Origin of the sequence: Hahella ganghwensis DSM 17046, assembly GCF_000376785.1 — a bacterium.
Classification (GTDB): Bacteria; Pseudomonadota; Gammaproteobacteria; order Pseudomonadales; family Oleiphilaceae; genus Hahella; species Hahella ganghwensis.
Genome location: NZ_AQXX01000128.1, coordinates 57,672 through 113,170, shown reverse-complemented (window position 1 = coordinate 113,170; position 55,499 = coordinate 57,672). Strand labels below are relative to the sequence as shown.

General features: G+C 48.8%; 43 protein-coding genes and 1 pseudogene (1 of these 44 only partly in view). 34 read left to right on the top strand and 10 right to left on the bottom strand.

Annotated features, from left to right (window positions below; translation table 11 throughout):
• The 3 genes and pseudogenes from F566_RS36390 to F566_RS0119975 all read left to right on the top strand — a co-directional run.
• Positions 1–252 (top strand): annotated as a pseudogene (locus F566_RS36390) (IS4 family transposase); the annotation flags it as partial.
• Between the two features lie 212 nt (positions 253–464).
• Positions 465–4,376 carry an ATP-dependent RNA helicase HrpA gene (hrpA, locus tag F566_RS0119980; RefSeq protein WP_020408806.1) on the top strand — a complete coding sequence of 1,304 codons (3,912 nt, stop codon included), beginning with the start codon at positions 465–467 and terminating at the stop codon, positions 4,374–4,376.
• Between the two features lie 234 nt (positions 4,377–4,610).
• Positions 4,611–5,729: a beta-ketoacyl-ACP synthase III gene (locus F566_RS0119975; protein WP_020408805.1), complete on the top strand. Its 1,119-nt coding sequence runs from the start codon at positions 4,611–4,613 to the stop codon at positions 5,727–5,729.
• A 197-nt stretch (positions 5,730–5,926) separates the two neighbouring features.
• Here F566_RS0119975 and F566_RS0119970 read toward each other — a convergent pair whose 3' ends face one another.
• Positions 5,927–6,358: an acyl-CoA thioesterase gene (locus F566_RS0119970; RefSeq protein WP_020408804.1), complete on the bottom strand. Its 432-nt coding sequence runs from the start codon at positions 6,356–6,358 to the stop codon at positions 5,927–5,929.
• A 195-nt stretch (positions 6,359–6,553) separates the two neighbouring features.
• Here F566_RS0119970 and F566_RS0119965 point away from each other — a divergent pair, with 195 nt between their 5' ends.
• The 5 genes from F566_RS0119965 (at position 6,554) to dinG (ending at position 14,059) form a co-directional block, all read left to right on the top strand.
• Complete coding sequence (locus F566_RS0119965; RefSeq protein WP_020408803.1) at positions 6,554–7,270, top strand: MlaA family lipoprotein; 717 nt, start codon at positions 6,554–6,556, stop codon at positions 7,268–7,270.
• Between the two features lie 148 nt (positions 7,271–7,418).
• Complete coding sequence (locus F566_RS0119960) at positions 7,419–8,897, top strand: DUF3336 domain-containing protein (protein WP_020408802.1); 1,479 nt, start codon at positions 7,419–7,421, stop codon at positions 8,895–8,897.
• A gap of 123 nt (positions 8,898–9,020) precedes the next feature.
• On the top strand, positions 9,021–10,889 hold the full coding sequence (locus tag F566_RS0119955; protein WP_020408801.1) for an ExeA family protein: 1,869 nt from the start codon (positions 9,021–9,023) through the stop codon (positions 10,887–10,889).
• Positions 10,890–10,900: 11 nt separating this feature from the next.
• On the top strand, positions 10,901–11,839 hold the full coding sequence (locus F566_RS37385) for a general secretion pathway protein GspB (protein ID WP_020408800.1): 939 nt from the start codon (positions 10,901–10,903) through the stop codon (positions 11,837–11,839).
• A 42-nt stretch (positions 11,840–11,881) separates the two neighbouring features.
• Positions 11,882–14,059: an ATP-dependent DNA helicase DinG gene (gene dinG, locus F566_RS0119945; protein ID WP_020408799.1), complete on the top strand. Its 2,178-nt coding sequence runs from the start codon at positions 11,882–11,884 to the stop codon at positions 14,057–14,059.
• Positions 14,060–14,384: 325 nt separating this feature from the next.
• On the opposite strand, the gene F566_RS0119935 is transcribed toward dinG, so the two are convergent.
• Together F566_RS0119935 and F566_RS0119930 are read right to left on the bottom strand one after the other, a co-directional pair.
• Positions 14,385–17,123, bottom strand: coding sequence for a winged helix-turn-helix domain-containing protein (locus F566_RS0119935; protein WP_020408797.1), 2,739 nt, complete (start codon positions 17,121–17,123; stop codon positions 14,385–14,387).
• A gap of 74 nt (positions 17,124–17,197) precedes the next feature.
• Positions 17,198–17,971 carry a sulfite exporter TauE/SafE family protein gene (locus F566_RS0119930; RefSeq protein WP_020408796.1) on the bottom strand — a complete coding sequence of 258 codons (774 nt, stop codon included), beginning with the start codon at positions 17,969–17,971 and terminating at the stop codon, positions 17,198–17,200.
• A gap of 143 nt (positions 17,972–18,114) precedes the next feature.
• On the opposite strand from F566_RS0119930, the gene cysB reads away from it, so the two are divergent.
• Positions 18,115–19,089 carry an HTH-type transcriptional regulator CysB gene (cysB, locus tag F566_RS0119925; RefSeq protein WP_020408795.1) on the top strand — a complete coding sequence of 325 codons (975 nt, stop codon included), beginning with the start codon at positions 18,115–18,117 and terminating at the stop codon, positions 19,087–19,089.
• Positions 19,090–19,268: 179 nt separating this feature from the next.
• On the opposite strand, the gene F566_RS0119920 is transcribed toward cysB, so the two are convergent.
• Entirely contained in the window at positions 19,269–20,009 is a 741-nt protein-coding gene (locus F566_RS0119920) for a phosphoadenylyl-sulfate reductase (protein ID WP_020408794.1), read from the bottom strand.
• 353 nt (positions 20,010–20,362) lie between these two features.
• On the opposite strand from F566_RS0119920, the gene thrH reads away from it, so the two are divergent.
• Positions 20,363–20,977, top strand: a complete 615-nt coding sequence (gene thrH, locus F566_RS0119910; RefSeq protein WP_020408792.1) for a bifunctional phosphoserine phosphatase/homoserine phosphotransferase ThrH — start codon at positions 20,363–20,365, stop codon at positions 20,975–20,977.
• 11 nt (positions 20,978–20,988) lie between these two features.
• On the opposite strand, the gene pabB is transcribed toward thrH, so the two are convergent.
• On the bottom strand, positions 20,989–22,356 hold the full coding sequence (gene pabB, locus F566_RS33535; protein WP_020408791.1) for an aminodeoxychorismate synthase component I: 1,368 nt from the start codon (positions 22,354–22,356) through the stop codon (positions 20,989–20,991).
• A gap of 443 nt (positions 22,357–22,799) precedes the next feature.
• Between pabB and F566_RS0119900 the strand changes: the two genes are divergently transcribed.
• Positions 22,800–23,429: a DUF6160 family protein gene (locus tag F566_RS0119900; protein ID WP_020408790.1), complete on the top strand. Its 630-nt coding sequence runs from the start codon at positions 22,800–22,802 to the stop codon at positions 23,427–23,429.
• A 254-nt stretch (positions 23,430–23,683) separates the two neighbouring features.
• A complete protein-coding gene (locus F566_RS0119895) occupies positions 23,684–24,265 on the top strand; it encodes a DUF6160 family protein (RefSeq protein WP_020408789.1) in 582 nt (193 codons plus the stop codon).
• A 123-nt stretch (positions 24,266–24,388) separates the two neighbouring features.
• On the opposite strand, the gene F566_RS0119890 is transcribed toward F566_RS0119895, so the two are convergent.
• On the bottom strand, positions 24,389–25,027 hold the full coding sequence (locus tag F566_RS0119890; RefSeq protein ID WP_020408788.1) for a hypothetical protein: 639 nt from the start codon (positions 25,025–25,027) through the stop codon (positions 24,389–24,391).
• A gap of 390 nt (positions 25,028–25,417) precedes the next feature.
• Here F566_RS0119890 and F566_RS0119885 point away from each other — a divergent pair, with 390 nt between their 5' ends.
• From F566_RS0119885 to F566_RS0119870, 4 genes are all read left to right on the top strand, one after another.
• Positions 25,418–26,377, top strand: coding sequence for a DUF58 domain-containing protein (locus tag F566_RS0119885; protein WP_020408787.1), 960 nt, complete (start codon positions 25,418–25,420; stop codon positions 26,375–26,377).
• An 80-nt stretch (positions 26,378–26,457) separates the two neighbouring features.
• On the top strand, positions 26,458–28,488 hold the full coding sequence (locus tag F566_RS33530; protein WP_020408786.1) for a transglutaminase TgpA family protein: 2,031 nt from the start codon (positions 26,458–26,460) through the stop codon (positions 28,486–28,488).
• 112 nt (positions 28,489–28,600) lie between these two features.
• Positions 28,601–29,587: a DNA polymerase III subunit delta' gene (locus F566_RS0119875; RefSeq protein ID WP_026180160.1), complete on the top strand. Its 987-nt coding sequence runs from the start codon at positions 28,601–28,603 to the stop codon at positions 29,585–29,587.
• 231 nt (positions 29,588–29,818) lie between these two features.
• Positions 29,819–31,051, top strand: a complete 1,233-nt coding sequence (locus F566_RS0119870; protein WP_020408784.1) for a DUF4013 domain-containing protein — start codon at positions 29,819–29,821, stop codon at positions 31,049–31,051.
• 141 nt (positions 31,052–31,192) lie between these two features.
• Here the strand turns inward: F566_RS0119870 and F566_RS0119865 are convergent, their stop codons facing one another.
• A complete protein-coding gene (locus F566_RS0119865) occupies positions 31,193–32,653 on the bottom strand; it encodes a rhomboid family intramembrane serine protease (protein ID WP_020408783.1) in 1,461 nt (486 codons plus the stop codon).
• A gap of 73 nt (positions 32,654–32,726) precedes the next feature.
• Positions 32,727–33,353 carry a riboflavin synthase gene (locus F566_RS0119860; protein WP_020408782.1) on the bottom strand — a complete coding sequence of 209 codons (627 nt, stop codon included), beginning with the start codon at positions 33,351–33,353 and terminating at the stop codon, positions 32,727–32,729.
• A 287-nt stretch (positions 33,354–33,640) separates the two neighbouring features.
• Here F566_RS0119860 and F566_RS0119855 point away from each other — a divergent pair, with 287 nt between their 5' ends.
• The 8 genes from F566_RS0119855 (at position 33,641) to F566_RS0119820 (ending at position 41,536) form a co-directional block, all read left to right on the top strand.
• Positions 33,641–34,642: a hypothetical protein gene (locus F566_RS0119855; RefSeq protein WP_020408781.1), complete on the top strand. Its 1,002-nt coding sequence runs from the start codon at positions 33,641–33,643 to the stop codon at positions 34,640–34,642.
• Between the two features lie 88 nt (positions 34,643–34,730).
• Positions 34,731–35,234 carry an O-acetyl-ADP-ribose deacetylase gene (locus tag F566_RS0119850; protein ID WP_020408780.1) on the top strand — a complete coding sequence of 168 codons (504 nt, stop codon included), beginning with the start codon at positions 34,731–34,733 and terminating at the stop codon, positions 35,232–35,234.
• Positions 35,235–35,567: 333 nt separating this feature from the next.
• Positions 35,568–36,779 (top strand): ammonium transporter, encoded by a 1,212-nt coding sequence (locus F566_RS0119845; RefSeq protein WP_020408779.1) that lies wholly within the window; start codon positions 35,568–35,570, stop codon positions 36,777–36,779.
• 219 nt (positions 36,780–36,998) lie between these two features.
• Entirely contained in the window at positions 36,999–37,685 is a 687-nt protein-coding gene (locus F566_RS33525; protein WP_033416614.1) for a TetR/AcrR family transcriptional regulator, read from the top strand.
• A gap of 170 nt (positions 37,686–37,855) precedes the next feature.
• Positions 37,856–38,341, top strand: coding sequence for a L,D-transpeptidase (locus F566_RS0119835; protein ID WP_020408777.1), 486 nt, complete (start codon positions 37,856–37,858; stop codon positions 38,339–38,341).
• Positions 38,342–38,583: 242 nt separating this feature from the next.
• The gene (gene nagZ, locus F566_RS0119830) at positions 38,584–39,606 is read left to right on the top strand and encodes a beta-N-acetylhexosaminidase (protein WP_020408776.1); all 1,023 of its coding nucleotides are present in this window, start codon (positions 38,584–38,586) and stop codon (positions 39,604–39,606) included.
• A 58-nt stretch (positions 39,607–39,664) separates the two neighbouring features.
• Positions 39,665–40,786 (top strand): mechanosensitive ion channel family protein, encoded by a 1,122-nt coding sequence (locus tag F566_RS0119825; RefSeq protein ID WP_020408775.1) that lies wholly within the window; start codon positions 39,665–39,667, stop codon positions 40,784–40,786.
• A 15-nt stretch (positions 40,787–40,801) separates the two neighbouring features.
• Positions 40,802–41,536 carry an S-methyl-5'-thioinosine phosphorylase gene (locus tag F566_RS0119820; protein ID WP_020408774.1) on the top strand — a complete coding sequence of 245 codons (735 nt, stop codon included), beginning with the start codon at positions 40,802–40,804 and terminating at the stop codon, positions 41,534–41,536.
• Positions 41,537–41,644: 108 nt separating this feature from the next.
• On the opposite strand, the gene F566_RS0119815 is transcribed toward F566_RS0119820, so the two are convergent.
• Both F566_RS0119815 and mfd read right to left on the bottom strand, forming a co-directional pair.
• The gene (locus tag F566_RS0119815) at positions 41,645–42,496 is read right to left on the bottom strand and encodes a CsiV family protein (protein WP_020408773.1); all 852 of its coding nucleotides are present in this window, start codon (positions 42,494–42,496) and stop codon (positions 41,645–41,647) included.
• Positions 42,497–42,535: 39 nt separating this feature from the next.
• Positions 42,536–45,988, bottom strand: a complete 3,453-nt coding sequence (gene mfd, locus F566_RS0119810) for a transcription-repair coupling factor (RefSeq protein WP_020408772.1) — start codon at positions 45,986–45,988, stop codon at positions 42,536–42,538.
• A 371-nt stretch (positions 45,989–46,359) separates the two neighbouring features.
• Here mfd and F566_RS0119805 point away from each other — a divergent pair, with 371 nt between their 5' ends.
• The 10 genes from F566_RS0119805 to sthA all read left to right on the top strand — a co-directional run.
• Positions 46,360–47,826, top strand: coding sequence for a glyceraldehyde-3-phosphate dehydrogenase (locus F566_RS0119805; RefSeq protein ID WP_020408771.1), 1,467 nt, complete (start codon positions 46,360–46,362; stop codon positions 47,824–47,826).
• Positions 47,827–48,114: 288 nt separating this feature from the next.
• Positions 48,115–49,452, top strand: coding sequence for a Na(+)-translocating NADH-quinone reductase subunit A (locus tag F566_RS0119800; protein ID WP_020408770.1), 1,338 nt, complete (start codon positions 48,115–48,117; stop codon positions 49,450–49,452).
• 3 nt (positions 49,453–49,455) lie between these two features.
• A complete protein-coding gene (locus tag F566_RS0119795) occupies positions 49,456–50,655 on the top strand; it encodes an NADH:ubiquinone reductase (Na(+)-transporting) subunit B (protein WP_020408769.1) in 1,200 nt (399 codons plus the stop codon).
• Entirely contained in the window at positions 50,648–51,457 is an 810-nt protein-coding gene (locus tag F566_RS0119790; protein WP_020408768.1) for a Na(+)-translocating NADH-quinone reductase subunit C, read from the top strand. Before F566_RS0119795 ends, F566_RS0119790 begins: the two co-directional genes overlap by 8 nt.
• Positions 51,450–52,115 carry an NADH:ubiquinone reductase (Na(+)-transporting) subunit D gene (locus F566_RS0119785; RefSeq protein ID WP_020408767.1) on the top strand — a complete coding sequence of 222 codons (666 nt, stop codon included), beginning with the start codon at positions 51,450–51,452 and terminating at the stop codon, positions 52,113–52,115. Before F566_RS0119790 ends, F566_RS0119785 begins: the two co-directional genes overlap by 8 nt.
• A 2-nt stretch (positions 52,116–52,117) precedes the next feature.
• Positions 52,118–52,729, top strand: coding sequence for an NADH:ubiquinone reductase (Na(+)-transporting) subunit E (nqrE, locus tag F566_RS0119780; RefSeq protein WP_020408766.1), 612 nt, complete (start codon positions 52,118–52,120; stop codon positions 52,727–52,729).
• A 30-nt stretch (positions 52,730–52,759) separates the two neighbouring features.
• Positions 52,760–53,986 carry an NADH:ubiquinone reductase (Na(+)-transporting) subunit F gene (nqrF, locus tag F566_RS0119775; protein WP_020408765.1) on the top strand — a complete coding sequence of 409 codons (1,227 nt, stop codon included), beginning with the start codon at positions 52,760–52,762 and terminating at the stop codon, positions 53,984–53,986.
• 4 nt (positions 53,987–53,990) lie between these two features.
• Positions 53,991–55,058, top strand: a complete 1,068-nt coding sequence (locus tag F566_RS0119770; RefSeq protein WP_051085392.1) for an FAD:protein FMN transferase — start codon at positions 53,991–53,993, stop codon at positions 55,056–55,058.
• A gap of 4 nt (positions 55,059–55,062) precedes the next feature.
• Positions 55,063–55,305, top strand: coding sequence for a (Na+)-NQR maturation NqrM (nqrM, locus tag F566_RS0119765; RefSeq protein WP_020408763.1), 243 nt, complete (start codon positions 55,063–55,065; stop codon positions 55,303–55,305).
• A 186-nt stretch (positions 55,306–55,491) separates the two neighbouring features.
• Positions 55,492–55,499 carry the 5' end (the start) of a Si-specific NAD(P)(+) transhydrogenase gene (sthA, locus tag F566_RS0119760; protein WP_020408762.1) on the top strand. It continues 1,387 nt past the right edge of the window, so 8 of the gene's 1,395 nt are visible here — the first part of the coding sequence; its start codon is at positions 55,492–55,494; its stop codon lies off the right edge, out of view.

Sequence of the window (55,499 nt, the reverse complement as noted above, 5' to 3'; positions counted from 1 at the left end):
ATTGCGGCGGTAAGCTTTGATCGAGCCCCGTCTGACATTCGCTTCAAACCAGTGTGTGATTATATTGCTGTTCAGTTAATTGTGATGGCGGCTTCCAATCCGATATCTGGAACAGGTCGGCGCTTGTCAGAGTTAAGATCGGGAATTAGTAGTCTGTTTTTGGAGAGGCGTCCGAGGCCTACGACACCTCGGACGGTTAAGATATCAAAGACCCGATATCCAGTAGATCGCAATGCTGCTCCTCTTAAGTGAACAGCATTGCGGTGATGACCGGCCCTTTCTGTTGCTGCGAGATGCTATTATGAACAGATAGTGAGCGTAGCTCCCAAGTGATATACAACTGCAGCCTCTCCATTTACCTTAATCGGTGAGATAGGCTTACAACGATAACTTTTCTCGCTATTATTCATCCCCTGTAAATTCTAGTCATCCGCTTTAAATTCATGACCAATACGCGAAATCCCGTGAAAGTATTTAACCCTGATCTGGTGCTATGCAAAGACAGACACCGGCTTCAGCAACAATGGCAAAAGTTGTCAAAACATTCGACTGCCAATCGACCGAGTGGTGAAGATTCGGCTGACAAGAAACCAGTAGACATTGAACTGGAACGGTTCTGGAAGAAAGCCGAGAGTTCCGCAGCGCTCAAGAATGAGCGGCAGGAGCGTGTTCCCCAGGTGAAATATCCTGAGAACCTGCCTGTTGTAGACCGGTTGGATGAAATCAGAAACGCAATTGCTGAGCATCAGGTTGTCATCGTTGCCGGTGAAACTGGGTCAGGAAAAACGACACAGTTACCCAAGCTTTGCCTGGATATGGGGAGAGGCGTTGCCGGTATGATCGGTCATACCCAGCCCCGAAGGCTGGCTGCCAGAGCGGTAGCAAATCGGCTGGGGGAAGAACTGGGTTGTAAAGTTGGCGAACAGGTAGGATTTCAGGTCAGGTTTTCTGATCAGAGTACGCCGCATACGCTGGTAAAAGTGATGACGGATGGTATTTTACTTGCCGAAACACAGCATGACAGATTTCTGAGTCGTTATGACACCATCATTATCGATGAGGCCCACGAAAGGTCGCTGAACATCGACTTTCTGTTGGGATATCTAAAGAACATTCTGTCCAAGCGGCCTGATCTTAAGCTCATCATTACTTCCGCCACTATTGATGTGGAGCGCTTTTCAAACCATTTCGAAAACGCCCCAGTGATTGAGGTGTCCGGGCGGACTTATCCAGTTGATATTCTCTACCGTCCTTTGGTGGGGGAAGATGACAGCGATAGGGATTTGTCTCTGCAGGAAGGCATCCTGGCCGCCGTCAATGAAATTGAACAGCTCGAAAGATCGACAGGAAAAGGCCCCGGGGACATTCTGATTTTCATGGTTGGTGAACGCGAAATCCGTGAAACAGCCAATGTGTTACGTAAAGCGGAGTTGCGTAATACGGAGATATTACCTTTGTATGCCCGGCTCAGCCATCAGGAACAGAGCCGTATATTTCAGTCTCACGGGGGGCGGCGCATTGTGCTGTCCACGAATGTGGCGGAAACCTCACTGACAGTTCCGGGCATTCGCTATGTCATTGATCCGGGTGATGTTCGGATCAGCCGATATTCATATCGATCCAAGGTGCAGAGATTGCCGGTTGAGGCTGTCTCCCAAGCCAGCGCACAGCAACGTGCGGGTCGATGTGGTCGAGTGGAAGAGGGCGTTTGCATCCGGCTTTACAGCGAAGAGGACTTCGTCAGTCGGCCGGCGTTTACCGATCCAGAAATTCTGCGGACCAATCTGGCCTCGGTCATCTTGCAGATGCTGGCATTACGACTTGGTGATATTTCCGGTTTCCCCTTTATGCAGGCCCCGGACAAGCGATATATCAACGACGGCTATAAGCTGTTGGAGGAAATCGGCGCGGTCAGCAAGGACCGAAAGCTGACCAACGTCGGGCGAAAGTTGTCACGCTTTCCCATTGATACCCGTCTGGCCAGAATTCTGTTAGCCGCTGCAGAGCAGCAGTGTCTCAATGAAATTCTCGTGATTGTCTCGGCTCTTGCCATTCAGGATCCTCGGGAAAGGCCGCATGAAAGTCAGCAGGCGGCTGATCAGAAACATGCCCAGTGGTCTGATGAGCAATCGGAATTTCTGGATTACCTTAACCTATGGCGCGCCTATGAGGAGCAACGTCAGGAGCTGTCTAACAGTCAGCTCAGAGCTTGGTGTAAAAAGAACTACCTGTCATTCCTTCGTATGCGGGAATGGCGGGATACTCACAGGCAGCTGCTGATACTTTGCCATGAGCTTGAATACCGTGAAAATGCTGAGCCGGCTACCTATGAGCAGGTTCATAAAGCGCTATTGACTGGCCTGATCAGCCAGGTTGGACAGAAAGACGAAAAGAACGAGTATGTCGGCCCCAGGCAGCGTAAATTTTTGGTCTTCCCGGGCTCTAAACTTAAAAAGAAAAGTTTTCCCTGGATAATGTCGGCGGAACTGGTGGAAACCAGTCGACTGTTTGCTCGTACTGTTGCGAAAGTAGAGCCCTTATGGATTGAGCATATTGCTCCCCATTTGCTGAAAACCAGCTATCTCGAGCCCCATTGGTCAAAGAAACGTGGTGAAGTGCAGGCTTTTGCCCAATTGAGCCTTTACGGATTGGTGGTTGTTCCCAGAAGGCGGGTCAGTTATGGCAAAGTGGATCCTGCTTTAAGTCGCGAACTGCTGATCAGGGAAGGGTTGATAGAGGGGGAAATTCATTCGCGTCTGTCTTTTATCCAGAAAAATGCCGCCAATCGAGAGGCCGTGGAGCTGATTGAGGCAAAAACCCGGCGAAAAGATCTGCTGGTGGATGACGATACGTTATTCCAGTTTTATGACGAGCACCTGCCTGGCGACTGTGCCACGGTCAGGGGATTGGAACACTGGTATAAACATCTGGATGATTCAGATAAAAAAGCCCTCATTCTTACTGAAGACTATCTTTTGAGGAGCCGCCCAGAGACGAATCTGGAAACGGCCTATCCGGATAACCTTCAGTGGCGCGGGCAGCAGTTCAAGCTGGATTACGCCTTCAAGCCTGGGCAGAAGGATGATGGGGTAACGATTGAAGTGCCCCCGGCGGCGTTACAGCAGCTTCCTGTCAGCCGACTGGAGTGGTTGGTTCCCGGAATGTTGCGGGAAAAATGCGAAGCGCTGATCAGGAGTCTACCGAAATCCTTGCGGCGAAACTTTGTGCCTGTACCGGATTTTGCCAAGGCCGCTGCTGAGGCCATGGAGCCTACCGATGAGCCCTTGACTGTAGTTCTTGGGCGTCAGTTAAGGAAGATGACCGGTGTGACGATTGAGCCTGAGCAATGGAATACAGAATCTGTACCGGAGCACCTGAAAATCACAATTGCGGTGGTAGACAGCAAAGGCAAAGTGGTTGCCCGTGGAAGAGATTACCATCAACTGGTGGATCAAATCGGGCGGAAGTTAGAATCTGCGGTCAGTGATACCGGTAATCAATTGTTTGAAGAAAAAACCGGATTGGTATCCTGGGATATCGATACCATCCCTCCCAGGCAGCAGGTTCAGCAGGGAGGGGCAAACCTGTTTCTGTTTCCATATCTGCGGGATGAGGGCAAGACCGTGACCCTCACTGCCGGGTTTGATGAGCAGCATGCGATCGCAGAGCATAGCAGGGGCGTCGCCAGAATGGTGATGTTTACTCTGGCTGATACGGTGAAATATCTGCGTAAGAATCTCCCCAAGCAGAATGAGATTGGCTTGTATTACGCCCCCAAAGGTAAGCTGGAGCCGCTGATAGATGACCTGATTCTGAGCTCGGCCATGGAGGTGTTTCTGATTGGCAGAGAGCCGGTATACAGTCGCCAGGCATTCACTGAGCGGCTGAAGTCTTGCAAGTCGGATTGGGTTCTGGCGGCTGAGGAGAGAGCATTACTGTTGCATGATATTCTCAAGCAGCACCACTCGTTGACCAAGGTCTTAGCCAAATCAACCGTGTTGGCACTGGCGATGCCCATGGCGGACGTGAAGCTCCAGTTATCGAATCTGGTGTCAGACGGGTTTCTGAAACAGGTGCCTGGAGAGTGGCTGCGCCACTACCCTCGTTATCTGCAGGCGGTGGAAGAACGGCTGGAAAAAATGCCGCGTCAGGTCAGTCTGGAAAGAGACTTTCTCCGTATTATGGAGCCAATGTGGAAGCGATTTGAAGAACGCCGTGCAAAGCATCAGCGAGAGGGGGTTTCTGATCCTGAGCTGGAGTTATATCGGTGGATGCTGGAAGAGTTCCGAGTGTCATTCTTTGCTCAGAAACTGGGGACAGCAATGAGCGTTTCAGAGAAAAAACTCCAGAAACAGTGGGAAAAAGTCAGCCTTTGAGGGTTGTCCATAACAGGTGGGGATTTCTGCGGATGCTGTCAGTCTGAAAATTGATTAACAATGGTCACCGACGGACATGATTGTCAGAGGTTTGTGGTATTATTGGTCGATTGTGCGCGAGTAATATAATTAAGTTTTCGGTTCCACGGTAACACCCGTCCACTTCATTGATGCAATGATGCTTGAGCAGGGTGGAAATCAGGGAACCAAGATAAGAATGAAAGAGGCTACATTGTGAATTCAGTAGTGATAAGTGGCACCGGGTTGTATACGCCTGAGTACAGTATTTCCAATCAGGAACTGGTTGAATCTTTTAATGCTTATGTCAATAAATTCAACCAGGATCACGCAGAAGCGATCCGGAACGGAGAGATAGAGCCTCTTCAGGAATCTTCGGCAGAGTTCATCGAAAAAGCCTCCGGTATTAAGAGCCGCTATGTGCTGGATAAGGAAGGTATTCTGGATGTCGGCTATATGCATCCACACCTGCCTGAGCGCAGCAATGAAGAACAGAGTGTTCAGTGTGAAATGGCAGTCAGCGCCGCTCGACAGGCTTTGGCAGAAGCGGGCAGAAGTGCCTCGGATATCGATTTTGTCATTGTGGCCTGTTCCAATCTGCAGCGCGCTTATCCAGCGGTTTCCATCGAGGTGCAGGCAGCGCTTGGAATTGAGGGTTTTGCTTACGATATGAACGTTGCCTGCTCTTCTGCGACCTTTGGTATTCAGGCAGCATATAATGCCATTCAGTCCGGAACCGCCAAAGCGGTATTAATGGTCAATCCGGAAATTTGCAGCGGTCATTTGAACTTCCGTGACAGAGACAGTCATTTTATTTTCGGTGATGCCTGTACAGCCGTGCTGCTGGAACGTTCAGATCTGGCCACAGTCAAAGGGTACGAAATCGTTGGCACCAAACTCCAGACGCTATATTCCAACAACATCCGTAATAACTTTGGATTCCTGAATCGCTGTGACGAAAGAGGAGTCGGGGCTCCCGATAAACTGTTTATTCAGAATGGGCGCAAAGTGTTCAAAGAAGTATGCCCAATGGTCTCTGATATGATTCAGGCACACATTTCTGAGCATGGAATTGGTTCTCAGGACCTTCGTCGCTTGTGGCTGCATCAGGCCAATTTGAATATGAATGTGTTGATTTCCAAGAAAGTGCTCGGTCGGGATGCAACAAGGGAAGAAGCTCCAACGATTCTGGATACCTATGCGAACACCAGTTCAGCCGGTTCCATCATTGCTTTCCATAAGCACAAAGAAGGTTTGAATAGTGGCGATGTAGGCGTTATCTGTTCTTTTGGTGCGGGATATTCTGCCGGTAGTGTGATTGTACGTAAGCAGTAATTTTCCCAAGTTAGTTAATAATGGTTAGTCAATAAATATACCAACCAATCCGGAGATTGCTTCAATATCCGGATTGGTTGTCATGCGATCTGTTTTTTGGCGTCAACCCTCTCAGTTATTCGTCGCGGCTTCTTCCTACAGATGCCTGGCCATTCCAGAATAGGGCTATGTCCGCGATTTCAGAACTTTTCCATGGTTTAAGAACCTGTTCGTGATGACAGGCCCTTTTCCAGAATCGCGCGCAATTCCAGTGGGAGAGGCGCGCTTTTTCCAGTATCTCGGTTCACCCATACCAGCTTGGCTGTACCTTGGCAGTGAACTGTAGTCTGGTCCTGACTCAAGATCTGGTGGCCCAAGGTGAAACTGGTACTGCCTATTGCCTCGGTCAGTGTTGTCACGATGAGGATTGCAGGGTAGTTAATCTCTCGGAGAAATGTTGCACTACATTGAATCAACACCGGAGATTCGCCTTGGCCTCTGACACCAAAACCTTGCTGTTCCAACCAGTTTACCCGTGCTTCCTCAAAGAACCGAAAGTAGACAGTGTTATTTAAATGGCCATAAGCATCCTGATCACCCCAGCGTACAGGAACTTCCAGTCGGCCCAGCTCAACGTTAGAATTTGTCATTGATTATCATCTGACTTTGTGTAGGATTAGCTGAAAATTACTGCCAAAACAACCATTCCTATCAATGTTTGGCAGCCAACATAAAAACCACATAATAATAATCCAGAGATTTACCGCCAACCGAAACCTGAATTTGTTCGTAGGGAAAGGGGGAGGAGCACCTTTCCGGTTTATCTATCTATCAGGAAGAAAAGCATGAAATTTTGTAACACCCTGGGATTATTGGTCGTTGGTTTATTGTCATCCACCCCGTTGGCAGCTGCTTACGAGCACCCGGATGATCCCTGGGAGTCAGTTAACAGAAAGATCTATTCCTTTAATGACACACTTGATCAGTGGATTCTACGTCCAGTGGCGAAGGCATACCGGTTTGTCACTCCAGGGGCTGTGGACCGCTCGATCACAAACTTCTTCAATAATCTTTCTGATGTGCCTCATTTGGCGAACAATCTGCTGCAATTGAAAGGCAGGGAGTCTGCGATTACTTTTTCACGGCTGGTATATAACACCACCTTCGGGCTTGGTGGGTTAATTGATATTGCTACCGAATGGGATCTCCCGGTGCAGGAGGAGGACTTCGGCCAGACTTTGAACTACTATGGCGTTCCAGAGGGTAGTTACCTGGTATTACCGTTTTTAGGCCCTGCAACAGTCTCTGATGCGATTGGTAAGATCCCCGATTCGCTCTTTAACCCTATTGTGCATATTTTTGATGCACCCGAAAGTTACTACGCGACCGGGGTCAAAATCGTAGATATCCGCGCTGATCTGATTCCCACTGAGAATCTGCTTACCGGTGACAAATATGCCGGTCTGCGCAATGTTTATCTGCAACGTCGCGACTACCTTATCAATGATGGCAAAATCGAAGACGGCTTCCTCGACGACGATGAGGACTTGAGTGATTTCTGATTCTGTTGAGAGCCTGTGTCGCCCCGCGCTCTGATAGAAGCAAATATTAAAAGTTGTACAACTATGTGATCGTCCTCTCAGACTAAAAAGACATCCGTGCTGTCCTTCGCTATAGTTGTTAGTGGATAAGGGCACGAGATGAGGTGATATGGGGCTGTTTTTTAATCAGAAGTTGGCCAGATACCGCAAAGCCATGGCGGAGGCGAAAGACTACCACACCTGGCGTGACGCCGCTTTGGAATTGGATTATCTGGAGGGACATGTTGAGTGGAAAGAGTCCTATAGCTCCAGTCTGTACAATTACGAACTCATCTATGACCGCCTGATGGAGCTGAAAAACGCACAGCAGGCCCGCCAGCATGACAGGCTCATACGCAGCCTTCGTGAAGGGCTGCACCACGATCTTGGAAATATTGGTAATCCTGAGCTTTATCACCGTAGTCATGTTGGCACCAAACATCTGGTTGAGGAATATGTCAGCCAGGTCTGTGACGCGATCAATTACGTCTGCGACAATGATTTACCTGAGTTGCCGCTACGTCAAAAGCTGGAATTCTTTAAAGATACATCGCTCAGTTTCGGACATCCGAGTTTGCTGTTAAGCGGTGGTGCTTCTCTGGGTCTGTTTCATCTTGGAGTCATCAAAGCATTATGGGAGCGGGGATTGCTGCCCCAAGTCATCTCAGGGTCCAGTGTCGGGGCAATAATTGCCGCCACTCTTGGCACCCACACGGATGCTGAAATTCCTGACATGCTCGATCCCAATAAGCATAACCTGAAAGCCTGGCGTTGGATGGGGATGTTCAATGGCCTTCAGGGCAAAGGATTTATGGATATTCAGCAACTGGAAGGTTGCTTGCGTTCAAATATTGGCGAGTATACTTTCCAGGAAGCCTTCCAGCGTACCGGTAGGAGCGTGAATATTTCGGTATCACCGGTACATGAGCATCAGAAATCACGTTTGCTGAGTCGTTTCACTTCACCTTACCTGCTGATGTGGAGCGGAGCTTTGGCCTCGTCTGCAGTCCCAGCTATTTTTCCACCTGTACGTCTTATGAAAAAAGACGAACAGGGTAACTCTGTTCCTTATATGTCAAAGCTGCGTTGGGTGGATGGGTCTGTTGTCAGTGACCTGCCTATTGAAAGACTCATGCATCTGTATGACGTTAATTTTTCCATTGTCAGTCAGACCAACCCGCACATCGTTCCCTTTCTGAAATCAGAAAAAGCAGAAACAGCGTTCAGTAAATTGAATCTGCCCTGGCGGATTCTGAAGGCCGAAACCCGTTTTCATGGCAAAGCCGTGTTTGATTATTTGCGTAAGTACGCCGAACCTGAATTGTTGCGTCAGGCCTGCGGGCAGGCATACACCATTCTGGCCCAGCGTTACTATGGTGATGTCACCATAGCTCCCAATTACAAGTTCTGGCATTTCTCTAAAATGTTGTCGAACCCTGATACAGAATTTGTGAAGCGCCTGACTCTGGAGGGGGAGAGGGCCACTTGGCCGATGGTCTCGATGATTCGCAGTCATTCAAAAATCAGTATTGCTCTGGAGAAAGCGACGGAGCGTCTCAGAAGTCGCTTACAGGGCCGTAAGGCAGATCTAAGAGTGGTTGGCGGTTGAGTGTCGTCGCTGATTTCTTTGCTGAATAGTCGAATAATCTAAACCTTACCGCCACAACCATTTATCTCCGATAGATGGCGGGGTACACTATGGCGTCGCGTTGACCCAATCTGATTGAGATACATGTACGAATCGTTCTTTGGGCTGAAAGAAAGCCCATTTTCCATCGCTCCCGATCCCCGTTACCTTTATATGAGTGTGCGTCATAAAGAGGCGCTCGCCCATCTTTTGTACGGACTGGAGAGAGAAGGAGGATTCGTTCTGCTGACCGGAGAGGTCGGTACGGGTAAAACCACAATTTGTCGTTGTTTTATCCAGAGCGTACCCGAAAATACTGAACTGGCATTTATTCTTTATCCCAAGCTTACAGCCCGGGAGCTATTGGCCAGTATCTGTGATGAATTTGGTATTACTTATCCGGTTCTGTCGTCTACCAAGACACTGGTGGATCTGATTCACCACCATTTACTTGAAGCTCATGCCGCAGGCAAACACACCGCACTCATTATTGACGAGGCGCAAAATCTCTCTACAGATGTTTTGGAACAGTTGCGCCTGTTGACGAATCTGGAAACCAACCAGAAGAAGCTGCTGCAGATTATTCTGCTTGGTCAACCGGAACTGAAAACTCTCCTGCAAAGGCCGGAGCTACGCCAATTATCGCAACGAATTACTGCCCGTTACCATCTCGAGGCGCTGGATCTTGAGGAATTGGGCGCTTATATTTCTTATCGAATGAACCGGGCCGGGTGCCCAAGATCGGTGTTTACCAAAGGCGCGGTGCGGCAGATACACAAAGGGGGGCGGGGAATCCCCAGGCTGTCCAACCTGATATGTGACAGGGCTCTTTTGGGGGCCTATTCAGCACACGAAGGTGAAATTACGGCGGCTATGGTGCGCAATGCGGTCAAGGAAGTCGGAGCTGAGGTTAGCACACCAAAAGAAAAGTGGTGGCAGCATTGGGTTACCAAAGGAATCTTGTCTGGGGCGTTAGCTGCCTCACTGACCATTTTCATGGCTTATTGGGCTTCTTCAAAAAAGTCTTCTGAAATAGAAAACCTGCAGGCTAATGGTGGTAATAGTGCGGAGCATCAGGCTTCGATACAGTCTTCGTCAGAGTCTGGAGGTTTATCCAGCCCCAAAACGACGGCAGTGGATGCGCGGAGAGAAACCGACAACCCACTTTCTGGAACCGCAACATCATTTGCTGCATTGACGGCTACCCGAAATGCCTTGGAGTCTGATGGCATCGAACAGGATAAGGAAAGCTCGGGTTCGCCAATGCTCCCGGTGGCGTCGTCAGCTGTAGGCTCTTCCGGGGGAGAGCAGGTTAAAGCTGCACTGGCATCTATAGGTAGTTCAGGTAATGATGTGGCCCAGGCCTATACCGCCTTGTTTACTCAATGGGGATTGAAGGCCGATCCCACAATGAATTCCGAGGGTCGATACTGTCAGTGGGCTGAGCTTCAAGGGCTGAGGTGTCTGCACCGGGAAGGCAATTGGCGAAGCCTAATGCAATTGAACCGGCCGGTCATTCTTCGGTTGATGGATCGCGATGGAAATCGTTTTTCGCTGGCCTTGCTGGATATTGATCATCAAGAGAAGGCGACAATCAGGGTTCAGAATGAACAGGTTGTCCTTCCGCTCGGTGACCTGGATCAGTTTTGGGGAGGAAGCTATAGCCTGCTATGGCGAGTGCCCCCTTATGAATCTCTGGTTATTGAACCGGGAGCAGAACAGGATAAAGAAGCTTGGCTGGCGCAGCAATTGGACCTTCTGGACTCTGTGCTGGAAATGACAGGCGGGGAGAAAAAGGAGTTTGTAGGCTCGGCTGGGAACTCAGTCAAACGACCAATTGAAGACCGAATCCGAGAGTTTCAGCAAATGGTGGGAATATTGCCGGACGGTATTGCCGGAACAATTACTTTAATTATGCTGAATAGCTGGACTAATCCCGAGGTCCCGTTGTTACGTTCGTCCAGGAACTCCTGAAGGGACTGAACATGTCATACATATTGGAAGCTCTGCAAAAATCTGAATCTGAACGTCATCAGGAAAAACTACCCGGTCATTTGGCCCAATCCCGGCCGATGCTCTATAGCCGCAATAGTAAAAGGCAGCTCTGGCCGATTATTCTCACCATTCTTTTGATATGTAATATGCTGGGAATGGCTTATTTCTTTCTGTACAAAGATCGTTCGTCGAACTTGGGCTCAAATACAGAAAATGTGGGAGTGCCCTCTGAGCAGGCGCAGGCAGATCCGGTTGTAGACCCGCATGAAAAAACTGAAAGCCCGGTAAAAGGAAATGCCTCCTCATTAGACGATGAGGAAAGCTCTGATTCTGCCGTTGACTCCTCCATTACCACCACTGGCGAGACTGCGTCGGTTGAGGACCCTTTGGCATTGGCAAGAGCGGCAATCGCGAAGAAACGTGAGGAGTCGCGTCAGGCAACATTGGCAAAAGCGCCAGGTACAATGTCAGATGGGAGCAGCGCCAGTGCAGCTCACTGGGATGGAGCTGCCAATGTCGAGGAAGCTGTGTTGATTACGCCGGGCGGCAAGAAGCGTGGTGCTGCCGTGCCAGTGGCCAGTTCGGGAAACGTGCAGGAAAGCGATTCTAACTGGCGTACTGCAGAGGCTCCTATAGCAAAGGAAGAGTCACCTGTCGATGAATCTGACTTTGAGAACTCTGAATACCCCTCAATCAAAGAGCTGGCAAAATCATTTCAGCAACGTGTTCCGGCACTTGTTTTTAATAGTCATATTTACAGTAGCGACCCGCAAGGGCGTCGTATCATGATCAACAATAATTACCTGCGGGAAGGGCAAAGCTTTTCAGGTATACAGGTATTGGAAATCACGGAAAATGGTGTTGTCCTGAAAAAAGATGGTCAACCTTTCAGGGTTTCGGTCGTCAGGAACTGGTCTCCCGAGTCCTGAGATGCGGGAATCCGGGGCGAGCAAGATAAATTTAAGTGGAACATGGTTGATCAAGCAGTAAAAGACTCTATTCAGAGCGCCTATCGTCAATATCTGACCGCCAGGGATATCAAGCCCCGTAGCGGTCAGCGTCATATGATTGCAGAAATCGCGAGGTACTTATCCGGTATTGAAATGGACGGTGATTTGAAACGCTGTTCCGAGCCTTCTGCATGTGTCATTGAAGCGGGTACAGGAACCGGAAAAACGCTGGCTTATTTGCTCGCGACCATTCCCTTTGCTACCGCGCTTCGCAAGAATATCGTCATTTCAACAGCCACGGTGACCCTACAGCAGCAGATTATCGATAGAGAACTGCCGCTGCTAAAAGAGCATACAGATCTGGAATTTAAGGTGGCCCTGGCTAAGGGCCGGGGGCGTTACCTATGCCTGCATAAAGTGGATCAGTTACTGGGCGAACAGGAACAGGGATTACTTCCCCTGATGGATCTTGGGCAGCCTCAGGACTCGGGTGAATACTCCCAGGAAGCTTATCAGCAATTTCTGAACTGGATGGTGGATCGAGGTTGGAAAGGGGACTGGGATAGCACGCCGGAGCCAGTGGAGGAAGATCTCTGGCGGCAGGTGACGACTGATCACCGGCAATGCCTGGTGAAGCGTTGCGGGTTCTTTTTACAGTGTCCCTATTATAAGAGCAAGGCTGAGGCCGAGCAGGCCCAGGTTATTGTGGCTAATCATGATCTTGTATTTTCGGATCTTAGCCTTGGCGGAGGGTATGTCCTTCCACCGCCAGAGCAAACGATTTATATCTTCGACGAAGGCCATCATCTGGCAGACAAGGCGTTGAATCACTTTGCCTTCAGCGCGGGAATCAAAAGTAGTCAGAAAGTCCTTAAAGCACTTTCCAAAGCGGTAGCTGAAGGCCAGATGGGATGGGGACACGATGACAAAATTGGCAATCACATACCGCCGCTCTCAAGTTCGTCGATCGAATGTCATCAGATTCTGGAGGCTATCCAGAAGTTGCTGTGGCGCACTGCGGAATGGCAGAGAGAATATGATGCAGGCTGGCAGGGGGATAGTGTCAGAAGTATCTACCGATATCCGCTCGGCATAATTCCGGATGAACTGATCGACTTGTCTGATCAGTGCGCCTCCAAGATCGGTTCCATTGCTGATGATCTGGAAGCGATTTTAAAGAGGCTGAGAGACCTGGTAGATAAGGAAAGCCCGGGCAGTATGTCCAGACAGGTCATGGAACAGTCGCTGATGGTGTTATCCGTGTTTCAGGCCCAGGTTGGGAATATGGTAGATGTCTGGCAGCAGATGAAAAGAGTTCAGGAAGAAGGAGCGATTCCGGTTGCCCGTTGGTTGACGACTACCGGAGCGGATGGGGAGGGAGACATCGTGGTCCATGTCAGTCCAACCAATGCCGCAGGGTTAATAAAATACAGACTGTGGGAAAGGGCTTTCGGTACCGTTCTGACTTCCGCTACGTTAAGTGTAGCGGGGAGCTTTGGTCGCCTGGCAATGCAGGTAGGCCTGCCTGAGGACACCCAATACAGTATTCACCAGAGTCCGTTTAATTTTCAGGAGAATTGCCTGTTGCGTCTTTGTGATCTCGGGTCTGACCCCAGTGACAAGGAAGAATACCTGGACACTTTGGGTGAAGCGATTAATCAGTTGGTCGGAAGGGCACAGGCAACACTGGTCTTATTCAGTGCCCGTAAGCATATGCAGCATGTCGCCCGCATGCTGGAAAAAAAATACCCGGAGAATTTCATTCTGGTTCAAGGGGGCAATAATAAGAGCCAGCTTCTGGAGACACATCGGGAAAGAGTCGATAAAGGTGAGGGCAGTTTATTGTTCGGGCTGGCAAGCTTTGCAGAAGGGCTGGATTTGCCCGGGAAATATCTAACTCATGTCATCATCGCCAAACTTCCTTTTGCTGTGCCGGATGACCCGGTTGAAGCAACTTACGCCGAGTGGTTGCGAGCCCGGGGCGGAAATCCTTTTAATCAGGTGGTGTTGCCGGACGCGATCACAAAGCTGATGCAGGCATGTGGACGACTCTTGCGTAGCGAGAAAGATGCCGGAGAGATTTCTATTCTGGACCGGCGTTTGTGGCACAAGTCCTATGGGCGTACGATCCTCAATGCTCTACCTCCCTACCGTCAGGATTTTCAAAAACTGTCAGACCTGGAAGCAGTACGCCAGTAAAGCCAGCTAGTGGTGATCCTTTCTCGCTGTCTGTTTTATATATAGCGTCTAGGGCTGAGGAATTTGTGAAGGATTGGTTAACTGAGATTGACGGCGGGAAAGCCAGGCAAAAAAAACGGCGTGTACAATGCCGAACTGATTGTACCGCCGTAATGCAAGCAGGGTTTTAAAGGAAGACAAAAACTCCACTAGTTCCATTTAAGAGAACTCGATTTGAAAGGCCTATCGAATTCTTAGGATGGTTCCAGTTTAGGGGGAGGGGGGGCGTAAAATCATCGTCCAAAGGGCGTAAATTGAGGGGGGCGTACATTGAAGTACGCGCCTCCTAACGAATTAAGCCCAGTTGCCTTGCCTTGGCGAGAGCGTCAGTCCGGCTGGTAGCGTCTATTTTTCCATAGATATTGCGGATATGGGCTTTGATGGTGGCCGGAGCGAGGGACAGCTTGGTCGCAATTTTTTTATTGGGCAGCCCCTGGTTAATCAGTTCCAGCACTTCCTGTTCCCTTCGGCTTAAAGGTTCCAGTAATTCAGCCTGCTCGGTCACAGCATTTTGGTGCTCGGATGGTGTATTGATCTGCCCCTGCTCTTTTTCACCATCTTTGGAAGAATAGGCTGTCGCAGTTGCAGAAGACGTTGCCGAAGAGGAGGTCTCACTGACCTTCTCAAGGAAGCTCTGGTTAATGCCGTCATGCTGTAGTGCGCCAATATCAAACGTCCAGGTGTCTATTGGCATGCGGAACATCTGAATGTAGTCGTTTTGCTCGCCGAGGCTTAAAGCTTTGACCAGTTCAAGTCTGGATTCATGTTGCTGGTCAGTCAGCGCCAGAGCTCGGGCTTTAAACAGATGTGCCAAGGCAAGGCTTTTGGGAGACTTACCGCGGATGCCGAGTTTTTCCATGCGGGCGCAGGTTTCAAACACTGATTGAGGGTCTCTTTGCATATCAATAATGGCTTTGACCTCCAGAAACTTCTGCAATCGATGGGGGCTGGAGTCTTGGTAGGCGTTTTCCGCAATCTCATCGATAAGATCCCCGGCTCTTTCGGCTGCGCCCATTTGCCAAAGCGTTTCCGCTTTGGTGGCAAGAATGGGAGGGGCAAAGGGATGAATCTCCTCGTCGTTCTGATTCAGCACAGCTTGCGCCTGATCCAATGATTTAATGGCATCTTCGTATTGAAATGTGAGCCGTTGATATTCGCCCTGAACAAAATAGACCAGCATCTTCTGTAATGGTTCAGCGCTCTGAATAAGACTGAACATCGGATAGAGATAGCCTGAAGCGTGCTCCAACTGGTCTTGTTCTGTATATATCAGAATGAGAGAACTGTTGAGCCAGCATGAAATCGTTTTGGGTTCAGGATCATCCTTGTGAAAGCTTTTAATCCACACATCGACTTGTTTGTAGAGATCCAGTGCCCGGATAAACTCTCCCCGTATCTGGTAAATCCAGAGCAAGAGGCCCAGACTGGATTTCACCGTTGAAAACCGTTGTTCCAGTTTTCCCAGGGTGATGGCTTCTCTGAGCGCTTTCTCCGCTTCGTCATAGGCGCCGAGGGCAAAGTAATCATTGCCCAGGCCAAAATAAGCGAGAGACTTAACCGGGGCGGAGGATTCCTCCAGCTGACTTAGTGTCCTTTCTGTTACGGCGCGTGCTCGTTCGACATCTTTTGAAAAACGTGCCATGTAAGCATCCAACAGATCCAGCTCCAGTCTCAGTGAGGCAGGCAGGTCGGTTTTGGCAATCAGTTTATTGACCGTTTTCAATAGTGGTGGAATTTCCGAAAACTGGTTGTTGTAAAACAGGCACCAAAGCTTCACCACCTGGAGTTTGGGGGATCTTTGCACCATGTCTTCGGGCACTTGTTGCAGAGCGTGTAGGATGTTCAGGTGATAACCCTGCCGTATCAGGTTGTTCCCGATATCCTCGAGGGTGGAGACAAGACGGTCCCATGCATTGAGCTCAATAATCAGCTCAATTGCTTCAATGTAGTGCTTATCCCCAAGATGGAAATTGATAATCTGCTGACTGTATTCCTGCAATAAATCCGGGTACCGGGTTTTCAGGTAGTGCAGGGTCCCGTCTCTGAGAAGTTCGTGGAAGCGGAACCACTGACCATGGTCGTCCAAAGCTATCAGGAAAAGGTTTCGGGATTCCAGTTTGGCGATATGCTCATGGCTGTCAGAAGCATGTCTGACCGCATTGGCAATCTCAACATCGAAACGATTTGCCGGGGCCAGTTTCAGAATAAAGTCCCTGAGATCCTCAGGTAGGTCGTCCAGGACCTCCTGGGCGATATAGTCTTCTATGTCCCGTCGGTTGGAGCTCAGGGCTCTGGAAAACTCTCCTTCATTGAGCGTTTCTTTAACTTTAGGCAGTGAGCCGTGTGCCAGCAGTTGCAATGCTGCCGCCCATCCTCCGGTAGTGTGCATGATCTGCTCCAACTGGGAGGAGTCAACAGCAAGATCCAGGCTATTCGCCAGCAGATCCCGGGTCTCGTCACTATTGAATACCAAGTCGGCAGAATACAGTACACGCGCAAATCGCTTCACTTTCCATCTGGCATAGGGAAAGGGGGGTTCATTCCTGGATGTGAGGATTAGCGTTAGATTGGCAGGGGCGAAATCCACCAGGAAGGTAATACCTTCAATGATTGAGGCGTCCTGGATGAGGTGAAAATCATCAAGTATCAGCGAAAAGTGTTTTTCACTGACAGCACCCAGACGGTTTATTAGCCCAGAGACAAGTGCCTGAGTGTTGGTTTCCGCATTATTGAGTAAGGCAAAAAGTTCAGCATCATCCAGGCCTCCTCGACGAAAGCATTCGAGAACATAGTGCCAGAAGTTGCCGGGATGATTATCTGAGCGATCAAGCGTCAACCAGCAGGCATTGGTGGCTGACTGGTCGAGCCATTGCCTGACAAGTGTGGATTTTCCAAAACCGGCAGGCGCGACAACAGCCAGACAACGATGTTGACCGGCTGATCCCATCAGGCGGGTTAATCTTTCTCTGCTGATGATATTCTCATCGAGTTGCAGTGGAAAGAATTTGGTCTCTAAAACAATCATTTGGACGCTTAATCTAGAAAAAAGTGCATCTGCAAGTTTTTAGATAAAGCGTCATCAAGTCAACCATATCGGGACTAAAAAAATGCGTATTTCACTCCAATCGCCAACAGCATGCTGGCAAGTACCGGTCTCAATACGTTGGCCGGCAGGTGTTTGCTGAGCTTGGTCCCCAGGTGAATGGCGGGCAAAGAGCCGATGAGCAGGCTGCCTAGCAGGTAATAGTCAACATTACCTAATTGCATATGTCCCAGACCTGCAATCAGGGTGAGAGGAACTGCATGGGCAAGATCGGTACCGACCACTCTGACGGCTGCAAGAGAAGGGTAAAGAATCATCAGAACGGCTGTACCTATGGCACCCGCCCCGACGGAAGACAGCGTGACAAATACCCCCAGAATCAATCCCATGAGAACAGTGAGCTGAGCCCGGTTTCTGTAGGCGATAGAGGTACCCTGACTGGAGCGGTTGATCGCCAGTTTGTTTTTGAACAGTAGTACAGCGGAGGTGACGATCAGCATCAGACCAAGGCTGGTGGTGAGTACATGGCTGTACTTATCCGGTTCAGTAAAGAAGTGTGACAACAGGAAAGTCGTCAGAATGGATGCGGGAATGCTTCCGGCAGCCAAAAGCCCCAAAACTTTCCAATTAATGGTATGGTGTCTCGCGTGGGCTGCTACGCCAGTTGCCTTGGTGATCGCCGCATACAGAAGGTCTGTCCCGATCGCAATATGCGGGGGAAAACCAAACAGGATCAACAAAGGAGTCATGAGGGAACCGCCGCCAACACCGGTTAATCCCACTAAAAATCCTACACTGGCACCTGCGGCAATATATAAAAGAATTTCCATAAAACTTGGACTAAACTAATCAATAGGGAATAAGCCGACTCTAGGTGGACAATCTAACGGTATTTTTCTATTTCTAAAAAGAATATTTGGGTATATTTTTATCCTTATTGATTATAAAGGCCGGGTGAAGCAAGGAGAAGGGGATGAAACTTCAACAACTTCGTTATATCTGGGAAGTTGCTCATCATGAACTGAATGTGTCCGCGACGGCACAAAGTCTATACACCTCGCAGCCTGGTATTAGTAAGCAGATACGTCTGCTTGAGGACGAACTGGGAGTTGAAATCTTTTCACGGAGCGGGAAACACCTGACCCGCGTGACACCGGCAGGTGAAACTATTATCAAAGTTGCCGGTGAAATTCTGAAAAAGGTGGAGGGCATCAAACAGATTGCTCAAGAGTTCAGTAACCAGAAGAAAGGTGAACTCAGTGTTGCCACCACACATACTCAGGCCAGGTATGCCTTACCTTCCATCATTCGCAGTTTTATCCAGGAGTACCCCGACGTATCACTGCATATGCATCAGGGGACTCCGATGCAGATTGCTGAACTGGCAGCAGATGGGACGGTGGATTTTGCCATTGCCACAGAAGCCCTGGAGCATTTCTCTGATCTGGTGATGATGCCGTGCTATCGCTGGAACCGTTGTGTTGTCGTTCCCAAGAATCATCCGCTGGCGGAAAAACGGAAAATTGAGATAGAAGAGTTGGCGGGCTTTCCTCTGGTGACTTATGTATTCGGCTTTACTGGGCGTTCCAAGCTGGATGAAGCCTTTAATGAGAAGGGGCTGACCCCGAAAGTGGTGTTTACTGCCGCGGATGCGGATGTCATCAAGACTTATGTGCGTTTGGGGCTTGGGGTGGGGATTATTGCGAGAATGGCCTATGACCCACAGGCGGATTCAGACCTGGTGGCATTGGATGCCAGCCGTATGTTTCGCCCCAGCACGACAAAAATCGGTTTTCGTCGAGGCACTTTTTTGCGGGGATATATGTACGAGTTTATTCATCGTTTTGCGCCTCATCTTACCAGGGAGCTGGTGGATGAGGTCGTATCCCGACACACCAAGGCTGAAGTGGATGAGCTGTTCAAGGACATAACCCTACCCACTTACTAACTAAAATATTCGCAGTAAAAAAAAGCCCAGTGATCACTGGGCTATTGTTTTTGTGCTGCAACCTTTTATGCACCACACCTTATATTTATGCACCACACCTTATTTAATCAACCGGTGGCATCCAAAAGAGGCCTTAACTCTGTCCAATCCTCTCCCAGATTTTCTTTAGGAGGCAGCGTTTAGTCGGCCTGTTCGGTTTTGATCAGGTTGCCTGCATGGAGGCCACATTCTTTGTGGGTTTCCTCTTCCCACCACCAGCGGCCTTCGCGCTCGTGCTGGTTGGGAAGGACTGGGCGAGTGCAAGGCTGACAACCGATGCTGATAAATCCTTTGGAGTGGAGTTCGTTGTATGGAACATCGAACATCCGGATGTAATTCCACACGTCCTCAGATGTCCAGTTGGCCAAAGGGTTGAACTTAATCAGTGGCTTTTCCTCTGACCCAAAAGTGCCATCCAGCTGAACTATGGGGACATCATTCCGGGTACCTGGGCTCTGGTCTTTGCGCTGACCTGTTATCCAGGCATCAACCTGGGCGAGCTTGCGCTTGAGTGGTTCAACCTTGCGAATGCCACAGCATTCACTGTGACCATCACGATAAAAACTGAATAGACCTTTCTCTCGGGTCAACTTCTCTATAGCGGCGGCATCCGGGAAGAGTACCTCCAGATTCAGATCATAGTGATCACGAACCTTTTCTACGAACAAATAGGTTTCAGGATGCAGGCGACCGGTATCAAGTGTAAAGACACTGACCTGTCTATTGATTTTGGTCGCCATTTCAATCAGCACCACATCTTCGGCTCCACTGAAAGAGATGGCGATGTTGTCAAACATCGACAGGGCTTTACGAATAATATCTTTCGGTGAAGCAGTAGCTAATTCGTTGTTTAATTGATCAATATCGACATTCACAGACATTAATTAAGATCCCGGTTCAGAAACCACTAAAGTTCTGAGATCGTTCGAGTTATAGGATTCTCAGATTGGAGCTAAAGGCTAACAGACTATCGCTTGGCGGCAAAATACCGATCCTTTATAAACAAATAATTAAAAATTTGGTTTTTTTATTACACATGGTTATTCATAACCCTTCTGCTGGGGTTGTCCCCAATTGATTCATCAATCCAGACGTTATTTGCTTCGGCCCTGAAATAGGCAAACCTGAGTTCATCCGATATGATAATCGTGCGCCAGGCTGTACAGCTTCTGTGGAGCAGGGCGTCCCAAATAACATCACAAAACATTCATCTGTACTGATAAGGGAGCATTCCGTGGAGCTGGCCTGTTTGGACCTGGAAGGGGTTTTAATACCTGAAATCTGGATTGCGTTTGCCGAAAAGACCGCAATTCCGGAGTTAAGGGCGACAACAAGAGATGTACCTGATTACGATGTTCTGATGCGACAGCGTCTGGAGATACTTGATAAGCATGGATACGGATTGCCTGATATTCAGGCGGTGATATCCACCCTGGATCCATTGCCGGGGGCAAAGGAGTTTCTGGATTGGTTGAGAGCGCGATTCCAACTGGTGATATTGTCAGACACTTTCTATGAATTCGCCATGCCGTTGATGGAGAAGCTGGGTATGCCGACTCTCTTCTGTCATCGCCTGAAAACCGATGAAAATGGGAAAGTTACTGACTATGTTTTGCGTCAACCGGACCCGAAAAGAGCGTCGGTTAAAGCCTTTCATGGTTTGAACTATTACGTCATTGCTGCTGGGGATTCGTACAATGATACGACGATGCTGTCTGAAGCGGATGCGGGTATTCTCTTTCATGCCCCGGATAATGTGATCGCGGAGTTTCCACAATTTCCAGCGGTGCATACCTATGATGATCTGAAGGCGGAATTCATCAAGGCCAGTCGACTGGTAGCTCAGTAATATTTTTCTTCTTAGTGGGAATTACTCTTGGGGTTGAGGTCAACCCCAAGAGCTTTGGCAATATGCCGAATTTTGACCAGCGACTCTTCATACTCTGATTCAAATTGTGAATCCGCGACAATTCCACCGCCGCCCCAAAGATAAGCCTGACCTTCACAACACACGAGGGTGCGAATAGCGATATTACTTTCCAGCCTGCCGTTTCGGCCCAGAGTAAAGACGCTGCCGCAATAGATGGAGCGTGGATATGGCTCCAGTTCTTCAATGATTTCCATTGCCCGCTTTTTGGGAGCACCGGTAATGGAACCGCCGGGCAAACATTCAATCAATGCCTTCAGGGGGGAAATATCTGATTTAAGCTCTGCTGTAATCGTGCTGACCAGGTGATGCACATTGCTGAAAGTTTCGAGTGCGCAGAGCTTTTCCACTCTGACTGACCCGGTGTTGGCGACTTTGCCAAGGTCATTTCTCAGCAAATCCACGATCATGACATTTTCAGCACGATCTTTCGGACTGGACAGCAGTTCTTCGGCAATCTCGTTATCCCGTTCCCTTTCCGCAGAACGCGGCCGGGTTCCTTTGATGGGCTTAGTGCTCAGTACTCCCTGATTAATACTCAAAAAGCTCTCAGGTGAGAAACTCAACACCTGGCCATGCGGCGTTGAAATGTAGGCAGAGTGAGGCGCATCTGTTTGTTGGTGTACCTGCTTGAAGGCGGCCCACGGATTACCCTGGAACTCTGCCTGAAAGCGTTGGGTGAGATTCGCCTGATAAGTGTCCCCACTATATATATAGTCAATGAGTCTACGGAAGGCTCTGGAATAATCTTCTGTATCCCAGTCGCCCTGGAATCCGGAAAACGAAAATGGGCCATTACTGTCGAGGTGGCCCGATGTGTCGTTGTTCATATTTGTTGACTGATTCAGCTGTTCCTGAATCTCTTCTGGCATTACGCCGATGACCTTTTGGCCACTGTGATCGATGAGCAGGTAGTGGCTGAAATATCCCACAAAAAATTTCGGTAAGAGCTGTTGGTCACACCCTGGTCGTTGATCGGCTTTATCCAGTATCAAATCTCTACCCAGCTCGTAGCTGCAGTAGCCGATGAGGCCTCCGTTGAAAATCTCATCCAGATCGTGACGGGGAGTCGTTCCAGAGGGCGTCGTCTCTATTCTTTGAATAAATTCGTTCAGGTCTCTGGCGGCGGCATCCGGAGGGCTGTTACCCGGTATTTCAAAGGTCCAATCAGGTTCAAAGGCGGCAATGTCGACAATACCCTGATTTTGCACTGGAACTCTGACCAACACGAATCCTGCTCGTGAAGACAGGTCATCTAACAGGGCTTTGTGGTCAGAATAGGGGAACTGGATATTAGGCATGTATCTGATGCTGGTGGGATTTATGAGTAATGGTTCTTGAGTGGCAGACGTATTGTTTCAATAGAAAAATGAGGTGTCGTTAACAAAATGTAACAAGTGGTTACGAGCTGTGAACATAGTCACGGTTTCCACGTCTTTGCACCAATACACTGCATTTACGGTTCAGGGCAGAAACTTCCTAAAGTTCTGTAGAACCAGCGATTGTAGAGTTTGTCGCCAGGTAAGTGAAGAAAAAATGGAATTATTCGATGTATCAGAACGATGCAGAAACTGTGAGGATTGTCACGGAAAACTTACAGAGGGAAAACTAAAGTAACAATCGCAAGATTACAAAACGGAATGTCAGACAATCTTAAAATTAAAAGTGTAGGACAGGAAGTTTGTAAAGAAGCCCCTTGAGGGTTTCAAAATCAATAACAAAAATATCTTTTAGGAGAAATTAAATGAAAGGCCTGAAAAAATTAGTGTTGGTTTCTGCTATCGCTGCAGCTCCTCTGGCTGCTCAAGCTGAACTGAAAGCAATCGATGACGCTGCACTGTCTGACGTTACTGGTCAGAGCGGTTTGGTAATCGAAGCTGGTTTCGGTTCTGTTTCTGGTGTTGACGCCGCTACTGGTGACTTCTACGGAGTTGACTGGAGTGGTGCTGGTATCACCATCGACGCGTTCAAATGGATTGTTGACATTGAAGGTGGCTGGGATCAGGACACTAACCTGGGCGTTAACGTAAACGCTGGTAACCCAGTTCCTGCACTTGGTGGTTTCATTGCTAAAGACATCGCGATCGCTGGTTCTGTAGACATGACCATCGACGCGACTGCTGACCTGGCTAACGTTGTTGCTAACGGTGGTGCGGTTGCTGAAGGCGACGGTGGTATCGGTATCAGCTTCGCAAACTCTGACATCAACTTCAAAGTTGGTGATATGGGTGTATTCGTAGAAGAGTATGACCTGGCTAACGTTGGTGGTAGCGGTACTGTCGCTGCTCAGCAAGTTTCCAGCTACGGTGGAATCGAAATCATCGGCATGAACATCGATAACCTGCAACTGGTTATCCGTGGTAACGGCCTGTAATATCGATTCGGAATTTTCTTTCAAATCGATAGCTACAAGTTAAGGCGCCTTAGGGCGCCTTTTCTATTTTCCTGGCCGAAAAGCGGGCGTCGAAAATTACAAATGGTTTTGATATCAATGATTTGTGAAAGGCCTCACTGATTGGAAATTTTTTGTAACGTAAAGTGTCAGCATAGATACAAAAAGCAAGATATATAAAAGACAGTATTCCAGAAATGGCTAAATAACAATGAAGGGCCAAAGGAAGAAATAGTATGAAATTGTGCAAAGGAATCACCCTGGTTTCTGCCGTGCTTATGGCAAATGTAAGCTTTGCTGAATTAAAGCCCCTTGAAGATGAGGCGTTGGGAGAGTTTTACGGGCAGGCCGCACCTGCGATGGAAATGAGTGGCCAGATTACCTATGACGCTATTGTTTATACTCCCCCCGATGGTGGCCCCCAGGAAGTGATATTGCCCGGACAGTCTTCGAGTGACGGCTCTATTTCCACACAACAGCTCAGTTTCCAGGGCCAAATGTTCGGATTGCCTCAGACCGGCGGGGTGGTTGATCAGTTATTTTCAATTTTTCCCATGAGAATGGGAGGGGTCGATACCAACGATGACGGAACCATCGATCGGGGTGCGATGATGTTCTCATTCCAGCCAAATGTTGGGCGTGGCACTCAGTTTTCCCCCCTGAACATCACTATGGATCAGGATACCGTTAATGTGAGAGACCAATTGTTTATCTCCAATCAGGGGATTCTGATTTTGAATGCACCATTGGAAAATAATACCTTTACGATTCCCGAACAATCCGGGGAGTTTTCCTTAACACCGGTAAAATACTTCTGAGTTAAATTGTTGAAATAGACTGTAGATAATGAAAAAAGCGCCTTAACGGGCGCTTTTTTATTGGTTATCAAAAATTTCTTGCATCGAAATTGGAGACTGTAGGCCCAGGTTATTATTGAGGGACTATTGTTGTGGAATTGTCAGTATCAGGTCAAAGCCACCGTTATCCCGAGGTTGAAGATTCACCAGCCCGCCTTGCAGACTTTGCTGAAGAGTAATGGGATCAACGCCGGGAAGGTTTCCTACCGAAATAGTCAATTCCTGTCCGTTTGAATGAAGATTCAACTCATCACCATAGGGAAGGGTAACGGGTTGAGTATCGGTTTGCCCCAGCACTTGCTCAAAAGTGAAGGCCCCTTCCGGTAGTGTGATATTGTAAGGCAGGTTTCTTTCGGTAAGGGGAATCAGTTCGGGGGTACCAATATTGGCCAGTACCAGCTCCTGCTCACGAGTCCGTTGCTTGGCAAACTCAGCGGCGTCAACATATTCCTGCCATTCATTTGCCAGACTGGTTTCAAGTTCCGCCTGTTCTTCTGACTCTGTCTTGACTGGTTCGCCAGGGGCGATGGTGTAAGTGCGGGTCACTTTTTTCTCCGCTGCCTTTACGGCCGGAGTGACGATGATCGTTGAGTCCTTGATATAGGTATCAGTCAACTCACCGCTGGACAGCGACTTTACTTCAGCAAAGGTGCTGGTGCTAACAAGCGCGATGCCAACGATGAGAGCCTTTCGGGCGAAACTTCCGGTATGGTTATATGACATAATTCCCACCAGTAATTGCACTAAACCTACCGTAGTCAGGATACAGCCGAACTCTCAGATGACGGTAATGAATGCGGTCCAAAGTGTTGGTTGATAATGATTCATGTTACGGATCAACCAACGGATATGGCCACTATTATATGATTATTTTAATTAAGTTTTGTAAAAGAGTCGGCAAAACGCAACAAAGTTACTAATTTGAATTGAGTAAGTATTCCATGTGAGTTTCGGAAAAGCGTTGGCGAGGCCGTCAGAGCAAGGATAAAGTTGGTAAGAAGAAGCTTTTATCGCAAATTAATGCGCATTTGAGCCGCCTTTTTTACGCAGCAATGGCAATGCTGTTAATTTCTCAGAGGTTTCCGATGCCATCAGACAAATATCAGGGTTGTTATGTTGAACGTAATTCAAAGATTTGAAGAGCGCATGGCGAAGTGGGTTGAAAAACGTCTGCCGCCAGTAAAAGAAGTGGAACTGTCTCACCGAGAAATCTTTATTCTACCCACCCGATGGGGACTGCTTTTTATAGGATTGGTTGGCTTGTTGGTACTGACGGGAATCAACTATCAGAACTCTATGATCATGGCGGTTGGCTTTTTCCTGTTTTCCATTTTGCTGCTGAATATTGTGTCTGCTTATCGAAACTTTTCCGGATTGTATGTGAAGTTTCATCACTCTGAACCCTGTTTTGCAGGAGAGCTTGGAGGATTGGAGTTTATTGTGGCGGGTAGAGAGAAGGGACACTCCAGTGTTGAAATCGGATGGGTTCCTGACAGTTTTGTATCAGTGAGTGTTGATAAAGGAGAAAATGAGCGCTTTATCATTGAGCATCCCTGTCCTCACCGGGGAAGGTATCGGCCAGGAAGGATGCTTCTGACTTCAGTGTTCCCAATGGGGCTGATAAGGGCATGGTCCTGGCAGGACCTGAATGCGGAAATTATTGTGTTTCCTGCACCGGTTGAGTCGGCAATGGTTTGGGGAGAAGCCGAGGGAGATCAGGAGAGCGGCAGAAAAGCCATGGTGCCCGGCCAGGAAGATTTTGAGGGGCTGCGCAGCCATATACCGGGGGAATCCATGAGTCGAGTTGCCTGGAAAAAGTACGCGCAAAGTGGGGAGTTTTATTCCAAGGAGTTTGCTCAGCCTCTGACGGACCCTGAGTGGATCGATTTTAATGCCTACTCGGTTGGGGATACAGAGGTTCGGCTGGGAATGATGTGTCACCAGGTTCTGACGATGCATGCGAGAGGACAGCTCTACGGCTTACGTTTACCAGGAAAAACGATCAGTCCTGATCAGTCCGATTTACACAGGACTAGGTGCCTCATTGCCCTGGCGGTGTACCCGGAATTATAGAGCAGCTTAAGATGAAAAGGCGGTCCGTGGTGAAGAGCAAGACTCACAATGAAGAAAGGCTGTAAAGAAATGGTGTCTGAATGTTAAGCCAAATCAGATGGCAAAGGCGGTTCAACCATCCTGTCAAAGTCGAAAGGCAGGCTTTGCTGTGGATGATCATCGCGCTAATACCGGCGACCCTAGTGCATTGGGAGGTTCTTCCGGTTTGGTTGATTCTGTTTGCGGCGGGGGTCACTGTTTTTCGCGTTGCCGTTTTTAAAGGCTGGATTGCCGAACTGAACAAATGGCTGAAAACATCATTGATGGTGCTGTGTCTCCTGCTTTTTATATGGACCAGTCGCAGTTTGTTTACTGTTGAAAATGCCGTTGGTTTTTTTGTATTGGCTTATAGTCTGAAATTGGTCGAGCTTAGAAGTCAGCGCGATGCCTATATCTTCAGCTTTATGACGCTGTTTTTGCTGACTTTGGGGTTATTGTTCAGCCAGTCGCTGTTTCGGACAGTTTATGTTTTCTTTTTCCTTGGAATTGGTTTGGTGGCGCTTGCTGCCGTGAGTACCCGGGTCAAGCTGAGTTCACTGACCGGAAGCCTTGGAAGGGTGTACAGTCTTATGTTGCTGGCACTTCCTCTGCTGGCGATTCTGTATGTGGTATTTCCCCGATTTGGCCCGTTGTGGAGTATGCCGCTGAAAAGTACATCGGCATTTACCGGGCTCGATGATACGGTGTCGCCGGGTGATGTGGCGAATTTGGCTCAATCAGGGGAAAGAGCCTTTCGGGTGACCTTCGAAAACGAGGTTCCTCCAAAGAAAGAGCTATACTGGCGTGGATTGATTCTGGATCGTTATAATAACGGACGATGGTCTCGGTCATTTATTCAGCAGAATGTAGAGCGCTGGAATCGGGGGGGAATTAATTTAAGCCGAGATGACCCTTTCGATTACGAAGTGCTATTGGACCCTCATAATCGCGAGTGGGGGTTTGCTTTGGCTAATGCCAGACTGGTATCAGGTGACGCCTACACAACAAACCAGGGGCTGGTACGTTTCACGAAAGATGTTAAGTCAGCCACTTGGTACAGATTGGCTGATCAATCGCCGGCCTATGAGGAGCTGACCCTTACGGAGGCTAAACGATATTCTCGCTTACCGATTGAAGAAAATCCCCGTACACGGGAGTGGGCAAGGGATATTCAATCCCGCTTTGGATCTCCGCGTGAACAGATTAACCATGTACTTGAGTATCTTAACCAGAACGAATTTTTTTATACGTTGAGCCCTCCTTTGCTACCAAGAGCCAATAGGGCTGATGAGTTTCTTTTCGGCACCAGAAGAGGATTCTGTGAACATTATGCAAGCTCCATCGGCATCTTGTTCAGGGCACTGGGAATCCCCACGCGAATGGTCACCGGGTATCAGGGAGGGGAGTGGAATACCCAAGGTGGATTCCTGGTGGTCCATCAGTATGATGCTCATGCATGGCTCGAAGTTTGGCTTGAGCAGGAGGGGTGGGTCAGGGTTGATCCTACTGCTGCGGTGGCTCCCGCGAGAGTTGAGTCCGGAATCCGTGATGCGGTAGCCGGTGAGGGGACTTTCCTTCAAAACTCCCCTTTGGATCTCGCCAGATTCAATCATGTCAATGTCATTTCCTGGATCAGAGAGCAGGCGGAATACCTGAACTATCAATGGGTCAGCATGGTGGTCAATTATGATCAGGAGTCCCAGCGATCTTTACTCGGTCGTTTATCTGGAAAGGACGATATTCGGTATGTTGCCGTCCTGCTGGCTATTCTGGCTGCCGTTGTATTCGGTGCTCTGGGTATCTACAGTGTCTGGCCGGAATGGAAGAAAGGCCGCAAACAACCGATACAAAGGCTCTATCATCGATTTATCAGGAAACTGGCGGCTAAGAATAGTAATATTCATGCCGGAATGACACCTCGCCAGGTCTTATCTGCCGCAGGTGCTGCCCAGTCTAGGTCGAGTGTGGAGTACAGGCAGAATATCCGGCTGATTGCGCAAGGATTTGAACAGCTTTTATACGTGGATGAACCGCAGGAAGCCTCCAGACGCCAAATACTCAGGCAACTGAAGGCGAAAATAAATCGGTTGTAACCGTCAGTATATGACTCTGCTAAGTCAGGTCGGAAAGCCGGTTTGAATTCTGATCACTTATACACTCTTAACTCATAAGGTACATTTGCTGTAGATGGATAACGGGAACAAAATGCCACTTTCTTTGCCATGGTTTAACGATCAATGGTCATCCTGGCTGAAACAGAACCGTCAGGACAGTTTTCCCAACGCTATTCTGCTGACCGGACCGGCTGGTATCGGCAAACTTGAGCTTGCCCGTAGGCTTTCCTGTCTTCTGGTCTGTGACAGGCCTGATCCTGAACCTTGTGGCGAATGTAAAAGTTGCCGGCTGTTGGAGGCTGGCAGTCATCCCGATTTGATGTCGGTATTACCGGAAGAGGGCAGCAAGTCCATCAAAATAGACCAGGTCAGGGCGTTATCGGAATTTGTGCACAGTCGCCCGCAAGTTGGTCGGCGACTGGTTGCTGTGGTAAGTCCGGCAGAAGCCATGAATGTGTACTCTGCCAATGCGATGCTGAAAACGTTGGAAGAACCTCCTACCAGTGTTGTGATAATTTTGGTGACCGGCCAGGCAAGTCTTTTGCTGCCAACTATCCGGAGTCGTTGTCAGATCATCAAGCTGGCAATGCCCGATACTGTACTGGCAGGAAAATGGTTGGCGGATCATACCGGGCAGGGAGAAGAGGATACTGCGCAATTATTGCGATCAGCTGGTGGCCAGCCCCTGACAGGGCTTCATTGGTATAGCGAAAATGCTGCTGACAGCCAATCTCAGGTATTGTCTTCCTGGATCGATTACCTCGAAGGTAAGGAAGATGCGTTTTCACTGGCTGCTCAATGGTCAAAGCAGGATGTGGAGTGGGTATTGCACTGGTTGGCTGGATGGTTAAGAGATGCCATGGTAATCAACAGTGGTGCGAAGGACAACGATGCGTACGTCAGGCAATCGCGACAGGCGTTAGAGGCAGTGACACTCAGATTGACTCCTGAAGCAATATGGCATTTGTATCAGGCGCTGATTGAAGCTAAAAAGAGTGTTATAGAGCAACGTAACCTCAATCCGCAGCTAATGCTGGAAAACTGGTTGCTCATGAACAAAAAGAAATTCTCTGTCTGAAAAAGTCCCGGGGCCCTGTAAATGGATAGCTATTGCCAATATCACCCTTTGGAGCCGTCTGAGTGGTATTGTAAAACTTGCCAGAAGTATTTTTGTGAGCACTGTGTTGCCGCCAGCCCTGGCAGTTTTAATGCACAATGTCCGGTTTGCCACCAGGGGGTGGGCCATAGCGGGTCAGCGAATAAAGTTCCGCCGTTTTGGCAATGTCTGAGCGATTTTTTTGCGTATCCCATGTCCCGGGACCCCATATTCCTCATTGCGATTTGTACTGTTTTGCCGGCCATATTCAACCAGGGATTATTGGCGCTGTTGGTATTGGTTGTGCTGGTCTGTGCCCAGACCAAGTACATGTATCTGGTGATCGAAAATTCTGCCGCGGGGGATCTGAAACCTCCCACACTAAAAGAGGCGTTTGGCGGGGGAGGGTTAATGCTGGTGATTCAGCAGACACTCATCTTCCTGATATTTGGCGGTTTGGTGTTCGCCGTAAACCTGTGGTTGGGGTCGGCTCTTGCCATACTGATGTTAGTACTGATACTTGTTGGCCTACCTGCGAGTGTTATGTTGCTCGCCACTGAGCATGAAATTGCGCAGGCTTTGGATCCCTCGCGAATTCTGGGAGTTATCGGGGCGATTGGCTGGCCTTATTTCGTCATGTGCGGTTATCTGATTCTACTGATGTTGGGATTAGGAGCCGTACAGGAGTTTGTGGTGACCCGGTTCAGTCCGTCGCTGGCGTATACAGTGACGGGCTTTACTTCGAGTTATTTTATGCTGGTGATCTTTTGCATGATGGGATATGTGCTGTTCCAGTATCAACCGCGTCTTGGTGGCGCGATACGTACTCATCAGCTTGAGGATCCTCGCACGGAGCAGGTAAAGAAGAACGAAAAGCAGTCTCTGATTGAAATAGATATTGCCCTGAAAGACGGCAAATATGATTTGGCCATTGAGGCGTTGACCAATCTTTTCAGTCGTAAACCGCATGATAAAGTCACACTGGACCGATTGTTCAGACTCCTGATGTTGACCCATCGCTGGGACGTGCTGGACAAGAAATCGCTCCCAGTTCTGAAGCTGTTGGTTGAAACGGGCCGAATCAGAGAAATTCGTCAAATGTTACGGGGCTTATACACCAAACGCGAAAAGTTTGAAGTGCGAGATCCTGATGCCGCTTACCACATAGCTCAATCCCTTTATCACGCCGGAGATTATCGGTTACTCCTGCGGGTGATTCAGAACTACAGCCAGCGATTCAAAGATGCTCCTCATCAGGTTGAGGTGCTTTTACTCTCTGCCAGAGCTCTGGCAAACGGTCTACATAACGGTACAAAAGCCCGGCAATATCTATTGTTTCTCGCCAAGAACTTTCCTGAGGATCCTCATGCGGTTCAGGTTCCTGAGCTTCTGGAGCATTTGAAGAAGGAAGGCCGTTTGCCTGATCCCAAAGTTTCTTTCGGATAGAAGGGGCGATTGGAAGGGGTAACCCAGTAGAGGCGCCAGCCGGATTTAAGTGCAATGCGAGTTTGGTGTGATTGTCTGTCTTTTGACTACCCAATGACAGGCAGTCAAAAGAAACAGCGAACAAGAGTCTGGTCCGGCTAGCTAAGCTCTGGGCTCTGTCAGAAGATCCTCAAGAAGTTTTTCGTACTTTTTCGCCTTCATGGGCATCTCGCGAGTGTTAAATGCCTGTATGGCAGAGCGAAATCCTTCAGACAGAAGCCCCTTGTCCTGAACCGTTTTCCCGATAACCTGAAGTAGTTTTTCAGCCTCACTCATACGGTTCGTGCTGAGGCAGCTATTGAGAATGCGGAAATAATAGCTCTGGTCCGAAAGAGAGTGGCCGGATGCATACCTGTCATAATCTTCAAGAATCTGCAGTGCTTCATCGACACGATTGAAACTCAAGGCATGATCCAGGGCGAGTTGGGTAAAACGCTGGCTTTCAGGGTCCTGAGGATGAATCTTGTATAAGTTGAATAGCTGGCGAATGATTTCGCGCTCGTGGGGGTTCTGTTCGTGAAGCCGCAAAAAGATTTTTCTGGCTTCATCAAAGTCTACCTTGCTGATGGCCTTGAGGCCTTTGGAAAGCTGAGTTCTGTATTCCTGATCGCTTTCTTCTTCCGTTTGTGAGTCCTCTTCCTGTGGTTGATACCACTTTGTCCAGGGAATCATGATCGCTGCGCCGGCAATCAGCCCACCTGCGTGAGCCATGTAAGCAACGTGCGACAGTGTGTCGAAGAAGTAATTGTAGATTTCGATGCCGAGCCACAAGGGCAGAAGGAGCAGGGCCGGCGCTTTAAAATAATTGAAGTAGAAAAATACGAAGTAGAAAAAGCGGATTTTTCTTAGTCGATAATAGCTGACGTACATGCCCATCAATCCGGATATTGCCGCAGAGGCTCCGATCAGGGGCTGCAGACTATTTCCTTCAATCGCAGCAAATAGTAGTCCGCCACATGCGCCTGTGAACAGATAGGCCAGCACATAGAGAGCTTTCCCCAGAATTCGCTCAATGGCAAAACCAAGGAGGAAAAGGAACACCATATTTCCTGCCAGGTGACCAACGCTGCCGTGGAGGAATTGATAGGACAGGAGATCTCCCAGTTCAATATCGGCAGGTACCAGCCCCATTTGCCAGTAACTCAATTTGTCCAGAAAACTGATCTGTATGTACTGTCGTTTTGGAAGCCAGTTTTCGTAGACAGCTGGTTCAAGAAAATCCTGCCCTTTATCTGCAAGATAGCTGACAAAGCGCCGATCTGTCAGCATCTGCGGAATGAGTTCCTCAATTTGATTATCGAGAACTGCCTGACGTACTTCGGCGGCGAGTTCATAACGGTCATCCTGATGCAGGTTGACCTGTCTCTGCAGGTAATCTGCGTATTCCGGCGCTTCCATGACGTACAACTTCTGTTCTACGTAGTGGTCATAGGCGGCGTTAAAGAGTCGGTTATCTTCCGCATCCAATCGAAAGAAGACAAAGACATTGATGATAATCAGGGCCAGAGTGACGACTGGTGGCCGCTGCCAGTTGATTTTGTGTTCAGCAGGTAAAATCAGCATGAATCAGGCACTTATATTCCGGTATCAGGTCCGTCAGTATTGTTAGCTGTGGTATGTCTCACCGTTGCCAATGCTAGTTGCTGGAAAATTGCCGCTGTGCCAGCGTTGGTAGAACTCTTTCAATTGTATCAACAATTGTCTGAGTTTGCGGATCGATTTCAATATTAACAAGATCCCCGGGAATCAGTGCTTCAAACGTAGTGACGCGAAGTGTTTCAGGGATAAGGTTGACGGTAAAGCCTGTTTCATGACAAGCGCCGACAGTCAGACTGGCGCCATTTACACCGATAAATCCCTTGTCGAATATATAGCGGCTCCATTGAGGGGGGACTTCGAAATCCAGAGCCAGATTGTTTTCAGAAACTCTTCTGGATTTTAATGGTGCGGTGCAGTGGACATGTCCGGACATCAGATGACCACCGATCTCGTCCCCGATTCTTGCGGCATGTTCAAAATTGGTTGAATCACCAAGTTGCAGTTGCCCCAGATTGGTCAGACGGAGAGTTTCTGCCATCAGATCAAAAGTGAGTTGTCTCTGGTTTTTGCTGACGACCGTCAGGCAGGTGCCATTGATCGCAACACTGGCACCAATCTGAGTGTCCGACTGGTCTTCGGGGAATTCGAAAGTGTAGGTGAACAGACCTTCTTGCTTCTGGGCAACAACGAGTTTGGCTTTGCCTTGTACGATTCCGGTAAACATTAACAATTTGACCTGTAATAACATCAAGGGTGTAAGGATAAGGTCAAGCCGGGCGAAAATTAAGCCATTCGTACAAATTTATTGGAGGTTGATTACGATTTCGCCTATTACACGCTCCTGGCTACTTACAGGTTGCCTGGTCTTTATCAAAAGTCAGTCATTTTCCGGTAATCAACATATTGAAATGGCCTGAGTATTGCCTATACCTCATAATAAGCTTAGTGATGTCAAAAAACTGACAATGCTCCGTAAGGGGTGATCAGCCTGCGATAGCGAAATATGGATCTATGAAAATACATAATTCAACCCAGCGAGATCTGGAACCCGAAGAACTGCGAGCTTTGGCAAGAGGCGAGCTGGACCCGATTAAAAAGGCGATAGAAGAGCATCGTAGCAAAAACCTTCCTGCGACCAGCGAAAAAGGTGCTGGTGGCAGCAAACCTCCTGCGCAAAAAACTGACCGGAATGATAAAAGGTCTCCAGCCAAGAGCAGGCTCCCAGCGAAGGGAGGGCAGAACGCTTTGGCAGGAAAGGAGTCGAAGGTCGCCACGGGGAATGAGTCTTCTGTTTCCAATTCTTCTACCAGAGGGGGGGCGGACAAAACAGCTCCCGCAGGGAAAGAGAATCCGCAGGCAGCTCAGCAAAGTGCTGAGCAAAGGAAACAAGAATGGCAAAAATTAAAGGAGAAGCAGGTACGTCTGATTCAGATCATTCGCGAATGCGAGCCGCTCGAAGTGCTGAATTATGAGCTGCTGGCACTGAAACAATATCCTGACGCTGTGCGAATATTGAGTGCCAAAAGACGGCGGGATTTGTGGTTGCTGGCCGATCTGCTGGCTCTGGGGGTGTTTTTGATTGGATGGTTCGGCTTTTTTCCGGCATGGGTGGCTGGCGTGGCTTTTGGGGTGCTGATTGCTCTTTTGTCCTTTGCCATTCCTCCCATTCGTCATATGTTCGTTAAGGTGCCTGACCATAAAGAACTGGTGGAGCAGAAAAAAGCGATTGAGTTTCGTGCTATCAGCCATATCCGAATGCTGGAGGGCAGCAATGGATTGGCATACCAGTGTCAGATGATGCTTCCTTATCGTAAATCGCTAGGTGATAAGCGTTACCGAAGAATTGTCCTGTTGAGTCGGCAGAAAGCGATCATCAAGGCGATGCGTTCAGCGGCGGCGATTCGCCTTTATCTGATGTATATGCTGGAGGCGCAACAGGCCTTCAAGGTTGTTAAAAATGAATACATGAAAACTTCCTCCAGGCTGCAATCGGAATTTGTTGATTTAGCGTAAGTGTCCTTGTTTGCTGTTAGCAGGAATTAGAAGAAAACGGAAAGAGAGCAAATGGGTAAATAGGAAAATCAGTAGTTAGGGGGACTTTATGATCAGGGTAGAGCTTGTTGATATTACTTCCCTTGAAGTGGATGCCATTGTCAACGCTGCCAACAGGCAATTATTGCCAGGCGGAGGTGTTTGTGGGGCGATTCATCGCGCCGCAGGTCCGAAATTGGCTGAGGCTTGTCGTCAACTTCGTGGGTGTGACACGGGAAGTGCTGTCTTGACCGAAGGATTCGATCTACCTGCTCGATATGTCATTCATGCTGTGGGGCCGGTGTGGGAGGGAGGTGCTCACAATGAAGAAGCTTTATTGGCGTCCTGTTACCATCGTGCCCTTTCTCTTGCGGATCAGCACCAATGCCGCTCAATTGCATTTCCCGCAATCAGTTGCGGTATTTTTGGTTATCCGCTTGAAAAGGCTGTTCCTGTGGCGGTTCGGTCAGTGAAGTCCGGCCTTGAAACTGCCGCTCACATTAAGGAAATAGTTTTTGCTGTTATTGACCAGAATCTGGCAACCCATTTCAGATCTGAAATTGATCATTCCTAAATCAAACCCGTCTACCAGTTCTAGTGCCCACCAGCGAATTCAGAACGGCACCATGATGGTGCATTGAGCGTTGTAGAATACCCGTGTCGTCCTGATTCCTTCCTTTAACCTGTCTGAATGCATTGATATGGTGCGTTTCAGGTTCGATTTTTGCTTCTAATTAGCTCTTCTGAACTCAGAGCAATATATGCTCTATCTGGTCAGATGATAAAAAACTAATAATAACAGTGAGATAGAGAGTTTATTTGAATTTCTCTGTGGAGCTGTATAGAGCACACAAATGGTGCATCAAGCGAAGCGTGCACTATTGAAGAGCGTAAATAGGAGTGATTCGTGGAAGATATTAACAATGCAGTTCAATCTCTGATGCAGGGAGCTGATACGTTATTTATTCTGTTAGGGGCAATCATGGTGCTGGCAATGCATGCTGGTTTCGCATTTCTTGAAGTGGGGACTGTCAGGCATAAGAACCAGGTCAATGCACTGGTCAAGATTATGACCGATTTCGGGGTGTCGACACTTGCCTATTTTTTTGTAGGGTATCAGATTGCTTATGGTGTCGATTTTCTCGTCGGAGCTCAGGAGTTGAGCGAGAAAAACGGTTATGACCTGGTGAAATTTTTCTTCCTGCTGACATTCGCAGCCGCCATTCCCGCCATTATCTCTGGTGGTGTGGCTGAGCGGGCGAAATTCTACCCCATGCTGATCGCCGCATCACTTTGTGTCGGATTGGTGTATCCCTTCTTTGAGGGGATGGTCTGGAATGGAAATTACGGATTTCAATCATTCCTTAATAATACCTTTGGCGCCGAGTTCCATGATTTTGCCGGTTCTATCGTTGTGCATGCTGTAGGTGGCTGGATCGCCTTTGCTGCAATATATCTTTTGGGGACACGGAATGGCCGCTACCGGAATGGTAAGCTTGTCGCTTTTGCCCCATCCAATATTCCGTTTCTGGCATTGGGAGCCTGGATCCTGACTGTAGGATGGTTCGGGTTCAACGTGATGTCTGCTCAAACGCTGGAATCTGTCAGTGGCCTGGTTGCCGTTAACAGTCTGATGGCGATGGTTGGCGGAATCGTTAGTTCAATGCTGGTGGGGCGTAAGGATCCTGGCTTTATTCATAATGGCCCACTGGCAGGTTTGGTTGCGGTTTGTGCGGGGTCGGACCTGATGCATCCAGTAGGCGCCCTGGTAACCGGCGCGATTGCCGGCGCACTGTTCGTTTATCTGTTTGAGATTTTACAAAAGAAAATGCCGAAACTGGATGATGTTTTAGGTGTTTGGCCTTTGCATGGCGTATGTGGTCTATGGGGTGGAATAGCGGCTGGTATCTTTGGTCTGTCATCAATGGGGGGGATGGGAGGTGTGACCTTCATGTCTCAGCTCGTTGGCTCCCTGGTGGGGGTGATTGTGGCAACTGTCGGCGGTTTTCTTGTCTACGGCATCGTGCGCGCGGTGACTGGAATTCGTTTGAGCGCAGAGGAAGAATTCGAAGGGGCGGACCTGGCTATCCACAAGATAGGTGCAAACGGGGCAGACTAGATAAGTATTCGGTAAGTTCAGAACAGAAATTAATTTCTTAACATGGTTAAATAGACCGTGGCTGTTCGTCAGCTGCGGTCTGTTTCGGATGTGATTACCAGTCAGAAGATTCCTGCGAATTGCCCGCTGTACAAAACGTTTACAGCATTTTACTTGACATTTTTATGCATCAAACGTATGTTTCAAACACTTGTTTGGAATGTATTACCTATTACAACAATGGCTCAATCAGAAACCGTCGACCGTATTTTGGATGCCGCAGAGCAGCTCTTTGCTGAGCGTGGATTCTCTGAGACATCCTTGCGTCAGATTACCAGTAAGGCAAAAGTGAACCTTGCTGCCGTCAACTACCATTTTGGTTCCAAAAACGCGCTGATTCAGGCGGTATTTGATCGATTCATTAATCCTTTCACGCGCATCCTGCGCGAACGATTGAACGATGCTGCCAAGGGTAGTGAGGCTGTTAGTCTGGAGGAGCTGCTTCAGATTATCACAGTATCTATTGTTTCTGTGCCGCGTCGTAATGAAAAGAGTCTTTCTATCTTCATGAGATTGCTGGGACTTGCTTATACTCAGTCTCAGGGGCATCTGAGAAAGTATCTGGAAGAGCAGTACCGCACTGAATTTAAGTTGTTCATGAATCTGTTGAGGCAGGCCACTCCACACCTGACGCCGGTAGAGCGTTTCTGGCGTATGCAGTTTATGCAGGGGGCGGTGGCATTTACCATGTCTTCATCTGAGGCCTTGGGAAGTATTCTGGAGAACGAAAAAGGTGCCAGAGCGCCAGTAGAAGAGATTGTGGCCCAGTTAATCCCCTTCCTGGCCGCGGGAATCAATGCTCCAAGTCATGCGAGCAATGAGCTGAATACGAGCCCGGAAGCGGTAGAGGGTATTCACGGCGCCTGAAATAGCGCGCCTGCTCATAAGTGTCTGTGGCGATACTTGCGCGGGCTGAAGAGCCTATTCGCCGGTTGGAATTAAGTCTCAAAGGAACTATTCTGATTGTCCAGGGTTAAACAGACCCTAAAGAAGAGCCGTTCAGGCTGTGAATTGAATAATCTGGTAGTTCCGCTTATATGCCTTCCCAAATCCGGATCAATATTACCCGTCAAACCCTGATTTACTCCTGCAATAAGCTTGAGGAGCCTATCCAGTTCAGTATTTCGACCGGTTCAAACGGAGTCGGGCAGAAAGAAGGAAGTGGGCAGACTCCATTGGGGAAACATATTATTCGCGCAAAGGTGGGTCAGGGAATGCCTGCGGGGGCGGTGTTTGTCGGTCGACGCTTCACCGGTGAAATTTATTCTCATGATCTTGCGGTCAAGTTTCCCGACCGGGACTGGATTCTTAGTCGGATACTATGGCTAAGCGGGAAGGAGGTGGGAGTCAATCGATTGGGGGACGTTGATACCATGCGGCGCTATATCTACATCCACGGTACTCCGGATACAGAACCCATGGGGATTCCCGCCAGTCATGGGTGCATCCGCATGAGAAATCAGGATATCATTCAGCTTTTTGATCTCGTTGATCTTTATACTCCTGTCGTTATAGAACCCTAGGGATTGGCGATACTCAAAATGGAGCCTCGATCGCTCCTGATAGACTGAAACGTCGGGGGAGCCGTTTACTTATATAGACCTTGTCCGTCTATTAATAGACTTGGCTTTTCCTAAAGAAGATCCCTTTATAGCTTAGGTGGTCCAGATATAGCCAAGCAGAAGTATCGCTAAAGACCTGATATTTAAAAGCCAGGCTTGGTGTTCAGCCAAGCCTTCAGATAGTCAAGGAAATGATCACTGTTATGTCCAGCGTTATGCCTTGTGGGCCACTTTTAATCGATATAGAAGGGGTGTGCTTATCATCCGAAGATATCAGTAGGCTCTCCCATCCACTGGTAGGGGGCGTTATCTTTTTTGCCCGAAACTACGAAAGCCGGAGTCAATTACAGGCGCTGGTAGCGTCTATCAGGCAAGTCCGTGAGAATATTCTGATATGTGTGGATCAGGAAGGAGGGCGGGTGCAGCGTTTCCGAGAGGGCTTTTCCCGTTTGCCTGCTGCAGGTGATATCAGGGGGCTTGCAGAGTCTAAAGGGTTGGATGTTCATCGGGTCGTCAGCAATATGGGTTTCTTGATGGCTTATGAATTGCGGGAGATGGATATTGATTTCAGCTTTGCGCCAGTAGCGGATGTGAATTATCAGCGCAACACGGTGATTGGTAATCGGGCTTATGGCGAGACACCCGAGGATGTCTCTGTTTTGGCTGCAGACTTTTTGCAAGGTATGGGGAAAGCCGGCATGGCGGGAGTCGCCAAGCACTTTCCGGGACATGGTTATGTAAAAGAGGATACCCATGTTGAAACCGCTGTTGATTCTCGTTCTAAAACGGAAATTGAAGCCGATATGGTGCCCTTCAGAAGGCTGATTGATCTGGGGGTGCAGGCAGTCATGCCGGCACACGTTGTCTACCAAGCCTACGATAGTCTGCCGGCTGTACAGTCTCCGGTCATGATTAATGACGTATTGAGAGGTCAATTGGGGTTTGCAGGCTGTGTAATCAGTGATGACCTTGGAATGTCCGGCGCATCAGAAAATGATTCAGTAGCCCACAGGGTTCGCGCCGCGATAGATGCGGGGTGTGATTTAATTATGACCTGTAATAATTCACCGGCAATTGATCAGGCCCTTGACGTTCTGGAAGCGATGGATAGGGATAAGCTTCTGGGGGATGTTGCAAGCAGACGCAGAGCAGCGATGATGCCGAGGGATGTAGATATGAAATCCCTCAAGCCTCTTGCCGAGGAAGCCAGGATGTTGCTGGCGTGAGGACATTGGCCGATTTGCCGAAATAAATCTTAATTAGATCTGATATATGGGGTGTTAAGTGTCCTGGAATGAATTTATCTCCTGGCTTGGTGTTTCCGAAGGAAATCTGCACTGGGTGGTCAAGGTTTTTATCGTCGTTTTTATAACCCTGATACTGAACTATATCCTGATAAAGCTTATAAACCGCTTTGGTAATCAGCTGGCAAAAACGAAAAATCTTTGGGATGACACGCTGATAGAAGCCGGTAAACGTCCCCTTGGTTTTCTGGTCTGGTTGATTGGTCTTTCCTGGGCGGCTGAGATCGCACAAAAAGAAACGGGAGCGGTTATTTTTGAGGCCGTGGATATGATCCGGAGAATTGGGGTGGTAGCCCTGATGACCTGGTTTGTTCTTCGTTTTGTCAGGGGGGCGGAGACAATTCTTGTGTCTCCGGAGCGAATGAAAGAGCCAATGGATAAGACCACGGTGATGGCTCTGAGTAAGCTTCTGAGGACGTCGATTGTGATTACTGCAACGCTTGTGGTGATGCAGACCTTTGGTTATTCGATTTCCGGTGTATTGGCTTTTGGAGGGATTGGGGGGATTGCCATAGGCTTTGCCGCCAAGGATCTGCTGGCCAACTTTTTCGGTGGGCTGATGGTCTATCTGGACCGGCCGTTTTCGGTTGGCGACTGGATTCGCTCGCCGGATAAGCAGATTGAGGGGACTGTTGAGCATATCGGGTGGCGTCAGACCTGTATCAGAACCTTTGACAAGCGACCTCTTTATGTGCCGAATGCCACGTTCACCACTATTGCTGTGGAAAATCCTTCTCGCATGTCGCATCGGCGGATTTATGAAACCATAGGGGTGCGGTATGACGATTTTACCAAGGTGGCGGTAATCGTGGATAAAGTGAAGGAGATGCTCGAGAAGCATGACGATATTGACCAGACCCAGACAATGATTGTCAATTTCAATGCCTTTGCGGCTTCATCTTTGGACTTTTTTGTCTATACCTTTACCAAGACAACTAATTGGATTGAATACCATCATGTGAAACAGGACGTTTTAATCAGGATTATGGACATCATCAAAGAACAGGGGGCGGATGTTGCGTTCCCGACCCGAACTGTTCATTTGCCGGACCAGATAAAACTGGCTCAGCAGATAGAAATGGATAGTCAATCAATCGAGTAATGGAGAAGAATGGTCATGTATGCCGTAATTGGTGGAACAGGGTTGACGGAGCTTGAAGATCTTCAGGTGGTAAAAAAGCATCATATGGTAACTCCCTGGGGTGATCCGTCGGCCCCCATTATTGAGGCCGAGTTGCAGGGGCAGAAAGTGTTGTTTCTTGCAAGACACGGTCATCCCCATCGGTTTCCCCCGCACAAGGTCAATTATCGGGCCAATCTATGGGCGCTCAGAGACCTGGGGGCGAAATCCATTGTTGCGGTGAATGCTGTAGGGGGGATTGATCCGGCGATGGGATCGACTCATATCAATATCCCTGATCAGTTAATAGATTACACGCAGGGGCGGGCGGGGACTTTTTTTGAAGAAAATCTGGAGCAGGTTACGCACATCGACTTCAGCTACCCGTATGATGAACCGTTACGAAAGGCGCTGATTCGACATACCTCTGAGTTAACGGACAACTACTCGAATAAAGGCGTCTATGGTTGTACTCAGGGGCCTCGACTTGAAACCATAGCTGAGATTCGTCGAATGAGTCAGGACGGCTGCCATATTGTGGGGATGACCGGCATGCCTGAAGCGGCATTGGCCAGGGAGATCGAGCTGGCATATGCCTGTATTGCCCTGATAGTGAACCCCGCTGCCGGTGTCAGTGATCGAATCATTACGATGGATGAGATTCATGAGGCGATCGACAAGGGGATGGGGATTGTAAAGCAGGTAGTGCGAAATTTGATTGTGTCCGAATAGTTGTAATAGCCCGGATCTGGATCCATAGTAAAAAAGAGCAGCTCAAAGCTGCTCTTTTTTTTGGCCAGTCTAAAGTTGTCTTTTTAAAGACAATGGTTTCAGGTACTGTCACTGGTTGGTTGTGGAAGGTTGTGTTGAGGCTGGCGGCTCTGAGGAATCTCCCAAAGGAATGTCATCCTGACCAGTAGGCGTGATTTGTGCCGGGACGATTTTTATAAGCAAACCAAACATTGGATGGTCAAAGTAATGGACTTCCCCGCTGCGCATTCTTCTGGCCTGGTGAATGGTGTAGAACTCTTTTGGAATTAGTCCTTTAAGCCTTAAGGGGTGGTCTGGCTCTGAAGGCGCCATCGGGTTAAGGGATGGTTCCGTTGAGACTCCAGGGTGGCTGGCGGAGTCTGCTGACAGTTGTCCACTGAAATCGTTCGTTAAGCCGGGCACCTGAAGTTCGTCAAAAAGATTATCCAGGAAAGTCGGTTCAGGTGCGCCCCAGCGAGAGATGGTGACTTTCGGGATCGTGTGCAGATATCGTCTTAGGGCGACCGTAATGCTACCCGTTAACTCGGTATCATTTTCTGAATCTGTATAGCCGGGTATCTCATAAGTCAGACTCTGGCCTTCCTGTAGTTGGGTCAACCAACTGAAGTGTGAAAGGACGGAATAACCTCTGCTGCGACGGACCTTTTTGTCTTCCTCGGCAAGAACATAGCTGTCGGTCGGTAGCAGTTGAACCTGATCTTCGGTGAGTGGGTTAAAGTCTACCAGTGCAATTCTGTTTGCTTCGGGTTCCTGTTCTGCTGGCTGGGTAAAGGTCTCCTCTGTTTCAGGCGACAGTTGTTTGAAGACGATAACCTCGACCTGAAACTGTCTTGCTTCATCGATGGTTTCAGCCAGCGACGTGGTTCCCTGTAAAAGCAGGGTGACCAGGGTAAGGTTAGATAAAAATCTCGTTGGTTTCATTAACTCATTGGCCTTGTATTCGGGGTTCTTTCTGTTCCCTTAATGGGAGCGACCCGCTGGAGTTGAGAAAGTTTGCAGTAGATTTTCAATAAATTGCAATCTTTCTTCGCTGGATTCCAGAGACTCACTGATTTTTAGTTTATTCCCGCCATCAAGTTTATAGCGGTTTGGTTCTCGTTGAATCAAAGTGACCAGTAGCATTGGTTCCACTTTGGTTTTGTGGCCGAACTCAATAGTGCCTCCCCTGATGCCAAGGTCGATTTTCGCGATGCCGATCTGGTCAGCGGAAAGTTTGATATTCTGTTGGCGGAAAAGGTTTTTGACCGGATCGGGCTGTAGTCCAAAGCGATCTATCATTTCTACCTGAAGGTCGCGTAGTGCGTCATGGTCGGCAGCATTGGCAATTCTTTTGTAAAGGATCAGGCGACCGTGCACGTCATCTAGATAGTCATCGGGAATCAGTGCGGGTATTCTGAAATTGATGTCACAACCGTTTGGAATTGGTTGGCTGAGGTCAAGCTCTTCTCCTTTCTGCATCGCTTTGACTGCAGCGTCCAATAGCTGTGAATAAAGAGCGTAGCCAATGTTTTGAATATGCCCACTTTGTTCTTCGCCGAGTAGTTCGCCGGCCCCTCTGATTTCCAGGTCGTGGGTCGCCAGAGTGAAACCTGCTCCAAGATCCTGAGCATTGCCTATGGCTTCCAGGCGCTTAATGGCGTCAGAACTCAGAGTTCGTGGAGGTGGAGTGAGCAGGTATGCGTATGCCTGGTGGTGGGATCTCCCGACCCGCCCTCTCAACTGGTGCAACTGGGCAATGCCGAACTTGTCTGCCCGATCAATCAAAATGGTATTGGCCGAGGGAATGTCGATGCCGGTCTCAATAATCGTGCTGCAGATCAGTACGTTGAATCTCTTGTGATAAAAGTCAGACATGACTTTTTCCAGTTCTCTCTCCCGCATCTGGCCGTGGGCAACTCCAACCCTGGCGTCTGGCACCAGTGCCTCAAGTTCGCGGGCTTCTTTATCTATGCTGCTGACCTCATTGTGCAGGAAGAATACCTGACCACCGCGGAGTATTTCCCGTAACACGGCTTCTTTTATGAGACTGTTCGATCTTTCCCTGATGAACGTTTTCACGGATAGCCGGCGTTCAGGCGGAGTACTGATAATGGATAGGTCTCTGACGCCCTGCAGAGAGAGGTTGAGGGTCCTTGGAATAGGCGTAGCCGTCATGGCGAGAATGTCGATGTTGGCTCTTAAAGCCTTCACTTTTTCTTTCTGCTGGACACCAAAACGGTGTTCCTCGTCAATGATAAGCAACCCCAGGTCCTTGAATGAAATATCCTTCTGCAACAGTTTATGCGTGCCGACGATAATATCGACTTTACCTTCTCTGAGTTTCTCTTTGATCTTGCTGATATCAGATGCTGAGCGGAAACGTGAGATCAGTTCAATATGGATGGCGGTATCCGCAAAACGATCCTGAAATGTTTGAAAGTGTTGCTGGGCCAACAGGGTGGTTGGGACAAGTACGGCTACCTGACGTCCACTGTTTGCTGCCAGGAAAGCAGCGCGCATGGCGACTTCTGTTTTGCCGAAGCCGACATCCCCGCACACCAGGCGATCCATGGGAGTCGTTTTGACCATATCTTTAAGGACGGCATTAATGGCGTTTAATTGATCAGGCGTTTCCTCGAATGGGAAGGAGGCAGAAAAAGTCTGGTAACTCTCATCCGGAGGGGCGCAGGCATACCCGGGGTTTGCTTCGCGTCGGGCATAAACCTCGAGTAATTCAGCGGCAGTATCCTTGATCTTTTCAGCCGCGCTTTTCTTGGCTGCCGACCAACGATCAGTTCCCAGTTTGGAAACGGGAACCAGCTCCTCATTGACCCCGGTGTATCGTGAAATCAGGTGAAGTGAAGCGACAGGTACATAAAGCTTGGCATCGTTGGCATATTCCAAAAGCAGAAATTCTTGTTTCTGGCCGTCGACTTCCAGTGTTTCAAGGCCTTTATATCGCCCTATGCCATGGTCAATGTGTACCACTGGCGAGCCAACTCTGAGCTCTGTGAGGTTCTGGACTACATTATCGCTGGTTTCCGTGGCTCGTTTTCGCCTGCGACGCTGTGGTACCCGGTCCTGATAAAGGTCCGGCTCGGCGATGATGGCATACCGACCTTCCGCATCAATAAAGCCTTTGGTCAACTCTGCAATGGTGACTTTCCAGGGCTGATCCAGTTGCTGGCACTGTTTCCAGTTGCCAGCTTCCTGAAGACGAATACCTGCTTGTTTAAAGCTTTCCAAAAGTACCTGCTGTCTTCCGGCCGTCTCTGCACAAATGGTGATGTTGGGGATATCCTTTGCCAACGCTTTCAGGTTGACGAAAGGATCTGCCAGTCTGGGTTGTATCGATACATCAGGCAGTGGTGCAAACTGCGTTTGTGTGGCGGATGCCGCAGGATCTGCTTTTTGTTTAGTGCTGAATTCTGCTCGAGGGAATTGTTTCAGGTGTGCAAAGAATTCTTCGGTTCTCTGGAATATCTGGCCGGGCGACAGTATCGGGCGTTCAATGTTGTGGCGAAGATCTTCGTAGCGATCATTCAATTCATCCCAGAAATGCACGCTGCGGTCATACAGCCCGTCGTACAGCACCAGAGTTGACTCATCGTCAAGATAATCAAAGATGGTGGCGGTGGATTCAAAAAACAGATCCAGGTAATACTCCAGGCCAGGTGAAGCAATACCATTCATGACATCCTGCAATATAGGACAATTGCGGGATGTGTTGGGAAACAGCTCATAGAAGCGGTTTCTGAATCTGGTGATGGAATCTTGGGTTAACGGAAACTCATGAGCCGGCAGAAGATTGATCTGCTCAACCTTGTCGGAAGAACGTTGAGTTTCAACATCGAATTCCCTGATGCTATCGACCTCATCATCGAACAGATCTATCCGGTAAGGGGTGTGGTGGCCGGTTGGAAAAATATCGAGAATCGAGCCCCGAATTGCGAACTCGCCGTGTTCAATGACTGTGTCAACGCAACGATAACCGGCAGACTCCAGATCCCGCCGGTAATCGCTAAGATCAATGGATTGTCCCTTCCTGATCACCAGCGTGCTGCCGAGAATGTAAGGTTTCGGTGGCAGTCGGACCAGGGCTGTGGAAAGTGGTAAAATCAGCAGGCCGTGATTAACCTTGGGCAGCTCGAAAAGACATTTGATTCTGGCGGAGATGATGTCCTGGTGTGGTGAGAAAGAATCATATGGCAGGGTCTCCCAGTCAGGCAGCGTCAGAATTGGGATTTCTTCACACGAGAGAAAAAACCTTACTGCATTTTCCAAATGTTCGGCCGTGGGCATATCTACAGTAACGACCACCAATAATTTGTGGGTCGATTGCAGGTGCTGCGCCAGCACCAGAGCGTCCATCTGGCCGGTTGTATCACCCCAGTAAATAGTTTTGCTGGGGGTGTCTGGAAGTGGATATGTCATGTCTGCCTAAAAATCGATTCTGACTGGAGCGCGCATTCTAAGTTTTTGCCTGCCATTTTTCTAACTCTATGGACAAAGGGTTGCTGTCTTGGCATTGAGTTGCCGGAGAGTTGAAGGCTCAAAAGCCTAATAATTAGGCAGAAGCGACCGGGATTCCACTTAAATTTCAGTAGGCTTGTTAGTAATAAAACTCCAAATGGAGGCTGGGAGGCGAAAATGGGCGGGCTAATCTGGTGATTGTTTTGTATTGTAACGAACCTGTTGATTTGAAACGTTATTTTAAGTCAAAAATGGGGGGTATGCATTGCCACGCAAGGGTTGAAAAGAGATAATGTGCGCCCAAATTTTGCGCAGAAAAGAGGTGCATTACTGTGAGTCAAGAGAAGTTGGAAGCCTGTTTCGGCGATTGGAAGGAGCGCGAGACTGTCGCTGAATCTATGATCCCTCTCATAGGGCGTTTGTATCGTAACAACAACGTCATTACATCGATCTATGGCCGCCCAATTATTAATCGCTCCGTTATCGGGATCCTGAAAGCTCATCGCTTTGTTCGTCAGGTTGCCGATCACGAGCTTTCAGTCAATAACACCTATCCGATACTGAAAATGCTCGACGAAATGGAACTTGGGCATGCGCACATCGATATCGGAAAGATGGCGATTAAATATGAAAAGCAAGGCGGTTCTCAGTCTCTAGAGGAATTTCTGCGTGCAGAGCTGGCCGACATCGTCGGTAAGCGTGGGGAAGAGAACGGTGGTGCCTCTGAAACTAAAGATGTGGTTTTATATGGATTTGGCCGTATAGGTCGCCTGCTGGCCCGTATTCTGATTGAAAAGGCAGGCGGTGGGGCCAACCTGCGGTTGCGTGCCATCGTGGTGCGTAAAGGAAAAGCGGAGAACGATTTGGAGAAGCGCGCGAGTCTTCTGCGGCGTGATTCCGTTCATGGATCCTTCCAGGGTACCATTACCGTTGATGAAGAGAATGCTGCGATCATCGCCAACGGCAACTATGTGCAGGTCATCTATTCTGATGCGCCTGAGAATGTTGATTACACCCAGCATGGGATCGATAACGCCATTGTGATCGATAACACCGGTGTATGGCGTGATGAGGCTGGGCTGTCCCGTCACCTTCAGTGCAAGGGGGTAAGTCGTGTAATACTGACCGCTCCAGGTAAAGGTGAGATCAAGAACATCGTATTCGGTATCAATAATCAGTTGATTACTGATGAAGACAAAATTTTGTCTGCCGCCTCTTGTACGACAAATGCCATCACACCTGTCCTAAAAGCAGTGAATGATGAGTTCGGGATTATCGATGGGCATGTGGAAACTGTTCATTCCTATACCAATGATCAGAACCTGATTGATAATTACCATAAAGGCAGTCGTCGGGGTCGTAGTGCGCCTCTGAATATGGTTATCACAGAGACGGGTGCAGCAAAGGCTGTTGCTAAGGCTCTGCCAGAGTTGGCCGGCAAGCTGACTGGTAATGCGATCAGGGTTCCTACGCCTAACGTATCCATGGCGATTCTTAATCTCAATCTGAATAAAGCAACGTCAGTTGAAGGGATTAACAGCTATTTGCGCGATATTTCCCTGAATTCAGATCTGCACAAGCAAATCGATTTCACCAACTCGCCGGAAGTGGTCTCCACAGACTTCGTCGGTTCCCGTCATGCGGGGATTGTCGATGCTCAGGCGACCATTGTTAACGGCAATCGTGTTGTTCTTTATGTTTGGTACGATAATGAAGCGGGCTATAGCGCACAGGTCATTCGTGTGGTGAATCAGATGGCTGGTGTTAAGCACAATTTGTATCCAAACAGTATGAATTAATTCGCTTTTTCAATACCCGGCGACATCGCTTCCGGTGTCGCCATTTTTCTCCTCTCTTAGACTTTAGTATTAGCGAATATTAAAAATAAAAGACTAATCGCCCTCTCTGCGGTGTAGAAAAAAGGCACTCCGGTCACTATAATTACTGCGATTTTTGGTTGGCTAACCCGTGCACTCCTTATTTTTCAAGGAGATTCCATCCTTTCTTCATAATGTTCGCGTCTGCGTACTTAGAAAAATCGCACCAGCGGTGGCCAGAAAATTTACTCTGATGATTAGGCGGGGCTAATGATCAAGATCAAAAAAGGCTTGGATCTACCTATAGCCGGAGCGCCTGCACAAGTTATTGACGACGGCAAACCTGTAAATCAGGTGGCTTTAGTTGGATTTGACTACAATGGCATGAAACCCACTATGGAAGTACAGGTGGGGGATCGTGTTAAGTGCGGCCAGCTTCTTTATACTGATAAAAAAACCGAAGGTGTGCGCTATACAGCGCCGGCAAGCGGGACTGTTTCTGCGATCAATCGTGGTGAAAGACGTGTCTTTCAATCCATTGTTATCGACGTGGAAGGGGACGAGCATATTGAATTTGCTCAATATGAAAGCGGCAGCCTTGCCCAGTTGACTCGTGAGCAGGTTGTAGAAAACCTGGTTGAGTCGGGGGAATGGACTGCTTTCAGAACCCGTCCATTCAGCAAAGTGCCGGCGATTGATGCCGAGCCTCATTCGATCTTCGTCAATGCAATGGACAGCCATCCACTTGCTGGAGATCCGGCAGTTGTTATCGAAACAGCCAAGGCTGACTTCAAAAATGGTTTGACCGTACTTACCAGGTTGACCCGTGGCAAGGTGTTTGTCACGACCCGTCCGGGTGTGTCCCTGGATCTTCCTGCTGATGTGGCCAAGGAAGAATTTGACGGGCCGCATCCTGCTGGATTGCCTGGCACTCATATTCACCACCTGGACCCTGTTAACGCCTCTAAGTCTGTTTGGGCTATTGGCGCACAGGACGTTATTGCCATCGGACGTCTGTTTACTACCGGCCGTAAGTCAATGGAGCGGGTTGTCGCTCTGGCTGGACCTGCCGTTAGCAAACCTCGACTGGTTAAAACGCGTGTAGGTGCTAATTTAACCCAGTTGACCAGTGGCGAGTTGTCCGTGAACGACGTCCGGATTGTTTCCGGTTCTGTTCTAGGTGGCCGTAACGCTAAGGGTAGTGTCTCGTTTCTTGGTCGTTACGCTGTTCAGGTTTCCTGTCTGGAAGAAGGTGATAATCGCGAGTTTTTGGGCTGGTTGTCACCAGGGGGCTCCAAGTTCTCGGTGCTCAATATTTACCTTTCCAAGCTCAATCCTGGCAGATTGTTCAATTTCACTACGACCACAAATGGTAGTGAGAGAGCCATGGTGCCTGTTGGGTCGTACGAACGGGTGATGCCATTGGATATTCTGCCAACACAGCTGCTTCGTTCGCTCATCGTGGGCGATACGGAAGTGGCGCAAAAGTTAGGTTGTCTGGAGTTGGATGAAGAAGACCTTGCCCTGTGCACATTTGTGTGCCCCGGCAAATATGAATACGGTCCAATTCTACGCAGTAACCTCACTCTGATTGAGAAAGAGGGGTAAGACATGGGCTTAAGAGCTTTTTTGGATAAAATTGAGCCGAACTTCGAGAAGGGCGGCAAATATGAAAAGTGGTATGCGCTTTATGAAGCGGTAGATACCATCTTCTATACACCCGGTAAGGTGACTTCGGCCAATACCCACGTTCGTGACGGTGTCGATCTGAAGCGGATCATGATTACCGTTTGGTTCTGCGTATTTCCGGCGATGTTCTTCGGAATGTACAACGTTGGTCTGCAGGCCAATACTTTCCTGCTGGAAAATGGCCTGGCGATGGATGCAGGGTGGAGAAGCGCTATTATTGCTGCGTTTGCCGGCAATGATCCCGGCAGTATCTGGGATAACTTCATCTACGGTGCTGCTTACTTCCTGCCTATTTACTTCGTGACCTTTGTGGTTGGCGGTTTCTGGGAGGTGTTGTTTGCCACTATCCGTCGTCATGAAGTCAATGAAGGTTTCTTTGTTACTTCTATTCTGTTTGCATTGATTTGCCCTCCAACAATTCCTTTGTGGCAAGTGGCTCTGGGTATATCTTTTGGTGTGGTCATTGGTAAGGAAGTATTCGGTGGAACCGGCAAAAACTTCTTGAACCCAGCCCTGACCGGTCGTGCATTTTTGTACTTCGCGTATCCAGCTCAGATTTCCGGTGATGCCGTGTGGACTGCTGTAGACGGATTCAGTGGTGCCACGCCATTGAGTGTGGCTGCTGCAGGCGGTATGGAGGCTATCAATGAAAGTCTGACCTGGATGGATATGTTCCTGGGCTTCCAGCAAGGTAGTGTTGGTGAGACCTCGGCTCTGGCGATACTGATAGGTGGTGCGGCTCTTCTGATCATGAAGATAGCCTCCTGGCGTATCGTTGCCGGCGTATTCCTGGGTATGGCTGCTACAGCAACGTTGTTTAATCTGGTCGGCTCAGATACGAACCCTATGTTCAGCGTTCCAGCACATTATCATTTCGTGATGGGTGGTTTTGCCTTTGGCATGATGTTTATGGCTACTGACCCGGTGTCTGCTTCCATGACGGATGCTGGAAAATGGGCCTTCGGTGCTTTGGTGGGAGTAATGACCGTGTTGATCCGGGTAGTAAATCCAGCGTTCCCTGAAGGCATCATGTTGGCCATATTGTTTGCCAATCTGTTTGCGCCATTTATTGACCACATTGTGGTTCAGGCAAACGTGAAGAGGAGACTGGCCCGTGTCTAAGTCTAATGATTCCATTCAGAAAATTATTACCGTAGCGCTGGCACTATGTATTGTCTGCTCAGTGATAGTGTCTGCAGCGGCAGTTCTGCTGAAGCCGGTTCAGGTCCAGAACAGAACGCTTAACCTGAAAGAAAACATACTTCGTGCAGCTGGTATGCTTAGCACGTCTCCGACCAAGCAGGAGATTGAAGAGAAGTTTGCGACGATTACCCCCAAGTTGGTGGATCTGGATACAGGAATGTATGTAGAGCCTTCAGCGGCGGGCTATTCGAGTATCGAAGCTTTTGATCAGCAGAGAGTGAGCCAGAATCCGGATTACTCAAAAAGTCTGTCATCTGGTGAGGATATTGCCGGAATCAAGAGACGCGAGAAATACGCCAAGGTTTACATTGTAAAAGACGGCGCTGACATTTCCCGTGTCATTATTCCTGTGCGCGGATACGGTTTGTGGTCAACTCTATACGGTTTTCTCGCCCTGAAGGGAGATGGGGACACCGTCGTAGGTCTTGGGTTTTACCAGCATGGTGAAACGCCAGGTCTTGGCGGCGAGGTAGATAACCCCAACTGGAAAGGTCAGTGGCCTGGGAAAGAGGTTTATGACGAGCAGGGTGACCCGGCTGTCAAACTGGCTAAAGGTGGGGTTAACCCAAGTTCACCAGACGCAAAATATTCTGTGGATGCCCTGGCAGGGGCGACTCTAACCAGTCGTGGTGTTGAAAACCTGATGAAATACTGGTTGGGGGAAGAAGGCTTTAAAAACTATCTGGATCGAGTGAGATCAGGGGAGGCAGGAAATGTCTGAAGCGACGCCTAAAAAGGTTCTTCTTGAGCCTATCTTTTCCAACAACCCCATTGCTTTACAGATTCTGGGGATTTGTTCTGCTCTGGCAGTCACTACCAGTCTGCAACTATCCATTGTTATGGGCTTGGCTGTTGTATTCGTAACCGCGTTTTCGAGCTTTTCGGTTGCACTGATCAGAAGTCATATACCCAGCAGCATCAGGATTATTGTCCAGATGACAATCATTGCTTCTTTGGTAATTGTTGTTGATCAGGTGCTGAAAGCATATGCCTATGAAGTGAGCAAGCAGCTGTCTGTTTTTGTGGGGCTGATTATCACTAACTGTATTGTAATGGGCCGTGCAGAAGCCTTTGCAATGCAGAATGGTCCTGTGTTGAGCTTTCTTGATGGTGTAGGTAATGGTGCAGGTTATGCCACCATTCTCGTGCTTGTGGCTTTTGTTCGTGAGCTTTTCGGTGCGGGTAAACTTTTTGGAGTTGAGGTTTTGCCAGCGGTTGCCAATGGTGGGTGGTATCAACCGAATGGTCTGTTGCTCCTGCCTCCAAGTGCTTTCTTCATCATCGGATTGATAATCTGGGCTTTGAGAAGCTGGAAGAAAGAACAGGTTGAGGAAGCTGAGTACAAAATGTCTGCCCATAAAGTTAAGGAGGCATTTTAATCATGTTTGAGCATTACATCAGTCTATTGGTTAAGGCCGTTTTTGTTGAAAACATGGCTTTGGCTTTCTTTCTGGGGATGTGTACCTTCCTGGCACTGTCGAAAAAAATTGAGGCTGCTGTTGGCTTGGGGATCGCGGTCATTGTCGTACTGTCCGTGACTGTACCGGTCAACAACGTTATCTACAACGGATTGCTGAGAGACGGTGCCCTGGCATGGGCGGGTATGCCCAATATTGACCTGAGCTTCCTGGGCCTGTTGACCTATATCGGTGTTATCGCGGCGATTGTTCAGATTCTGGAAATGGTCTTGGATAAATTCTTCCCGGCGTTATACAACGCATTGGGGGTGTTTCTTCCGCTGATCACCGTTAACTGTGCCATCATGGGGGCTTCACTGTTCATGGTGGAAAGGGACTACACCTTTGGTGAAAGCGTTGTGTACGGATTCGGTGCAGGCCTCGGATGGGCGCTGGCGATTATTGCCCTTGCCGGTATTCGTGAGAAGCTGAAATACAGTGATGTACCTGAAGGCTTGAGAGGTCTGGGTATTACCTTTATCACTGTTGGCTTGATGTCACTTGGCTTTATGTCATTCTCTGGCATTTCGCTGTAACCGGAAGCTACACACGAATAAGGTAAGAATATGAATACAGAAATCATACTTGGCGTGGTGATGTTCACCGTCATCGTGTTGTCGCTGGTAGCGGTCATTCTGGCAGCAAGAGCGAAACTGGTGAGTTCCGGTGATGTCACTATCGAGGTCAATGACGACCCAGATCATACCATCAAGGCGCCTGCCGGCAGTAAGCTGCTGCAGACCCTCGCTGCTGAGGGCGTATTCCTGTCCTCAGCTTGTGGCGGCGGCGGAAGCTGTGCTCAGTGTAAGTGTAAAGTGATGGAAGGTGGCGGTAGTATGCTGCCGACTGAGAAAGCTCACTTTACCCGTCGTGAGGAGCGTGAGGGCTGGAGACTTTCCTGCCAGGTGGCAGTAAAACAGGACATGAAGATTGAAGTGCCTGAAGAAGTCTTCGGCGTCAAAAAGTGGGAGTGCGAGGTTGTGTCCAATCACAATGTTGCCACTTTCATTAAAGAGCTGGTACTTAAGCTTCCAGAAGGTGAAGTTGTCGACTTCCGTGCCGGTGGTTATGTGCAGTTGGAAACTCCGTCATATGATGTAAGCTTTGACCAGTTTGAGATTGAGGAAAAGTTCCGTGAGGATTGGGATAAGCACAATCTGTGGCGTTTCCGCTCTGTGGTTAAAGAACCAATCATCCGAGCTTATTCCATGGCAAACTACCCGGAAGAGCGCGGTGTACTGAAGTTCAATATCCGTATTGCGACACCCCCGCCGGGAACCAATTTCCCGCCTGGGCAAATGTCTTCATGGGTATTCTCACTGAAGCCTGGTGATAAAGTGACAGTATATGGTCCATTCGGTGAGTTCTTCGCCAAGGAGACAGATGCTGAAATGGTGTTCGTTGGTGGTGGGGCAGGAATGGCGCCTATGCGAGCACATATTTTTGACCAGCTCAAACGCCTCAACACTGACCGGAAGATGTCATTCTGGTACGGAGCGCGAAGCAAACGTGAGATGTTCTACGTTGAGGACTTCGATGGTCTGGCTGCGACAAATGATAACTTTGTCTGGCATGTGGCATTGTCAGATCCAATGCCTGAAGACAACTGGGAAGGCTACACAGGCTTTATTCACAATGTGTTGTATGACAACTACCTGAAGGACCATCCGGCTCCGGAAGACTGTGAGTTTTACATGTGTGGACCCCCAATGATGAACGCCGCAGTTATCAAAATGCTGAAAGATCTTGGTGTAGAAGACGAGAATATTCTGCTCGATGACTTTGGTGGCTGATTCTATGTCGTGCGAAACAGTGCAGAGAGATCTGCGCTGTTTCTTTCTGAAGCCCGCTGCAGTTTTAACGCTCTTTCTGAGTGTTTTAGTTGCCGCGGGCTGTTCATTTTTTGGGCCTGAACTTCAGTCTGCTGAAGGGCAGATCATGGGGACCTGGTATCACGTGAAGTGGAGTGATGAGGGAATCCGGTCTGCGCCAGATGAGGTGCGCAAAGGCATTCTGGAGCAGCTTCAGGAGGTGGATATTCTGATGTCCACCTACAAACAAGAGTCTGAACTCAGCCAATTTAACCAATCAGCGGTCAACGTATGGTTCCCTTTGTCCGAACCGACTGCTGAAGTGTTCGATATTGCCAGACGTGTCAGTCGCCAGTCTGGCGGTGCTTTTGATGTCACTGTGGGCAAGCTGGTTAATATGTGGGGATTCGGTCCCCAGTTTAAGCCTACAAAGGTTCCGTCGGACAAGGAAATTACCCATGCGCTTCAGGAAGTGGGTTTTGAAGTACTTGAACTGGATGTTTCCGGTAGAAAGGTAAGAAAGACGACGCCGGTCTATGTCGATCTGTCAGCAGTGGCAAAGGGTTATGCGGTTGATCGTGTAGCACTTTATCTTGAATCTCTTGGTGTTAAAGCCTACATGGTGGAAGTGGGGGGAGAGGTCAGGACACGAGGTGTAAAACCTGACGGAGTCAAATGGCGTATTGCGATTGAGTCACCGGTGGTCGGCGAGCGTCGTGTTCAGGACGTGTTAGAATTAAAAGACATGGGGCTAGCTACCTCTGGCGATTATCGGAACTTTTATGAAGAAGGTGGGATTCGATATTCCCATACCATAGACCCAAGAACCGGGAAGCCGATTAAGCATAATCTGGCATCCGTAACGGTTTTAAACCCCAGTGTTGGGTATGCGGATGCCTGGGCTACCGCGATGATGGTATTGGGGGAGGAACAAGGGTTCAACGTTGCTGTCGAACACAATATGGCCGTCTTATTTCTGGTCAAAGACGGAGACGGATTTAAAGAAATGGCAACCCCTGGCTTTAAACAGCTGACGGGAATGCCGAAGGAGTAAAGATATGCAGATGTTTCTGATTGTACTTGGAGTCATGTTACTCCTTGTGGCGGCGATGGCGATTGGCGTCATCCTCGGACGTAAGCCTATTTCCGGTTCCTGTGGTGGAATGAGCGCGCTGGGAATGGATGTGGCTTGCGATATATGTAAGGGCGATAAGTCTGTTTGTGAGACTGAGATTGAAAAGGCGCAACAGGAAAATCAGGGCAAAGACTTTGGTTATGATGCCATGGAGCCTCGTCGCTGAGGTGCAAAGTCCCGGAAGGACTCACGCCAACTCTGGTTCGGGTGTTTGGCGATAATGCCGGGGTTTACTGATACAACGACCGAAAAGATAACTAGATAGCAAAAACTGTTTGTGATCAGGGGAAGACTGCGTGTCGTTGGTATCAGACATAACGAATAAATAATCGATAGGGGAGACGGGTTAAAGATGGCAGA

Coding starts and splice junctions, on each gene's coding strand:
- F566_RS0119970 (WP_020408804.1), bottom strand. CDS start 6,358: ATGACAAATTCTAACGTTGAGCTGGGCCGACTGGAAGTTCCTGTACGC.
- F566_RS0119965 (WP_020408803.1), top strand. CDS start 6,554: ATGAAATTTTGTAACACCCTGGGATTATTGGTCGTTGGTTTATTGTCA.
- F566_RS0119960 (WP_020408802.1), top strand. CDS start 7,419: ATGGGGCTGTTTTTTAATCAGAAGTTGGCCAGATACCGCAAAGCCATG.
- F566_RS0119955 (WP_020408801.1), top strand. CDS start 9,021: ATGTACGAATCGTTCTTTGGGCTGAAAGAAAGCCCATTTTCCATCGCT.
- F566_RS37385 (WP_020408800.1), top strand. CDS start 10,901: ATGTCATACATATTGGAAGCTCTGCAAAAATCTGAATCTGAACGTCAT.
- dinG (WP_020408799.1), top strand. CDS start 11,882: ATGGTTGATCAAGCAGTAAAAGACTCTATTCAGAGCGCCTATCGTCAA.
- F566_RS0119935 (WP_020408797.1), bottom strand. CDS start 17,123: ATGATTGTTTTAGAGACCAAATTCTTTCCACTGCAACTCGATGAGAAT.
- F566_RS0119930 (WP_020408796.1), bottom strand. CDS start 17,971: ATGGAAATTCTTTTATATATTGCCGCAGGTGCCAGTGTAGGATTTTTA.
- cysB (WP_020408795.1), top strand. CDS start 18,115: ATGAAACTTCAACAACTTCGTTATATCTGGGAAGTTGCTCATCATGAA.
- F566_RS0119920 (WP_020408794.1), bottom strand. CDS start 20,009: ATGTCTGTGAATGTCGATATTGATCAATTAAACAACGAATTAGCTACT.
- pabB (WP_020408791.1), bottom strand. CDS start 22,356: ATGCCTAATATCCAGTTCCCCTATTCTGACCACAAAGCCCTGTTAGAT.
- F566_RS0119900 (WP_020408790.1), top strand. CDS start 22,800: ATGAAAGGCCTGAAAAAATTAGTGTTGGTTTCTGCTATCGCTGCAGCT.
- F566_RS0119895 (WP_020408789.1), top strand. CDS start 23,684: ATGAAATTGTGCAAAGGAATCACCCTGGTTTCTGCCGTGCTTATGGCA.
- F566_RS0119890 (WP_020408788.1), bottom strand. CDS start 25,027: ATGTCATATAACCATACCGGAAGTTTCGCCCGAAAGGCTCTCATCGTT.
- F566_RS0119885 (WP_020408787.1), top strand. CDS start 25,418: ATGTTGAACGTAATTCAAAGATTTGAAGAGCGCATGGCGAAGTGGGTT.
- F566_RS33530 (WP_020408786.1), top strand. CDS start 26,458: ATGTTAAGCCAAATCAGATGGCAAAGGCGGTTCAACCATCCTGTCAAA.
- F566_RS0119875 (WP_026180160.1), top strand. CDS start 28,601: ATGCCACTTTCTTTGCCATGGTTTAACGATCAATGGTCATCCTGGCTG.
- F566_RS0119870 (WP_020408784.1), top strand. CDS start 29,819: ATGTCCCGGGACCCCATATTCCTCATTGCGATTTGTACTGTTTTGCCG.
- F566_RS0119865 (WP_020408783.1), bottom strand. CDS start 32,653: ATGCTGATTTTACCTGCTGAACACAAAATCAACTGGCAGCGGCCACCA.
- F566_RS0119860 (WP_020408782.1), bottom strand. CDS start 33,353: ATGTTTACCGGAATCGTACAAGGCAAAGCCAAACTCGTTGTTGCCCAG.
- F566_RS0119855 (WP_020408781.1), top strand. CDS start 33,641: ATGAAAATACATAATTCAACCCAGCGAGATCTGGAACCCGAAGAACTG.
- F566_RS0119850 (WP_020408780.1), top strand. CDS start 34,731: ATGATCAGGGTAGAGCTTGTTGATATTACTTCCCTTGAAGTGGATGCC.
- F566_RS33525 (WP_033416614.1), top strand. CDS start 36,999: ATGGCTCAATCAGAAACCGTCGACCGTATTTTGGATGCCGCAGAGCAG.
- F566_RS0119835 (WP_020408777.1), top strand. CDS start 37,856: ATGCCTTCCCAAATCCGGATCAATATTACCCGTCAAACCCTGATTTAC.
- nagZ (WP_020408776.1), top strand. CDS start 38,584: ATGTCCAGCGTTATGCCTTGTGGGCCACTTTTAATCGATATAGAAGGG.
- F566_RS0119820 (WP_020408774.1), top strand. CDS start 40,802: ATGTATGCCGTAATTGGTGGAACAGGGTTGACGGAGCTTGAAGATCTT.
- F566_RS0119815 (WP_020408773.1), bottom strand. CDS start 42,496: ATGAAACCAACGAGATTTTTATCTAACCTTACCCTGGTCACCCTGCTT.
- mfd (WP_020408772.1), bottom strand. CDS start 45,988: ATGACATATCCACTTCCAGACACCCCCAGCAAAACTATTTACTGGGGT.
- F566_RS0119800 (WP_020408770.1), top strand. CDS start 48,115: ATGATCAAGATCAAAAAAGGCTTGGATCTACCTATAGCCGGAGCGCCT.
- F566_RS0119795 (WP_020408769.1), top strand. CDS start 49,456: ATGGGCTTAAGAGCTTTTTTGGATAAAATTGAGCCGAACTTCGAGAAG.
- F566_RS0119785 (WP_020408767.1), top strand. CDS start 51,450: ATGTCTGAAGCGACGCCTAAAAAGGTTCTTCTTGAGCCTATCTTTTCC.
- nqrE (WP_020408766.1), top strand. CDS start 52,118: ATGTTTGAGCATTACATCAGTCTATTGGTTAAGGCCGTTTTTGTTGAA.
- nqrF (WP_020408765.1), top strand. CDS start 52,760: ATGAATACAGAAATCATACTTGGCGTGGTGATGTTCACCGTCATCGTG.
- F566_RS0119770 (WP_051085392.1), top strand. CDS start 53,991: ATGTCGTGCGAAACAGTGCAGAGAGATCTGCGCTGTTTCTTTCTGAAG.
- nqrM (WP_020408763.1), top strand. CDS start 55,063: ATGCAGATGTTTCTGATTGTACTTGGAGTCATGTTACTCCTTGTGGCG.